Origin of the sequence: Prochlorococcus marinus str. MIT 1214 (genome assembly GCF_027359355.1) — a bacterium.
In the GTDB taxonomy this organism is placed as follows: domain Bacteria; phylum Cyanobacteriota; class Cyanobacteriia; order PCC-6307; family Cyanobiaceae; genus Prochlorococcus_B; species Prochlorococcus_B marinus_F.
Map to the genome: position 1 here is coordinate 57,672 of NZ_CP114777.1, position 57,671 is coordinate 115,342.

The 57,671-nt window shown below is 33.7% G+C and carries 60 protein-coding genes and 1 tRNA gene (2 of these 61 cut by a window edge); 39 read left to right on the forward strand and 22 right to left on the reverse strand.

Annotation, left to right across the window (positions count from 1 at the left end; translation table 11 throughout):
- The 4 genes in view from O5639_RS00265 to sds are tightly spaced (at most 22 nt apart) and all read left to right on the forward strand, a layout consistent with a single transcriptional unit that may run on beyond the window.
- On the forward strand, positions 1-148 hold the end of the coding sequence (locus O5639_RS00265; protein ID WP_269624531.1) for a carbon-nitrogen hydrolase family protein. 677 nt of this gene lie to the left of the window's left edge; only the last 148 of its 825 coding nucleotides appear in the window; its start codon lies off the left edge, out of view; the stop codon is at positions 146-148.
- Positions 148-1,233 (forward strand): N-acetylmuramoyl-L-alanine amidase, encoded by a 1,086-nt coding sequence (locus O5639_RS00270; RefSeq protein ID WP_269624532.1) that lies wholly within the window; start codon positions 148-150, stop codon positions 1,231-1,233. Before O5639_RS00265 ends, O5639_RS00270 begins: the two co-directional genes overlap by 1 nt.
- Positions 1,234-1,235: 2 nt before the next feature.
- Positions 1,236-2,033 carry a glutamate racemase gene (gene murI / locus O5639_RS00275; RefSeq protein WP_269624533.1) on the forward strand — a complete coding sequence of 266 codons (798 nt, stop codon included), beginning with the start codon at positions 1,236-1,238 and terminating at the stop codon, positions 2,031-2,033.
- A gap of 22 nt (positions 2,034-2,055) precedes the next feature.
- Complete coding sequence (sds, locus tag O5639_RS00280) at positions 2,056-3,027, forward strand: solanesyl diphosphate synthase (RefSeq protein ID WP_269624534.1); 972 nt, start codon at positions 2,056-2,058, stop codon at positions 3,025-3,027.
- 1 nt (position 3,028) lies between these two features.
- Here sds and O5639_RS00285 read toward each other — a convergent pair whose 3' ends face one another.
- A complete protein-coding gene (locus O5639_RS00285; protein WP_269624535.1) occupies positions 3,029-3,709 on the reverse strand; it encodes an HAD family hydrolase in 681 nt (226 codons plus the stop codon).
- Positions 3,710-3,801: 92 nt separating this feature from the next.
- Here O5639_RS00285 and acs point away from each other — a divergent pair, with 92 nt between their 5' ends.
- Positions 3,802-5,778: an acetate--CoA ligase gene (gene acs, locus O5639_RS00290; RefSeq protein ID WP_269624536.1), complete on the forward strand. Its 1,977-nt coding sequence runs from the start codon at positions 3,802-3,804 to the stop codon at positions 5,776-5,778.
- A 2-nt stretch (positions 5,779-5,780) separates the two neighbouring features.
- Here the strand turns inward: acs and O5639_RS00295 are convergent, their stop codons facing one another.
- Positions 5,781-6,506, reverse strand: coding sequence for a DUF1350 family protein (locus tag O5639_RS00295; protein ID WP_269624537.1), 726 nt, complete (start codon positions 6,504-6,506; stop codon positions 5,781-5,783).
- A 141-nt stretch (positions 6,507-6,647) separates the two neighbouring features.
- Between O5639_RS00295 and O5639_RS00300 the strand changes: the two genes are divergently transcribed.
- The 10 genes from O5639_RS00300 to O5639_RS00345 all read left to right on the forward strand — a co-directional run bounded on the left by O5639_RS00300 (position 6,648) and on the right by O5639_RS00345 (position 15,439).
- Positions 6,648-7,493: a 3'-5' exonuclease gene (locus O5639_RS00300; protein ID WP_420063660.1), complete on the forward strand. Its 846-nt coding sequence runs from the start codon at positions 6,648-6,650 to the stop codon at positions 7,491-7,493.
- Between the two features lie 95 nt (positions 7,494-7,588).
- Positions 7,589-7,876, forward strand: a complete 288-nt coding sequence (locus O5639_RS00305) for a hypothetical protein (protein WP_269624538.1) — start codon at positions 7,589-7,591, stop codon at positions 7,874-7,876.
- Positions 7,877-8,004: 128 nt separating this feature from the next.
- Entirely contained in the window at positions 8,005-9,276 is a 1,272-nt protein-coding gene (gene hisS / locus O5639_RS00310; RefSeq protein ID WP_269624539.1) for a histidine--tRNA ligase, read from the forward strand.
- Between the two features lie 21 nt (positions 9,277-9,297).
- A complete protein-coding gene (locus O5639_RS00315) occupies positions 9,298-10,701 on the forward strand; it encodes a nucleotide sugar dehydrogenase (protein ID WP_269624540.1) in 1,404 nt (467 codons plus the stop codon).
- A 65-nt stretch (positions 10,702-10,766) separates the two neighbouring features.
- The gene (locus tag O5639_RS00320) at positions 10,767-11,003 is read left to right on the forward strand and encodes a hypothetical protein (protein ID WP_269624541.1); all 237 of its coding nucleotides are present in this window, start codon (positions 10,767-10,769) and stop codon (positions 11,001-11,003) included.
- A 70-nt stretch (positions 11,004-11,073) separates the two neighbouring features.
- Positions 11,074-11,412 (forward strand): TIGR02450 family Trp-rich protein, encoded by a 339-nt coding sequence (locus O5639_RS00325; RefSeq protein ID WP_269624542.1) that lies wholly within the window; start codon positions 11,074-11,076, stop codon positions 11,410-11,412.
- Positions 11,413-11,549: 137 nt separating this feature from the next.
- Positions 11,550-11,792: a hypothetical protein gene (locus tag O5639_RS00330; protein WP_269624543.1), complete on the forward strand. Its 243-nt coding sequence runs from the start codon at positions 11,550-11,552 to the stop codon at positions 11,790-11,792.
- A gap of 587 nt (positions 11,793-12,379) precedes the next feature.
- Positions 12,380-13,432 carry a chlorophyll a/b binding light-harvesting protein gene (locus tag O5639_RS00335; protein ID WP_269624544.1) on the forward strand — a complete coding sequence of 351 codons (1,053 nt, stop codon included), beginning with the start codon at positions 12,380-12,382 and terminating at the stop codon, positions 13,430-13,432.
- Positions 13,433-13,724: 292 nt separating this feature from the next.
- On the forward strand, positions 13,725-15,110 hold the full coding sequence (locus O5639_RS00340) for a sodium/glutamate symporter (protein ID WP_269624545.1): 1,386 nt from the start codon (positions 13,725-13,727) through the stop codon (positions 15,108-15,110).
- 71 nt (positions 15,111-15,181) lie between these two features.
- Positions 15,182-15,439 (forward strand): hypothetical protein, encoded by a 258-nt coding sequence (locus tag O5639_RS00345; protein ID WP_269624546.1) that lies wholly within the window; start codon positions 15,182-15,184, stop codon positions 15,437-15,439.
- Between the two features lie 9 nt (positions 15,440-15,448).
- On the opposite strand, the gene O5639_RS00350 is transcribed toward O5639_RS00345, so the two are convergent.
- Entirely contained in the window at positions 15,449-16,117 is a 669-nt protein-coding gene (locus O5639_RS00350; RefSeq protein ID WP_269624547.1) for a glutathione S-transferase, read from the reverse strand.
- 185 nt (positions 16,118-16,302) lie between these two features.
- Here O5639_RS00350 and O5639_RS00355 point away from each other — a divergent pair, with 185 nt between their 5' ends.
- Both O5639_RS00355 and O5639_RS00360 read left to right on the forward strand, forming a co-directional pair.
- Complete coding sequence (locus O5639_RS00355) at positions 16,303-16,863, forward strand: GIY-YIG nuclease family protein (protein WP_332299735.1); 561 nt, start codon at positions 16,303-16,305, stop codon at positions 16,861-16,863.
- Between the two features lie 101 nt (positions 16,864-16,964).
- Complete coding sequence (locus O5639_RS00360) at positions 16,965-17,219, forward strand: hypothetical protein (protein WP_269624549.1); 255 nt, start codon at positions 16,965-16,967, stop codon at positions 17,217-17,219.
- Between the two features lie 9 nt (positions 17,220-17,228).
- Here the strand turns inward: O5639_RS00360 and O5639_RS00365 are convergent, their stop codons facing one another.
- Complete coding sequence (locus O5639_RS00365) at positions 17,229-17,942, reverse strand: SDR family NAD(P)-dependent oxidoreductase (RefSeq protein WP_269624550.1); 714 nt, start codon at positions 17,940-17,942, stop codon at positions 17,229-17,231.
- Complete coding sequence (gene crtL / locus O5639_RS00370; protein ID WP_269624551.1) at positions 17,939-19,225, reverse strand: lycopene beta cyclase; 1,287 nt, start codon at positions 19,223-19,225, stop codon at positions 17,939-17,941. The genes O5639_RS00365 and crtL overlap by 4 nt, the downstream gene beginning before the upstream one ends.
- Before the next feature lie 296 nt (positions 19,226-19,521).
- Between crtL and O5639_RS00375 the strand changes: the two genes are divergently transcribed.
- The gene (locus tag O5639_RS00375) at positions 19,522-20,544 is read left to right on the forward strand and encodes an SDR family NAD(P)-dependent oxidoreductase (protein ID WP_269624552.1); all 1,023 of its coding nucleotides are present in this window, start codon (positions 19,522-19,524) and stop codon (positions 20,542-20,544) included.
- A gap of 7 nt (positions 20,545-20,551) precedes the next feature.
- Here the strand turns inward: O5639_RS00375 and O5639_RS00380 are convergent, their stop codons facing one another.
- Both O5639_RS00380 and O5639_RS00385 read right to left on the reverse strand, forming a co-directional pair.
- Complete coding sequence (locus tag O5639_RS00380) at positions 20,552-21,568, reverse strand: mechanosensitive ion channel family protein (protein WP_269624554.1); 1,017 nt, start codon at positions 21,566-21,568, stop codon at positions 20,552-20,554.
- A 65-nt stretch (positions 21,569-21,633) separates the two neighbouring features.
- Entirely contained in the window at positions 21,634-22,242 is a 609-nt protein-coding gene (locus O5639_RS00385; protein ID WP_269624555.1) for an isochorismatase family protein, read from the reverse strand.
- Positions 22,243-22,387: 145 nt separating this feature from the next.
- Between O5639_RS00385 and O5639_RS00390 the strand changes: the two genes are divergently transcribed.
- Positions 22,388-22,843 carry a Fur family transcriptional regulator gene (locus tag O5639_RS00390; RefSeq protein ID WP_420063680.1) on the forward strand — a complete coding sequence of 152 codons (456 nt, stop codon included), beginning with the start codon at positions 22,388-22,390 and terminating at the stop codon, positions 22,841-22,843.
- Between the two features lie 9 nt (positions 22,844-22,852).
- Here O5639_RS00390 and arsS read toward each other — a convergent pair whose 3' ends face one another.
- Both arsS and stpA read right to left on the reverse strand, forming a co-directional pair.
- Entirely contained in the window at positions 22,853-23,797 is a 945-nt protein-coding gene (gene arsS / locus O5639_RS00395) for an arsenosugar biosynthesis radical SAM (seleno)protein ArsS (protein ID WP_269624557.1), read from the reverse strand.
- A gap of 89 nt (positions 23,798-23,886) precedes the next feature.
- The gene (gene stpA / locus O5639_RS00400) at positions 23,887-25,086 is read right to left on the reverse strand and encodes a glucosylglycerol 3-phosphatase (protein ID WP_269624558.1); all 1,200 of its coding nucleotides are present in this window, start codon (positions 25,084-25,086) and stop codon (positions 23,887-23,889) included.
- A gap of 162 nt (positions 25,087-25,248) precedes the next feature.
- Here stpA and O5639_RS00405 point away from each other — a divergent pair, with 162 nt between their 5' ends.
- The 5 genes from O5639_RS00405 to O5639_RS00425 all read left to right on the forward strand — a co-directional run bounded on the left by O5639_RS00405 (position 25,249) and on the right by O5639_RS00425 (position 31,006).
- Entirely contained in the window at positions 25,249-26,790 is a 1,542-nt protein-coding gene (locus O5639_RS00405; protein ID WP_269624559.1) for a hypothetical protein, read from the forward strand.
- Positions 26,791-26,989: 199 nt separating this feature from the next.
- Positions 26,990-27,961 (forward strand): aminoglycoside phosphotransferase family protein, encoded by a 972-nt coding sequence (locus O5639_RS00410; protein WP_332299736.1) that lies wholly within the window; start codon positions 26,990-26,992, stop codon positions 27,959-27,961.
- A 54-nt stretch (positions 27,962-28,015) separates the two neighbouring features.
- On the forward strand, positions 28,016-28,711 hold the full coding sequence (locus O5639_RS00415) for a hypothetical protein (protein ID WP_269624561.1): 696 nt from the start codon (positions 28,016-28,018) through the stop codon (positions 28,709-28,711).
- Positions 28,712-28,764: 53 nt separating this feature from the next.
- Positions 28,765-30,090, forward strand: coding sequence for an O-acetylhomoserine aminocarboxypropyltransferase/cysteine synthase family protein (locus O5639_RS00420; RefSeq protein ID WP_269624562.1), 1,326 nt, complete (start codon positions 28,765-28,767; stop codon positions 30,088-30,090).
- 22 nt (positions 30,091-30,112) lie between these two features.
- Positions 30,113-31,006, forward strand: coding sequence for a homoserine O-succinyltransferase (locus tag O5639_RS00425; protein ID WP_269624563.1), 894 nt, complete (start codon positions 30,113-30,115; stop codon positions 31,004-31,006).
- 46 nt (positions 31,007-31,052) lie between these two features.
- Here O5639_RS00425 and O5639_RS00430 read toward each other — a convergent pair whose 3' ends face one another.
- Positions 31,053-32,258 carry an FAD-binding protein gene (locus tag O5639_RS00430; protein ID WP_269624564.1) on the reverse strand — a complete coding sequence of 402 codons (1,206 nt, stop codon included), beginning with the start codon at positions 32,256-32,258 and terminating at the stop codon, positions 31,053-31,055.
- 148 nt (positions 32,259-32,406) lie between these two features.
- On the opposite strand from O5639_RS00430, the gene O5639_RS00435 reads away from it, so the two are divergent.
- Together O5639_RS00435 and O5639_RS00440 are read left to right on the forward strand one after the other, a co-directional pair.
- The gene (locus O5639_RS00435; protein ID WP_269624565.1) at positions 32,407-33,414 is read left to right on the forward strand and encodes a sirohydrochlorin chelatase; all 1,008 of its coding nucleotides are present in this window, start codon (positions 32,407-32,409) and stop codon (positions 33,412-33,414) included.
- 392 nt (positions 33,415-33,806) lie between these two features.
- A complete protein-coding gene (locus O5639_RS00440; protein ID WP_269624566.1) occupies positions 33,807-34,076 on the forward strand; it encodes a DUF2811 domain-containing protein in 270 nt (89 codons plus the stop codon).
- On the opposite strand, the gene O5639_RS00445 is transcribed toward O5639_RS00440, so the two are convergent.
- Positions 34,066-35,709 carry a GMC oxidoreductase gene (locus O5639_RS00445; RefSeq protein ID WP_269624567.1) on the reverse strand — a complete coding sequence of 548 codons (1,644 nt, stop codon included), beginning with the start codon at positions 35,707-35,709 and terminating at the stop codon, positions 34,066-34,068. The genes O5639_RS00440 and O5639_RS00445 overlap by 11 nt on opposite strands.
- Positions 35,710-36,069: 360 nt before the next feature.
- Here O5639_RS00445 and O5639_RS00450 point away from each other — a divergent pair, with 360 nt between their 5' ends.
- Together O5639_RS00450 and O5639_RS00455 are read left to right on the forward strand one after the other, a co-directional pair.
- Positions 36,070-36,540, forward strand: coding sequence for a pentapeptide repeat-containing protein (locus tag O5639_RS00450; RefSeq protein WP_269624568.1), 471 nt, complete (start codon positions 36,070-36,072; stop codon positions 36,538-36,540).
- Positions 36,541-36,554: 14 nt separating this feature from the next.
- A complete protein-coding gene (locus O5639_RS00455; protein ID WP_269624569.1) occupies positions 36,555-38,645 on the forward strand; it encodes a hypothetical protein in 2,091 nt (696 codons plus the stop codon).
- Between the two features lie 37 nt (positions 38,646-38,682).
- On the opposite strand, the gene O5639_RS00460 is transcribed toward O5639_RS00455, so the two are convergent.
- Positions 38,683-38,853, reverse strand: a complete 171-nt coding sequence (locus O5639_RS00460; RefSeq protein ID WP_011295219.1) for a hypothetical protein — start codon at positions 38,851-38,853, stop codon at positions 38,683-38,685.
- 335 nt (positions 38,854-39,188) lie between these two features.
- Positions 39,189-39,275, reverse strand: a tRNA-Ser gene (locus tag O5639_RS00465).
- A 200-nt stretch (positions 39,276-39,475) separates the two neighbouring features.
- Here O5639_RS00465 and O5639_RS00470 point away from each other — a divergent pair.
- Positions 39,476-39,670, forward strand: coding sequence for a hypothetical protein (locus O5639_RS00470; RefSeq protein ID WP_011293625.1), 195 nt, complete (start codon positions 39,476-39,478; stop codon positions 39,668-39,670).
- 50 nt (positions 39,671-39,720) lie between these two features.
- Here the strand turns inward: O5639_RS00470 and O5639_RS00475 are convergent, their stop codons facing one another.
- Positions 39,721-39,984: an RNA recognition motif-containing protein gene (locus O5639_RS00475; protein ID WP_269624570.1), complete on the reverse strand. Its 264-nt coding sequence runs from the start codon at positions 39,982-39,984 to the stop codon at positions 39,721-39,723.
- A 166-nt stretch (positions 39,985-40,150) separates the two neighbouring features.
- Positions 40,151-42,487, reverse strand: a complete 2,337-nt coding sequence (gene nrdJ, locus O5639_RS00480; RefSeq protein ID WP_269624571.1) for a ribonucleoside-triphosphate reductase, adenosylcobalamin-dependent — start codon at positions 42,485-42,487, stop codon at positions 40,151-40,153.
- A 112-nt stretch (positions 42,488-42,599) separates the two neighbouring features.
- Between nrdJ and O5639_RS00485 the strand changes: the two genes are divergently transcribed.
- The 3 genes from O5639_RS00485 to O5639_RS00495 are packed head-to-tail and all read left to right on the forward strand — an operon-like array spanning position 42,600 to position 45,732.
- The gene (locus O5639_RS00485) at positions 42,600-43,283 is read left to right on the forward strand and encodes a class I SAM-dependent methyltransferase (RefSeq protein ID WP_269624572.1); all 684 of its coding nucleotides are present in this window, start codon (positions 42,600-42,602) and stop codon (positions 43,281-43,283) included.
- Positions 43,284-43,319: 36 nt separating this feature from the next.
- Complete coding sequence (locus O5639_RS00490) at positions 43,320-44,987, forward strand: peptide chain release factor 3 (protein WP_269624573.1); 1,668 nt, start codon at positions 43,320-43,322, stop codon at positions 44,985-44,987.
- Between the two features lie 55 nt (positions 44,988-45,042).
- Complete coding sequence (locus O5639_RS00495) at positions 45,043-45,732, forward strand: CPP1-like family protein (protein ID WP_269624574.1); 690 nt, start codon at positions 45,043-45,045, stop codon at positions 45,730-45,732.
- Between the two features lie 4 nt (positions 45,733-45,736).
- Here O5639_RS00495 and hslO read toward each other — a convergent pair whose 3' ends face one another.
- Positions 45,737-46,636: an Hsp33 family molecular chaperone HslO gene (gene hslO, locus O5639_RS00500; protein WP_269624575.1), complete on the reverse strand. Its 900-nt coding sequence runs from the start codon at positions 46,634-46,636 to the stop codon at positions 45,737-45,739.
- Positions 46,637-46,652: 16 nt separating this feature from the next.
- Positions 46,653-47,279: an ABC transporter ATP-binding protein gene (locus tag O5639_RS00505; protein ID WP_269624576.1), complete on the reverse strand. Its 627-nt coding sequence runs from the start codon at positions 47,277-47,279 to the stop codon at positions 46,653-46,655.
- A 111-nt stretch (positions 47,280-47,390) separates the two neighbouring features.
- Between O5639_RS00505 and O5639_RS00510 the strand changes: the two genes are divergently transcribed.
- From O5639_RS00510 to O5639_RS00520, 3 genes are all read left to right on the forward strand, one after another.
- Complete coding sequence (locus tag O5639_RS00510; protein WP_269624577.1) at positions 47,391-47,840, forward strand: DUF3531 family protein; 450 nt, start codon at positions 47,391-47,393, stop codon at positions 47,838-47,840.
- 6 nt (positions 47,841-47,846) lie between these two features.
- The gene (locus tag O5639_RS00515) at positions 47,847-48,611 is read left to right on the forward strand and encodes a 16S rRNA (uracil(1498)-N(3))-methyltransferase (RefSeq protein ID WP_269624578.1); all 765 of its coding nucleotides are present in this window, start codon (positions 47,847-47,849) and stop codon (positions 48,609-48,611) included.
- Positions 48,612-48,674: 63 nt separating this feature from the next.
- A complete protein-coding gene (locus O5639_RS00520) occupies positions 48,675-49,418 on the forward strand; it encodes a TIGR00297 family protein (RefSeq protein WP_269625554.1) in 744 nt (247 codons plus the stop codon).
- Between the two features lie 5 nt (positions 49,419-49,423).
- Here the strand turns inward: O5639_RS00520 and O5639_RS00525 are convergent, their stop codons facing one another.
- From O5639_RS00525 to O5639_RS00545, 5 genes are read right to left on the reverse strand one after another with little or no spacing between them, the layout of a single operon-like run.
- On the reverse strand, positions 49,424-50,071 hold the full coding sequence (locus O5639_RS00525) for a GDSL-type esterase/lipase family protein (protein WP_269624579.1): 648 nt from the start codon (positions 50,069-50,071) through the stop codon (positions 49,424-49,426).
- Between the two features lie 24 nt (positions 50,072-50,095).
- Positions 50,096-51,646, reverse strand: a complete 1,551-nt coding sequence (locus O5639_RS00530; RefSeq protein ID WP_269624580.1) for a PhnE/PtxC family ABC transporter permease — start codon at positions 51,644-51,646, stop codon at positions 50,096-50,098.
- 6 nt (positions 51,647-51,652) lie between these two features.
- On the reverse strand, positions 51,653-52,387 hold the full coding sequence (locus tag O5639_RS00535) for an ATP-binding cassette domain-containing protein (RefSeq protein WP_269624581.1): 735 nt from the start codon (positions 52,385-52,387) through the stop codon (positions 51,653-51,655).
- Positions 52,384-53,295: a putative selenate ABC transporter substrate-binding protein gene (locus O5639_RS00540; protein WP_269624582.1), complete on the reverse strand. Its 912-nt coding sequence runs from the start codon at positions 53,293-53,295 to the stop codon at positions 52,384-52,386. Before O5639_RS00540 ends, O5639_RS00535 begins: the two co-directional genes overlap by 4 nt.
- Positions 53,296-53,313: 18 nt before the next feature.
- The gene (locus O5639_RS00545; protein ID WP_269624583.1) at positions 53,314-54,492 is read right to left on the reverse strand and encodes a pyridoxal phosphate-dependent aminotransferase; all 1,179 of its coding nucleotides are present in this window, start codon (positions 54,490-54,492) and stop codon (positions 53,314-53,316) included.
- A gap of 100 nt (positions 54,493-54,592) precedes the next feature.
- Between O5639_RS00545 and O5639_RS00550 the strand changes: the two genes are divergently transcribed.
- The 4 genes in view from O5639_RS00550 to O5639_RS00565 are tightly spaced (at most 52 nt apart) and all read left to right on the forward strand, a layout consistent with a single transcriptional unit that may run on beyond the window.
- Positions 54,593-54,997 (forward strand): VOC family protein, encoded by a 405-nt coding sequence (locus O5639_RS00550; RefSeq protein WP_269624584.1) that lies wholly within the window; start codon positions 54,593-54,595, stop codon positions 54,995-54,997.
- On the forward strand, positions 54,994-55,557 hold the full coding sequence (locus tag O5639_RS00555; protein ID WP_269624585.1) for a uracil-DNA glycosylase: 564 nt from the start codon (positions 54,994-54,996) through the stop codon (positions 55,555-55,557). The genes O5639_RS00550 and O5639_RS00555 overlap by 4 nt, the downstream gene beginning before the upstream one ends.
- A 52-nt stretch (positions 55,558-55,609) precedes the next feature.
- On the forward strand, positions 55,610-56,833 hold the full coding sequence (ispG, locus tag O5639_RS00560) for a (E)-4-hydroxy-3-methylbut-2-enyl-diphosphate synthase (RefSeq protein WP_269624586.1): 1,224 nt from the start codon (positions 55,610-55,612) through the stop codon (positions 56,831-56,833).
- A 52-nt stretch (positions 56,834-56,885) separates the two neighbouring features.
- Positions 56,886-57,671, forward strand: the 5' portion of a protein-coding gene (locus tag O5639_RS00565) for a S41 family peptidase (RefSeq protein WP_269624587.1). 519 nt of this gene lie beyond the right edge of the window; the window shows 786 of its 1,305 coding nt (coding positions 1-786); it begins with the start codon at positions 56,886-56,888; its stop codon lies off the right edge, out of view.

Below are 57,671 nucleotides of genomic sequence, written 5' to 3' on the forward strand. Positions count from 1 at the left end.
GATGGTTATTGATCCATGGGGGACAGTTCTAGCGGATGCAGGTGTTGTTCAAGGAGCAGCAATAGCTCCTGCTGATAAAGAAAGAGTTGAGAGGATCAGAGGACAAATGCCCAGCCTAAAACATAGAAAAACAGAGCTTTTTATTTGATGTTTAAAGATCAATCTTTAAAGTCAAAACTTGCATTCTTTGCTGGATTTCTTTTTTGTTCCAATCTTTTTATTTCTTTACCGCTCAGATCTGCTAGCGCTCTTGCCGCTTGGGCCTTAACTAGTAATGGTAGCCTTAAATTACGAACTTCCACTGGAACTAAGTTAGATGCTTTTTTTCAATCCTCAAGCACTGACAAAGGTGAAAGGGTATGGATTGATTTTCCTGGAGAATTAAGCCGACCTAGAACTATTAAAGGCAATGGATCAGTTAAGGAAATAAGACTAGGCAAACCTGCTAAGGGTAAGACAAGGCTTGTGATTGAATTTCTTCCATCAGTTGAATTAGAACCCTCAAAATTAAAATTAGTTGGAATTTCACCAAACACTTGGGAGTTGAAATTTGTTGGTTTAGAAAGTAATTCTTATCGTTCTATTGAAGAAGGTAATATTTTAAGAAATTCAATAAAAAAAACTTTTGAAAAAATAAAGTTTGAAGATTTAGATGTTTCTTCTTTGCCTGATGTCCCCTATGGAAAGTACAAAGTTGTTATCGACCCAGGCCATGGTGGTTCAGATCCTGGTGCTGTTGGCATAAATGGATTAAGAGAGACTGACATTGTTTTAGAAGTGTCAAAGAGTGTTTCAGAATTTCTAACAAATAAAGGCGTAAAAACTATTTTAACTAGGAATTATGAGAGAACATTAGACTTACAACCCAGAGTTACCAAAGCTAATAATTCAAAAGCGGATGCTTTTGTTAGTATTCATGCAAACGCAACAAGAGGAAAGCGCAAAGATGTTAATGGTTTAGAGACATATTATTACTCTGGTTATAAAGGGTATTCTTTAGCAAAAAATATTCAAAAACAAATTTTAATTTTTTCTCCGCAAAGCCCTGATAGGGGTGTTCGTAGATCTCGCTTTTATGTAATAAGAAAAACATCTATGCCTGCCGCTTTAGTAGAGATTGGATTTGTTACTGGTATGTATGATGCAGCTTTATTACGACAAAAATTTTACCGGGATAAAATGTCTTTTGCTATCGCTAAGGGAATACTCAAATATCTAAAAGTTTCAAATTAGATATGCGACTTGGATTGTTTGATAGTGGGGTTGGAGGCTTTACAGTTTTAAAAAAGGTTATTGAATTATGTCCCAATAATTCATTTGTATATTTGGCTGATACAGCAAGAATTCCCTATGGAGTAAAGACAGCCAATGAGATCATAAATATTGCTGAAGAAATTTCATCATGGTTTAGTTATCAAAATATTGACGCTTTATTGGTCGCATGTAACACAACAAATGCCATTGCCTTGGATGTACTAAAAAAAAATTTAGATGTCCCTGTATTTGACTTGATTGGATCTGCGGCCTCAACCATTAAGGAATCAAGGGTAGGTGTTCTTGCAACTCCTTCTACAGTAAAAACAAAAGCTTATACAAATGCTATTTTAGAATTTAATCCAAAAACTTTTGTAATTGAGCAACCATGTCCTGAATTTGTTCCAATGATTGAAATGGATAGGATTGATTCAGATGAGATTACTTATGTTGCGACTAGATATTTACAACCTCTTTTGAAACAAAAAATTCAATCTTTAATTCTTGGCTGTAGTCACTATCCTCTCATAACTCCTTTGCTGACAGATATTTTACCCTCTAGTATTAAATTGATTGACCCCGCAGAAGCTCTTTCTTTGAGATTAAAGTTGTTTATGGATTCAAAAGTGAGCAACCATACAAAGAAAAAAAAATTAGTTGATTTAAAGTTTTACGTAACTTCTAATCTTAAAAATTTTCCCTATAAAGCTAAGCATTGGTTAAATGTGTTTCCTGAAGTTAATCTCGTTTCACTGCAGAAGAAGGGCTGGGTCTCTTAATATCAAAAAGTAGAGCGGTTTTATGACCACAGCCACGGAAATTCTTCAACCTGTAGAACTTGATCTAGAAGCGTTGCTTTTAGATCTTCGCAGCCTCATAGGTGCTGGACACCCTATTTTGCAAGCTGCTGCAGAACATCTTTTTAGTGCAGGCGGCAAACGGTTAAGACCTGGAATTGTTTTGTTGATTTCAAGAGCTTTGACCTCTGAAGGGGATCTTCCTTTGAAGCATCGAAAATTGGCCCAGATTACTGAGATGATTCATACCGCTTCTCTTGTGCATGATGATGTCGTTGATGAAGCTGATACCCGAAGAGGTGTTGAAACTGTCCATAGTAGATTTGATCCCAGGATAGCTGTCCTGGCAGGAGATTTCCTATTTGCTCAAGCAAGTTGGCATTTGGCAAATCTTGAGAATTTAGATGTTGTTAAATTGTTAAGTAGGGTAATTATGGATTTAGCTGAAGGTGAAATAAAACAGGGGCTTAATAGATTTGATTCAAGTCAATCCTTTGAGAGTTACTTAGAAAAAAGTTATTGTAAAACTGCCTCTCTAATAGCTAACAGCTCCAAGGCTATTGGTGTTTTATCTGATGTAGGTCAAGAGAGCTTAAATTCGCTTTATTTTTTTGGAAGACAGTTAGGATTAGCTTTTCAAGTAGTTGATGATATCCTTGACTTTACTGGAAATGATGAGCAATTAGGAAAACCAGCAGCTAGTGATTTGCAAAGTGGTTATCTTACTGCGCCAGTTTTCTATGCTTTGGAAGAGAATCCAACTCTTAGCGAACTTATTAATGGTAAATTTTCCAAAAAAGATGATCTTGATAAGGCTCTATCTCTTGTAAGAGATTCAAGTGCGATTAATAAATCAAGAGAATTAGCTGAAAAATTTGCTTCTGAATCAAAAGATTCAATTTCATGGTTGCCAGATTCTCCATCAAAAAAAGCATTACTTGACTTGCCAGAATTTGTCATTAGCAGACTTTATTAATTCAATACTCATTTAATATTTGTTCAATTTCTTTTAGATAGGTGATTTGTTTTAAATTGATGTGTTGATCAAAAACTTCTTTTTTTGGAAGTTCATCACTTTTATCTTTTAAAAAGAAAACAAAACATCCAGCCTCTAAGGCTGAAGATACTCCAGAGATTGAATCTTCAACAGCCCAGCATTCTTGAGGAGCTAAATTCAATTTTTCTGCGGCTAACAGATATGGATCTGGAGCTGGTTTCCCTTTGGCTAGTAATTTGTCATCACCAAGAACCATTATAGAAAATAGATTCATCCATTTATGAGGAGCAGTTTTTATTTGGAAAGATTCAGAGCTGCTACTGGTTACTAACGCCATTGGGATATTGTTTTCATGACACCTTTTGACCAAACTTTCACTACCTTGCATTGCTTGTGCATTAAGGATAAGTTTTCTTGATATGGGCTTATGCAGGTTTAGTAATTCTTTTGCCTTAACTGCTTTTGGAATCAATTTAACAAGCTCATTGGCACAATCAATTCTTCTTTTTCCTCTTAATAGTTTTAGTTGGGTATAAGTTAGATTTAGATTAAAAAGTGCGGCTGTCTCTTTCCATGCTTGTCCATGTAAGGGTTCTGAATCAATTAGAACTCCATCAAGATCAAATAAAAATGCTTTAGGAAAATTCCATTTTTTCTTCATTATGAATTTGTTTTAAATAAGAGTTTCACTATTCATGCCTTTTGGTCAGAAATAGCTTGAATGCAATAAATGAAAAGTTGTTTTTATCTTTTATGAATTCAGTCAATTCTAACTCTATTGAGTCCGTTCTTCAGGAGCAGAGAGTTTTCCCTCCTTCTGATGACTTTTCTAGTAAAAGTAGGATCTCATCTTTTTCTAAGTATTTGGAAATGTCGGAGATGGCTAAATCAGATCCCAATAAGTTTTGGGGTGATGCCGCTAGAGAAGAATTACATTGGTTTAAATCTTTTGATAAAGTACTTGATTGGTCCAATCCACCATTTGCTAAATGGTTCGATGGCGGAAAAACTAATATTTCTTTTAACTGTCTAGATCGACACTTAAATAGTTCAAGAGCTGACAAAGTCGCCTTGATTTGGGAAGGGGAGCCAGGTGAACAGAAAAAATATACCTATAAACAACTACACAAAGAAGTTTGCAAAGCAGCTAATGCACTCAAGTCTATTGGTATAGCAAAAGGAGATCTTGTCGCTTTGTATATGCCGATGGTGCCTGAGGCTGCAATCGCAATGCTTGCTTGTGCAAGGATTGGGGCACCACATTCAGTCGTATTTGGAGGCTTTTCCTCTGAGGCTCTAAGGGACCGATTAATTAATGGAGAAGCGAAAGTAGTAATTACAGCTGATGGCGGTTTTAGAAAAGACAAAATAATTCCTCTTAAGGATGCTGTTGATCAAGCATTGGAAGGTGGTGCTTGTCCCAAGGTTGAATCAGTTTTAGTTGTTCAAAGAACGAAAAAACTTGTTTCTATGGATGATGGTAGAGATTATTGGTGGCATGAAATTGTAGATAGTCAATCAGAAGAATGTTTGCCAGAACAAATGGATAGTGAGGATTGCTTATTCGTTTTATATACTTCTGGCTCTACAGGTAAACCAAAGGGAGTAGTTCATTCAACTGCTGGGTATAACCTTTGGTCTCATTTAACTTTTAAATGGATTTTTGATATTCGTGAAAATGATGTTTATTGGTGCACCGCTGATGTGGGTTGGATAACTGGACATAGTTATATCGTCTATGGCCCACTATCTAATGGTGCAACTACTGTTATGTATGAGGGAGTTCCAAGACCATCAAATCCAGGCGCTTTTTGGGATGTAATTCAGAGGCATAAAATTTCGATTTTTTATACTGCTCCAACTGCCATAAGGGCCTTTATGAAAGCAGGAGAAAAGATTCCTAATCAATACAATTTATCTAGTTTGAGACTTTTAGGAACAGTGGGTGAGCCAATTAATCCAGAGGCTTGGATCTGGTATCGAGATGTTATTGGGAAAGGGAGATGCCCAATAGTTGATACATGGTGGCAAACAGAAACTGGAGGAGTAATGATTAGTCCTCTCCCAGGAGCTACTCCAACAAAACCTGGATCAGCAACGTTCCCTTTGCCTGGGATTGTTGCCGACGTGGTCAATTCAGATGGAGACTCTGTATCTAATAATGAGGGTGGATATTTGGTAGTTAAAAGACCATGGCCTGGAATGATGAGAAATGTTTATGGAGATGAAAAAAGATTTAGAGAGAGTTATTGGGAGTATTTAAGACCCTCAGACGATAGCTATATATATTTTGCTGGAGATGGGGCTCGAAGAGATGAGGAAGGTTATTTTTGGGTTATGGGACGAGTTGATGATGTTATAAATGTCTCTGGTCATAGGCTTGGAACAATGGAAATAGAATCAGCTTTAGTTAGTCATGAGCTCATCTCAGAAGCTGCAGTTGTGGGTAGACCTGATGACTTAAAAGGGGAATCAATAGTAGCCTTTGTAACTTTGAAAACAGGTGCAGAGGCAAATGAGAATATTGATGTACAATTAAAGAAACACGTCGTGAATGAAATAGGACCAATTGCCAAACCTGATGAAATTAAATTTACTGATTCACTTCCTAAAACAAGAAGCGGAAAGATAATGCGCAGAATTTTGAGAGCACTGGCTTCGGGAGATGAAATAAGCGGAGATACAAGTACTCTTGAAGATAGATCGGTTTTAGATAAATTAAGATGTTAATGTTAGATTTTCCAATGAGAAACTAGATCGACTATTAAATTAATTTTCTCGTATTTTAAATAACTTTGAAAATCAGACTTTAGCAATTTTTCTCTTATTCCTAAACTTACTGGGGTTAGATGATTTCCGTCTAACAGCATAATTTTAGATTTATCAGAAGGTCTTTCTTTTAATGATTTAAGTAATAAATCATTTTGATCTAGATTATCGGTTTTGAATTTTATTAATAGATTATTTATTTGCTCATAGTGGTCTTTAACAAGAATTAATGTTTCGGAAGGGCTTGGACTAAATTCAGTTTGAAAGTTGAGCTTTTGAGACATTTTTCTAAGCAAAGGTATAGATTTATCTGCTTTGAAGTTGTTAAAGCTTATAGCTACTAACCCATCGCAATCCCTTCCACCATCCGGCGCTAGTAAATGTAATTTACATCCAAGGCTATGACCTAGTCTTATTGATTTTGGTTTTAAGCCAACTCTTTTTTGAAGGATTTTTCGAGATTGACGGAATTGTTTCCACGCATAATTTGCTTGAAGTTGATGATCAAAGTTAGGGATATAGGCCCACGAATGTACTGCAAAATTTCTTTTTAAAAAACCAGAAATAAGTCTTTTGTATGTGACTTCTGGCTTGATTGAAATATAGCTACCACCAATTAGTTCTATAAGTCCAATTGGTCTGGATGGCCATTGACAAGAAACATCACTTATACGTCTAAAAGTGCTCATTGATAAACAATCACTCTATAAAGAGAAATCTAAAATGATTTTAAATTAAATATAATTATCTTTTATTTCTAATGTTCTACTAAGTTTTTATTCAACTCTGATTTTTTGATGATAATAAAAGTATGACTAATTAATTTTGAAGTGAAAGAAAAGCAGAATCATCAGAAAGAGAGCCATCAGCTTGGCTTTCTATCTGAAACAACTAAAGAAATTGCCCATGAAAAAGCTAAAGATCTAGGAGAAACAACCTCTTTCAAATCAAAAGAAGAACGGGTTGAAATATTAGGTAAAGAACATTTTCCTAAAAATATCTTGATTTTAGACACTGAAACTACTGGTCTTGACAGTGAAAATGATGATTGTCTTGAAGTAGGTTCGATCCTTTTTAATGTCAAAAGTAGAGCGGTGTTAGCGCAGCAATCTTTTCTTTTACCAGTTGAAATTAATAAAGCTGAAAAAATAAATAATATTCCTGCTGAAATAACTAGATTGCCTCAACCTCTATCTGAAGCAATTAAATATTTTGAATCTTTGGTTCAGGTATCAGATGTGATTGTTGCTCACAATGCAGAATTTGATATGAAATGGTTTGGTCTTAATAAATTGCCTCAGATTGAAAAACAATGGATTTGTTCTATGGACGATATAAATTGGCCGGGTGATAAACAATTGAAGACGCGCCCATCTGTCAGAGATCTTGCATTGGCATACGGTGTACCAGTTTGGAATTTGCATAGAGCTTTGACAGATTGCATATATTTGTCAGAGGTTTTTAAAAGATGTAATGAACTCGAAAAACTATTGATTAGAGCGTTAGAACCAAAAGTTCTGTTTCGCGCTGAGATCTCTTATGAGGATAGGTATTTAGCGAAGAATGCTGGCTTTAGGTGGAACGATGCAATTAAAGGCGCTTGGTCTAGAAAAATGAGTCGTAGGGATATGCAAAAATTAGAATTCCCTGTATATGAGGTCGAATTTAATTCTTGAAATGTATTTTTCATAAAGTACTCATTTCAAATCTTTGCTATGTGTTTAATGTATTGATTAATGAGCTTTTCTAGAGTTTTCTCCATGATTGATTTATGAGAAAATATTTACCCAAGAAAAATATAGTTGCTCAGGTTACCCTTGTTAAAAGTAAAACTGATGGTAGCGATTTAAAAAAGCGTTTAAGACAATGGCAGCATTCAAGAAGTTGGGCTCGTCTAATTTGTGAAGCGGAAAAATTGTGGAGTCTTGAATCAAGAGAACTAAAGAGACTTGGAGCTATGGAATTAATTCAACTCCAAAATGAAATGCCTTTTAATGTGAGAAGAAGAGTTAATTTTTGGCTGGTTAAATATTCAGGTGCTACTCGACTAGAGGATTAAGCTTAATGAACTTTCTAGATTGAGCCTCACCAATTTAGTTTCTCAAAACTGATCTATTGAATAATATTTTAGAGTTTACTTAAACAATTACTATTAAACAAACAACAAATAATTTTGCTGAAGCTACTTTGACAAATCTCAAGAATTTAAGAGGAATGGTAGATCTTTTACCTGCTCAGAGTCAGGCCTGGCAAAAGGTCGAGTCAATTGCTCTTGAACATTTTAGTCGCGCTGGGCTTCAAGAAATTAGAACACCGATTATTGAACAAACTGAATTATTTTCTAGGGGCATTGGCGAAAATACTGACGTTGTGGGCAAAGAAATGTACACCTTCGAGGATAGAGGTGGTCGCTCTTGCACTTTGAGACCTGAAGGGACAGCTTCTGTCGCTAGGTCAATTATTCAGCATGGCTTGTTGAATAATGGGCCTCAAAGGCTCTGGTATGGGGGACCAATGTTTAGATACGAGCGACCTCAAGCAGGAAGACAAAGGCAGTTTCATCAAATTGGAGTTGAATTTGTTGGATTGGCTTCGGTTATAAGTGACGCTGAGGTCATTTCAATAGCTTGGGACTTTTTAAAGGATGTTGGTTTGAATGATTTGACTTTAGAAATTAATAGTCTTGGAAGTAATCAAGACAGAAATGTTTTCAAAAAAGAGTTGAAAGATTGGCTTATTCAGAAATTTGATTTGTTAGATGAAGATTCTCAGAAAAGAATCAACCTAAATCCCTTGAGAGTATTAGATAGCAAAAATGAATCTACAAAAGAACTTTTGTTTGAAGCTCCCTCTTTAAACGACTTTTTATCTGATAATAGTAAAACTAGATTTAATTATTTACAGGAGTTACTCGATAATCTTAAGATTCCATATAAAATTAATAACAACTTGGTAAGAGGACTTGATTATTATTCTCATACGGCTTTCGAAATAACAAGTGAACATTTGGGCTCTCAAGCAACTGTTTGTGGTGGGGGACGTTACGATGGTCTAATAAAAGAATTGGGGGGGGGGCAAACCCCTGCAATTGGCTGGGCTATTGGGATGGAAAGGTTGATAATTCTTGCTGGAGATAAAATTTTACAATCAAAATTTCCAGATGTTTATGTAATTCACAGAGGTGAGAATGCTGAAAAGCTTGCTTTGGAAATTACTTGTCAGCTAAGATCATCTAACTTAACTATTGAATTGGACTACTCAGGCTCATCTTTTTCTAAACAATTCAAGCGAGCAGATAAAAGTAGCGCAAAATGGGCCTTAGTTATAGGTGAGGATGAGGCATCCAAAGGTCAATTATTGATAAAGAAATTAAGGGATAAACATAAGGATGATGACAGTAAGGAATATATTTTCTCCAAGGAGGATTTAGATCAGTTAATTAAAAAATTGATTGATTAATAAAATCATGAATTGTTTTAGATGAGCTCTATTAAAATCCAAAAAATATGTTGCATTGGCGCTGGTTATGTAGGCGGACCAACTATGTCTGTTATTGCAGATAAATGTCCGGATTTAGAAGTCAAGGTAGTTGATATCAATAAAGAAAGAATTGATGCATGGAATGCTTCAGATCTAAATAAATTGCCAATATTTGAACCTGGTTTAGATCGGATAATTTCTAGAACCAGAGGGAGAAACCTTTTCTTTAGTACTGAAATGGAAAAGTCCATTTCAGAAGCTGATATGGTTTTTATATCAGTTAACACACCAACAAAAACAAAAGGTCTTGGGGCCGGACAAGCTAGTGATCTTAGTTGGGTAGAGGCTAGTGCAAGGCAAGTAGCTAAATATGCAAAAGGACACACGATAGTAATAGAAAAAAGTACTCTTCCGGTTCGGACTGCACAAGCAATAAAAGAGATACTTAAGACAACAAATAGAGAGAATCAAAAAAATGAAATTTCAAAAACTTTTTCTGTTTTATCTAATCCTGAATTCTTGGCTGAAGGTACCGCAATTAATGACTTGGAAAAACCTGATAGGGTTTTAATTGGGGGAGAGGATTCTGATGCTGTAGATGCATTGGTTAATATTTATTTGAAGTGGGTGCCTAGTGAACAGATAATTTGTACGAATTTATGGAGTAGCGAGCTTTCAAAATTAGCTGCTAATGCATTCCTGGCTCAACGGATTAGTTCAATAAATTCTATTTCAGCCTTTTGTGAATCTACTGGAGCTGATGTTCAGGAAGTTGCTAAAGCAATAGGAACAGATAAAAGAATCGGCAATCAATTTCTATCTGCAGGACCTGGGTTTGGAGGGAGCTGCTTTAAAAAGGATATATTGAATTTAGTTTATTTAAGTGGACATTTTGGTTTGCCAGAGGTTGCAAATTACTGGAATCAAGTTGTGGTACTTAATACCTGGCAGCAAGATAGAATTTATAAAATTGTTCTAGAGAAGCTTTTCGGTACAGTTAATGGGAAAAATATAGCAATACTTGGTTTTTCTTTTAAGGCAAACACCAACGATACACGAGAATCCCCTGCAATAAGAATTTCCAGTGACTTACTTGAAGAAGGAGCTATTTTAACAATTTATGACCCTAAAGTTTCCTCTGAGCGAATAGAGGAAGATTTAGAAAAATTTTCATTCGATAACCAAGGGATTTGGAAAATGGCTAATTCCATCCCAGAGGCATTGAAAAACGTTGATGCCGTTTTGATCCTTACTGCATGGGATGAATTCTTTGGACTTGATTGGAATTATTTAGCTTCTTTGATGAGATCACCAGCTTGGGTTTTTGATACAAGGTCGGTTATTAGTCGAAAAGAAATCGAAAATACAGGAATAAATCTCTGGAAACTCGGTGAGGGGAGCTGAAATAATGTCGTCAAATAAATAATATGACTATTATTAACATTGATGTAAACTAAGTTTCTATTTATTTGATTTTACAAAACATAATGCTATTTAAATTTCTTTTCAAAAAGAAGAAGAAAAAAAAACTTCAGGATAAATCCGAAAATAAATTTGCTATGAATAATTGGATGAATTTAACAAAGGAAGAAAGAGTTAAAATAGACTTTAATGAAAAGAAAAAAATAATGAGAAAGAAGAAAGAATTATTAAAATCAATCAGAGATGAATATATTAAAATGAAAAAAGAAAATAATGAGTATTAAATGGGTAGAATCTAAATAAAATGTTAATAAAGGCATTTGTTGGAAGAGCTATTTTGATTTGTAATAATTTATGATTTGGCCTCCAAATAAAGCATGGACTAGTAAGATAGGCATTGAAGGTCAATTCCATTTTATTGCAATAAATTATGGTGGCGAGTTACTAAAAAAATGGGTTATTTTGATGTCAGTAATTGATTCTAGTATAGTTGTAAAAGTTTCTTGGTCTAAATTATCTGATTTATCTATCTGGGAATCTGGATGGGGTGAAATAAATTATGTAGAACCTTCTAAAGTAGTTAAGAATAAAGGCATTTTAAAAACAACTGGCTGTTTGCAACCTTCTGCTGATTCTGGCTTAACAATACCCATAAATAAAAATATTATTAGACCTTGGTTCGATGAAGATTAAGAAATATTTTATCTAAGATTTTAATGCAATTAAAACAATTTAATATTACTTTCGTTTTAAGTTGTTATCTTGCGATGGCATAATGACTTTCTCTTCAAAGCTTTTTACGTTAAAAAAGGATACTGATTTATTTAAGAATGATAGAAAAATCACTGTGGTTATCAGAAAAAGAAGCTAGTGAGTTTTTAAGAGTTGATGAACAATATTTAGAGTTATTGAGAGAGAAGGGGGATTTAAAGCCAGGATTTCACTGGAGAAGTTCAAATGACCCTAAGCAATTACCATGGAAGCCAAAAGTTTTCTATTCTATAATGGTATGTCAAGAAGTTATTGAATATTTACAGAGTAATGATGCTTCTTATGATCAAATAGCGGCGTAAACATAGATCAAAAATATTTTAAATATCATTCTATTTTTAGATTATTTTTTAGGCCACTAGATTTTCATCTTTACAATCTTTGATAGACGTCTCAAGAATTGGATAAAGAGAAATCATTTTTCCGTATTCAGGTGATGTTCTATAAACATTCGCTTTTTTTCTATAATGGTCTTCTGTCTCCATCTCTAGATTATTAAGTCGATTGAAGTTCATGAGTCGATATCCAAAAGGATTTAATTATTTAATAGTTATAAATAAAGAGATCAAATTAATCTTTTATATTAATTACATATTTGCATGTATTTATATGGATTTTCAGACTTGATTGGTCTCGAATACCTGATATGAATTTTTTTTATGTATCAATTACTTCTTTACTTAGAAATTCTTAGTTAGGCGATTTTCTTGATTTTTTTTGTTATCTCTCCTTGGCTGTCTTTTTTTTTTGGTTTAAAACCAGCCTTTTTTGATATTTTTTATTTGCATTTCATTTAAATAATAAAAAAAATTTACAGATTCTTTCTCTTGCATGAGTATTCGATGAAATTGCAGTATTCTCTGTTCGGTTTTGAAAAATAGCACTTCTAATGCAGACCTATGGAAATTCAGCAGTCACCTACGGGTGGTGGGCTGGTAACTCAGGGGTCACCAACCGTTCAGGCAAATTTATTGCTGCTCATGCCGCTCATACCGGTTTGATTGCTTTCTGGGCTGGTGCCTTCACGTTATTTGAATTGGCTCGTTTTGACCCTTCCGTACCAATGGGTCATCAGCCTTTAATTGCTCTTCCTCATTTAGCAGCTTTAGGTTTAGGCTTTGATGAGTCTGGAGCTTTTGTTGGTGGCACTGCAGTCGTTTCAATTGCTGTGGTTCATCTAGTTTTGTCCATGGTTTATGGCGCTGGTGGATTAATGCATTCATTGCTTTTTTCTAGCGATATGCAGGAATCTTCAGTACCTCAGGCTAGGAAATTTAAACTTGAATGGGACAACCCTGACAACCAGACTTTCATACTTGGACATCATTTGATTTTCTTTGGTGTGGCTTGTATTTGGTTTGTTGAATGGGCCAGAATTCATGGAATTTATGATCCTGCTGTTGGTGCTATTCGTCAGGTTGAATATGACCTTAACTTGAGTCACATATGGGACCATCAGTTTGACTTCCTTACTATTGATAGCTTGGAAGATGTAATGGGAGGTCATGCATTTTTGGCTTTCTTGGAAATTACTGGTGGTGCTTTCCATATTGCTACAAAGCAAGTTGGAGAATACACAAAATTCAAAGGATCTGGCTTGCTTTCTGCAGAGGCTGTTCTTTCTTGGTCATTAGCAGGAATCGGTTGGATGGCAGTTGTTGCGGCATTCTGGAGTGCAACAAACACCACTGTTTATCCTGTTGAATGGTTTGGTGAACCATTAGCACTTAAATTTGGGATCTCTCCTTATTGGATAGATACTGTTGACCTTCCTAACGGAGCTCATACTTCACGTGCTTGGTTGGCTAACGTTCATTATTATTTTGGATTCTTCTTTATTCAAGGTCATTTATGGCATGCTCTTAGAGCAATGGGATTCGACTTTAAACGAGTAACTGGTGCCTTAAGTAATCTTGATACTGCTTCAGTATCATTAAAATAGTTAAATAAATTTAACTCAATGAAAGCCCCACTTGATTGGGGCTTTTTTATTGGAATTTATTTATAAATAGGTCAGTATTTAGAGTAAATGAGATTTCTTATTAGTTTATAAATTTAAAATCTTTTTTAATCGTTACCTAATTATAAATTCATTTCATCTTTATAACTAATTAGGGCTAAGTAAATGATTTGATTGAGATATGATAAGAATCGAATTTACTTTCAATGTTAAATATTCATATGGGATATTATTTTTTAGGAATTTTCATTTACTTACATAAGCTTGTTAATAGATGAGTCTGGAGTTTTTAGGTTTGGATGACCTATATAAAATTAATGCAATACCAACGTTAGCCCTTTCGTTGGGTTTGCTTGGAATTATAGGAATTCTTCTAACCCTTGGGAGAAGATTGGATACTGCGATGAAGTTGGAAAGATTTGGTATCCCCATAGCCCTTTTAGTTGGAGCATTAGGTTTTTTAATTGGTCCTTATGGACCTTTTTCATTATTACCAGAAAGGGTTCTAAATACTTGGATGCAATTACCAACTCCATTGCTTACTTTAGTCTTTGCGACCTTAATGCTAGGAAGACCTATTCCCAGAATTAGTGTTTTATGGAAACCAGTCGCTTCGCAGGCATTGTTAGGACTTTTACTAGGTTTCGGTCAATATGTTGTTGGCGGGATAATTGTTTTGTCATTTTTGCTTCCTTATTTAGGAGTAGATCCATTGATGGGATGCATCATTGAAGTTGGTTTTGAAGGAGGACATGGAGCAGCGGCGATAATGGGAGAAAGTTTTAGTAAGTTAGGCTTCCCTGAGGGATTAGACCTAGGGTTTGCAATGGCAACGGTAGGTTTACTAGCTTCTACTTTGTTAGGGAGCGGTTTAGTTGTTCTAGGAAGGTTTTTTGGATGGCTTGTTCCTGCTGAAAAAGAGTCCAAAGATGATTTAAATCCTACTGATTTGGAATATAAACCAATTAAACAAATTAAGTTACTTTTATATAATTTTGCTCTAGCAGGATTAGCAGTATTAGTTGGTATCTTTTTACTAAATTGCTTAAGATTATCTTCTACATACTTGGGCGATATAAGTAAGCAGGTGATATTAGCTTTCCCGGTATTTCCATTAGCTTTATTGGGTTCATTCTTTGTAAGATTTTCATTAGAAAAAACTGGAAATACAAAATTAGTCTCATCACTTTTTCAACGTGAGATTGGCATACTTTCAACAGATTTACTTATAATTACCGCAATGGCGGGATTGAATTTACCTTTATTGGTTAACTACTGGATACCAATAGCTATTTTAGCTTTTGGTGGATTGATTTGGAATCTTGCAGGGATGTTGATTTTTTCTAGATTATTTTTTAGAGAAGAGTGGTTTGAAAGAGCAATAGCAGAGTTTGGAAATTCAACGGGGGTTGCAGCTAGTGGATTATTGCTTTTGAGATTGGCTGATCCTAGGAACTCAACTGATACCTTACCTGTGTTTTCTATTAAGCAATTATTTCTACAGCCACTTCTTTCTGGAGGCCTAATTACTGTAATAGCTCCTTTATTTATTAGTAATTTTGGGCTTAAAGGTTGGACAGAATTTTGTGGCTTAATCTCATTATCTTTATGCGCAGTTGCAATATCTTTACAGTCAAAATATCCAAATCCCTCAGCGTGACAATTAATATACTTAACTAAATTTATAATTTATGGAAATGTTAGTTTTAATAAACCATTTTCCCACTTTACATGAACCGACAAATTTACAAAGATATCCCTCCTCAAGAATTAAAGGAAAAATGGTTTAAAAGTCATCTTCTCGGAAAAGAGGTTGAATTAAGAGAACTCTATGAGTTACCTCAGGACCAGTTGGATTTAGTCATGGCAGAGACTGCAGAGTTTAGGAGTGATGTAGGAAATAGAGATAGAAATTTAGGTAAATATTGTACAGCTGGCTATTTTTTAGAGTTATCAAGAATCATTGATAAAAGAAGGGCTTCAGAATGATTTTCTACTTTAGTTTCCAAAAATCAGGGGCTCATTTACCTTGTTCCAAGGTTTATTTTTATTCATAACTATTGGATATTTCTTATGAGTAAAAAAGTAATTTAACCAACGTCGTAGAAATTTAATTTCATGGTTTTGATCAAAGTCATTAATGTCCGCTATTCTAAATTGCCTTACAAATGGCCAGATAGCCCAATCAGCTAGGGTTTCTTTTGCATCAACAAGAAATAGTGGTTTCCTTCTGTTTGAAGACTCTTTTAATCTATTATTCAAAGATAAAAGTATTTTCATGCATGCTGCTTGATGAGTTTCTAATTCTTCAGAATTAAATCTAGATGCATATTTAAACCGATCCAAATGATATTTAAATACTTTATCATTTGTTTCTATAAGACTTAATATTTTTTTTGACTTATCATTATTATCACCAAGTAATGCATGCATATTTGATCTTTCAATACACCAGATCATTATGTCTAAGCTCTCATCAATTACTTGATTTAAACTAGTCTTTAACACAGGTACAGTTGCTTTTTTAGAGATTTCAATTAATTCAACAGGCTTATTCTTTAGGTCGACCTCTCTTAACTCCACTACCTGATTTGTATTTAATAAAGCCCATCTAGCCCTAATTGCGTAAGGACATCGTCTAAAGCTATATAAAATATTGTGCTTCATAATTTTCCTGTTAAAATTATCCTGTGCCCTATACCCATAGATTATTAGTCAATCCTATAAATCATAAATAGAATATGCTTTGATAGTATATACTTTATGATTTTCTTTGGCAATTATATTTTAGTGTAAAAATATAATCCATTTTTTTATATTACAAACACTTTAGTTCTCAAGAAAATTAAATTATGTCAGGATTTGTTTATTTAATGAAAAATGGTGATTTATATAAACTCGGGTGTACCACCAATTTGAAAAGTGAGGCTAATAAAATGAAACCAGGCGAAATAATTTCTTCTTTCAAAATTAATGATCCAAAATCTTTTGAGGTAAGATTGCTAAGGCTTTATAAGAAAAAAAGAATACCGGATACGAACTATTTTCGATTATCTGAATCAGAAGTTAATAATTGTAAAAAACATTTAGAAGGTAAAAGTAATTTTCCAAAAAGCTTAAATGATGAGTTGAGAATAGGATTAAATGGATCTTTGTTTTTCGCAATTATAACTTTTTTGCTTTCATTCCTTATTATAAAGATGTTTATATTTAGTTGTTTACTTTCAATTTTATTTGCCTCTCTCCCTATGTGGTCACTTGCAATTCTTGGTAGTTTTGGAGGTTATGATGCTGATGATCTTTCGCTTTTTTCGACACTTTCTAACAGATTAAAAGGACTTTTGATAGCTATATCTATGATTTCATGCGCATATGTTCTCTATACTCTTGCCCGCTTTCCCATTGCCTTTTAATTTAAACTATTATTTTTATTTATATATATAATTTATAAATTCTTTCTTGATTTTTAAATTATAGCTGTAAAATAAATTATAGTTAATGACCTTAAGTGAGCATGAACATCTCTGATTATCTTCAATTCTTAGAACCAATACAAGAACAGCTTAATAAGGTTTACTCAATTGCTTCTTTAGCTCTTACAGTTTTGGTTTGTTTGTGGCTTTTTAATTTTATAGTTGGTCTCATACAAAGAACATATTCAGTAGGTAAAGCTATAGGAAGTTTTTATAGAAATTATTTTCATAAGTATCTCCGTAAAGCAATTCTAGGTGTATTGAATATATTTAGCAAAACTACTAATCCTATTTAAAATTTTTTTCTAAATGCTTGTTTCAAGTTGACAATTTAGTGAGATTTCAAAAGGAATAGAACTGTTTGGTAAATCTAGTAAATTTGAACAAATATTAGCAATGTCATTTGCCTGTATCATATCTTTTTTAGGAAAATGATTTATTTCTTTTGCCATATCTGTATTTACCCATCCTGGGCAAATAGCTGTAACTCTAATACCCTTTTCCCATCCTTCATTTCTCATCGTTTGGCATAAACTCATTAAAGCGAATTTACTCATTGAATAGCCAGCGAAGTTACCTTTTGATCGTTTTCCACTCATAGACACCAAAACAATAATCCGTGCTGAATTGCTTATAGATAAATATTTCCATGCTTCTTTTGTTAATATCCAAGGTCCCAAGACATTAACTTTCCATAGATCTTCAATATCTTTAATTTCATTATCATTAAATAACAAATTTGTTCTTTTGAATATCCCAGCACAATGAATAATTGTATCAATATTATTAAAAGTTTCGACGGTTTTCTCTACCCATGCCTTTGATGATTTTTGATCAGTTGCGTCATAGGAGTGTACCAAAAAACTATCAGGATTTTTTGAATTTGGATCTAAGGGTGTATTTATTAAATCTCTTGTTTCTCTTACTCCTAAGCTTAATGAATGCCCTTCTTCGGATAATTTTAATGCTACCGCTTTCCCTATTCCCCTACTTGCGCCACTTATAAGGATTTTTCTCATTTATTATTAACTATTAGTGCTTTAAATAATAAATTTAATTCTCTACCATGCATATTCATTAAGCCTTGTTTTATAGTCCAGGGTGATTTCCTAAACATCTTCCACATTGCGGATATTAGCTCGTTAAGGCTAAGTGTATTTGTAAGGAATCCATACCATTGTTTATTAGGTAAACTAAAAAATTCTATGAAAAAGCCTCTTAGTAACTTTTCTTCGAATCGCATCAATTTTTCTAATCCAAATTTATAAATAGCTTGTTTTCTTCTAAGTTCTGATGGCCATAATGTTTGCCAACCTTTCTTTGCTAACGAAGCTGAGGATGCTGTTGGGTCTTTCATTGCTAATGAAAGTGCTTTGGCAACTTTAGGAGCCCTTCTTAAAAGGCTACCAACCATGTATCCCGATGCGGGATGTACCATCCCAGCAGAACCGCCAAATCCAAGGACCGGCTGAGTTAGGTCAGGGATAGGCATGTTCATTGGCAGATATGAACCATGCTCTTCATGCTCAAGACTTTTTATTTCTAAACCCCGAGTCTCTAATCTTTTTTCAAGTCTTCTTTTTAACTCATCAAGAGAGACTGGAGGAAATAGCCCCAAGGATGTTTCTTCTAAGAAAAACTTTCCATTTCCCATATCCATAGCGTATAAAAATGTTGGAGCTTCTTTTCTTTCCTCTGGATTCAAGTGGTCGCAACGATAATCCATTAAAACAAATTGACCTTTCTCGACAGGGGGTGCACTGAACTCACCTACTATCCCGTAACAAGTTTGAACAGCTACTGGCCCTTGGTTAGGAGACTTGATAAATACAGGTTTGTAGCCAGTTGCGTCAATTACCACCCGAGCATTAAGTTCCTTTCCATTAGACGTTTTAACTGTGCTGGTTAATTGATTTGTTTCAAAGTTGATTGCTGATCCTTTATGCCATTCTATTTCAGCTTTATTGCATTGCTCTAACCAATAAGCTTGTAATTTGTTTTTATCAAAAAGCCCATAATCTCTATTATGTTTAGTAATTTCATTCTTTTTAGAATTTGGATCTTTGTCCCCCTCTCCAAAATAACTAATGGTGTTTACCCATCTATGTTCAAGTAAATGACTCAGCCCAAGCTCGTCAACCTCTTCACCCCAAATCCCATAAGTGAAGGGCCAAGGTTCCTCTGGAGATTGCTCTGATAAGATTTCAACATTTAAGTTCTCAATCGCCAATGCTGCCGCTATTGATAAAGCGCCTGGGCCTGAGCCTAGTACTAGAGCATCTTTTAATGCACTAGTGCTCATAGATCCCCTTGAAGAACATAGCTATTTTCTTTTACTTGGTTTCGAAAAATAGGATTTAATTCTTTAGAATAAAGCTTAGTTATTTGATTGCCTCCCTGGATTACCACTTTAAACACTCATGCCTATAATCAACAATAGCTCCTGATGGCATTAACAATGAATTGTATTAATGTTTTTTATCAACTTAATGAATTTATTTAGTTTTAATGTATGTATGAACAGTTTTTGATTAAAAATTGAAATAATAAACAAGTGAATTTAATTCCAAAATCATTTAATATTAAAATTAAAAATTTATGAATGAAAAATCAAATATTTCAAAAAAAGATAAACCTTTAACTATCCTTATAACAGGTGGTTCGTCAGGTATTGGTTATCAAGCGGTTTTAAAATTAATTTCCCTTGGTCATAATATAATTTTACCTTGTAAAAATATATCTAGAGCAAATCAAGTATTGACTAATATATTTAATCAATCTTCATTTGAATTATCTAAGAAAGGTAAAATTTATACTCCTATAATGGATCTCTCTGATTTGAATAGCATTGATTTCCTATGTTCTGAACTTAAAATTAAACGTGTGAAAATCGATGTTTTAATTTTAAATGCCGGTCTTCAATATACAGGATCAAAAATGCCTAGAATGTCTACCCAGGGGATTGAATTAACTTTTGCAGTCAATCATTTATCACATTTCTATCTGACACAAAGAATTTTACCTTTAATAGATAAGAACAATGATCCGAAAATAATTATTACATCTTCAGAAGTTCATAATCCTAACAGTGGTGGAGGTAAAGTAGGCGCTCAGGCAAGCTTGGGAAACTTAAAAGGCTTAGAATCTGGCGCGGGTTTTGAAATGGTTGATGGAAATAAATTTAATGCTGATAAAGCATATAAAGATAGTAAATTATGTAATATTTTTTTTGCAAGAAAGTTAAGTAATAAATTGATTAGCAAGAAATTATCAATTCCAGTTATTGCATGGGCTCCAGGCTTGGTTATCTCTAGAGATAACCAAGGATTTTTTAGGCACAGCAGGAAATACAATCAATTAGGACAAATATTATTTGCTTTTTTAGCTAGAGATGTTTTAAGAATAACCACATCAAATAAAAATGCAGGTTTGCTTTTAAGCAATCTAGCTTCTTTATGTAAATATAGAAAAACTGGTTTTAATTATTATAGTAATAAAATTATTTCATCAGGTAAATTTATTTTTGAAGAAACTGATATCAGTAAAGAGGCCCAAAGAGTAGATTTATCAGATAAGTTATGGGATCTATCTCAATCTCTAATAGATAAGATACTTAGATAAATATATCTTATTTATTTACATGAATTGTCTGGGTTGGATAAGCGAAGTTAATATTTTCATTTTGGAACTTCTTCATTATTTCTAGATTAATTTCTTGCTGAGCTGACATTGCCTGAAGATAATCACTTGTAGGAATATAATAAACAAGTTCAAAATCAAGACTGCTATTTGCGAATTCGATAAAATGACATCGGTCGAAGATCGCATTTTCAGTTTTATCAACGATATTTTTTATCATTATAGGTATGCTTTTTGTTTGTTCATATGTAGTTTCATAGACCACACCTAATTTATGAACCAGTCTTCTTTTCTTCATCTCAGCATAATTTGAGATTACTCCATTTGTGAGCCTGCTATTGCTCATTATTATTGCTTCTCCGTTAATACTTCTTAAGCGTGTTGACCTGACACCTACGCTCTCAACTTTTGCCCAGATCCCATCAATATGAATAAATTGTCCACTTTGAAATGGTTTATCTAGGAGGATCGTTATGTATTCGAAGAACTCTTGAACTGGTTCCTTTAAGGCTAGTCCAGCTCCTATACCCCCTGCACTTAAAAGTGCCCAAATGGCTGCCATTTGTACACCCATATTTTGAAGATAAAAAATAGCTCCTAGACTCCAAACAGATGCTCCAATCATTGGACTAAGTGAACGAATCATCTCACTGATAGATTTATCATTGATTTTGCTTGCCCATCTTTGTATTATTTTGAAAAATACTCTATTTATAAATCTGACAATATAAATAAGACATAGAAACTTACTAATACCTATTAATGTCTTATCTACTATTCCACCAATTTCTAAGACTTTGCATGCAACTATGAAACTAAAGATAAATCCTAAAGGTTTAATAGTCTCAATTAAAAGAGTAGCTATGTAGTCATCAGTTTTGCTTTGTGTTGCAGAGGTTATTTTCCTTAAAATCTTTTTTAGGATTTTTGGACTCACCAGGGAAATAATGCAACCTATACTAAAAGTAAGCAAGGAACTAATTATGTTTTTATAAAAATCATCCATGATGTCAGATTACTTTTCTTCAGACTGCCTGAAAAAAATGATTTGTCTAGATATTTTCTAATTATTTAATTTGAAAATGAATTTTTTAAAACTTTACTCACCTCCCTAAATTCTTTTCTATTAGAGGTCTTACATAATTCACATATTAGACTTTCAGTCGTTGAGGGAACTGCACCAGATAATACAAGCCTTAAAAAAGCGGTATCATTATCTATTTGATTTCTACTCCCAATTGCATCTCTGGGAATTAGTATGTTTAACCCTTTTTGTAAAAGATCAATCGATGTCTGAAGAATACATATATGACTCTCGATTCCACAAACTATTATATTTTTAAAATTATATTTATTTATATAATTTATAAAGCTATTATTCTTACTACAACTAAATTCCATTTTTTCAAATGAAGGATATTCATTATTATCTGTAATTGATTCTAGAGTCTTCCCAAGCTTTAATGGATTTTGTTCCGTAATAGCAATACGAACTTTAAGTAGATTGGATATATCGATTAGCTTTTTTATATTAAATATTAATAGTTGATTGTCTTTAATTTTGTTTATAAGCTTTTGTTGCATATCTACTATAAGCAGTAATGTTTCATCCTCGACTAATACTTTATTACTGATATTTACATTAAATGGGGAGGGAGTTTTTGTTGAAAATTGATCCATCTTAGAATTTCTTTTTGTTTATTTAAATATAAATCACCTAATAAATTTATACACCATTTTCATGGAAAATACCCTCATAAAGTTTTCCCCTTGTTGCAGGCTGTTCTCATTACGCTAAACTATTGAGAAAATAAGGTTGATATTGATTCCCTCGTCTTCCTATCGTACGCATCCTTCTCCTTTTGAATCTGGTCTTCGTTCAAATGGTAAAAGAATGACCCCTCAAAGGAAAAAGGTTCTCTCTTTGTTTGAAGAGATTGGCTCTGGAATCCATCTCAGTGCGGAGGAGGTTCATTCAAAATTGACAATTTCTGGGGAGAAGGTTTCTCTTGCGACTATTTACAGAACTTTAAGACTATTGGTCAAGATGACTTTCCTTAATGAACTTGATTTAAGTGAGGGAGGGAATAGGTTTGAATTGCTTAGTCATGATCATCCAGATCATCATCATTTGATTTGTATTCGTTGCGGCAGAACAGAAGAGTTTGAAAATAATAATGTTATCAAGGCGGGTAAAGCAGCAGCTAAAAACTTCGGATTTAAATTATTGGAGTCATCGTTAAACGTAAGAGCATTGTGCCCAATGTGTTTAAACAAATAAACCTTGTTTTTAAGTTAATTCACCACCACAACTTGAACCAGCTCCAGCAGTACAGCCAAAACAATGATTCCCTATTGAAATAGGTTTATTCTTTAAAGAGACAAATGGAATCAATAGATCATCCAAATGTTTAACCTTACCATTTCTCTTAATTCCAAGTTGTTGGTTAAAATCACAATCATATAGGTAACCTTTCCAATCAACACTCAGAGTTGTTCTACACATTACAGAGTTAAGATTCTCTGGATTATGATTTTCTTTAAGTAATTTATTATACTCTTCTAGTTTCCCCATAACTTTTAAATAGTTTTCATATCTATTGATTGGCATATTTGCTAAAACAAATAAATTCGAGAAACAAATACCATACCTTTTTTTTAGTTCTCGTCTATAAGTATCTTCTAATTCTTTTTGGGATGGTGGAAGCTGTGGACCGCTTGGATTATAAACTAGATTTAAAAGTAGACCTTTATCTTTTATTCCGTAACCAAAAGTGTTAAGTTTTTTAAGAGCTAATATACTTTTTTTAAAAACATTTTTTCCTCTTTGTTTGTCTACATTCTCCTCGAGATAACAAGGCAGTGATGCAGTTATTTGTACTTTATTTGATGCTAAGAAGCTTGCTAAATGTTCATAACCTGGCTCTGTTAGTATTGTCAAATTACATCTGTCCATTACTTCAACATTAAGACTACGAACTTCTTTTACTAATTGTATAAATTTAGGATGAAGTTCGGGGGCTCCTCCAGTAATATCTAGTAGCTTTATATTGTTAGCCTTTATTACTTTAGGTATAAGTTCTATAATATCATCGCTCATCATTTCTGTTCTGCTTGGACTAGAATCAACGTGACAATGACTGCAGGCCTGATTGCATTTATAACCTATATTTATTTGCAAGGTGTCAAGATTGTCTCTGTTGATTTTTGGGAATTTTGTTTTAGTTATCTCCATAGACATTTGAATATATCTAGCATACTAAGTCATTATAGATAGAATATTTTTTAAGTGCGAATATTTTATAATTTATTTTATTAATTAAGTTAAAAGTTACTAGCTAATTGTTTAAACCACTTTATATATTCTCTTGGACCATCATTGATAACCAGATTCAATTTTAAATCATCATTAGGATCACTAATACCTGTCATATCAGTTCCATTAATTCTTGGTCTTTTTACCTGATCGTTGCAGCTGTTAACAAATACAACTTGATTCTCTTTCTTGTATGATTCTCCCAACCTTTGGATCAATGTTAAGAAACCTCTATCACTTCCACCTCTTAACCAAGAATTATCTTTATTATCTTTAACCGAGGTTACTGTATCGCCAACCCCTATTAGCAGTGGCATTTGTGCACTTGGAATTTTATCTCTGCACAGCTCTATTAATTTCTTATGTGTCTTTGGAGCATTCCTGACATTGAAATTTTCACCGAAAGGATAAACACCAGTTTTGTTTGATATGTATTTATTTAATAGCAGTAAAAGGCCTGCTTCTTTTATTGCACCATTGATAATGAACTGAATATCTGTTGTCCCAAATTCATTTTGAGTTGAATATTTCATTATTTCTCTGCCATCTCTTATCCCTAGATTTGGCATCAAATGAAGATAAAAAGAGTTTTCTAAGCCAATATTTTTAGCTTTTTCTAATAAAATATTCATTATTTTTTCCATAATCAATTGCAAATCTTTCACTTTTTGAAAATCATTTTTAACGTAACTAAAAATTTCATTAAAGTTTAAAGTGGGAGTAAAGCGCGTGTCACAAACAGCTACATCAATTAATTTGTTTCTTAACTCATTTGGAAGATCTGGTAAGTATTTTTTTAATTCATTAGTTAACATTGATCGCATCATCTTTGGAACTTTTGCTAAAAAGCTAATCTCATTATCTTTGAGCCCTGGATGGGATAAATTACTAAATCTATCTTGAAATTCAACTCCACATGCCGCAAGCCCAGGTAAGTAAAAGCCATTTTCTTTTGCTGTTGTTTTTGAATTAAGTGCTTTCTCTACTAAACGATTAACGCCTCTTCTGCCTTCATGCTCCCCGCAGGTTAGGACGGCAAATTTCTCTCTTAATCTTGAAACGTCCTCCACATATTCTTTGTTGATCTCTCTTTTGAGTGGGTCTTGAACAAGTGGGATACAAACGCCGTCAAGATCCTGAACTATTAGGATATTTTGTTCATTTAGTATAGTGTTAATAACTTCTTCTTTCGTTTTAAACATTTTCATCAAAGAAGCCTTTAAATATTAGTTTACTATGGCTCAAATTAATATACAAATTCTTGATACTTCTTATTCTTAAATGAGTATATAGATATATATTCAATATAATAAAAACTATTTTAAAAGTTTCATATTATTGTATATAATGTAAATGAATGCAAATACACAGTGTTTGATAAGAATTTAAGTAATAGCTTCTTTGCTGAGCCTTATTCAAGTGAGCCTATAGCCATAAGAATTCGAGAGGTTTTGAATGGGAATGTAGGGTTTTATAGTGTCGGCTTGTATCCTGCTTCCCTTGCCTATAACTGTGCGTTGCAAAATGAAGGTTTAAACATTCTTTTAGCCCCCAGAGAAGGTAGAGAACTTTTTGGAGCTTTCTCTGATATTGAGCTGTCTGGAATGGATAACTGTATAAAAAATAAAATTGAATCTATGGCAATTTCAAATGATGATAAATCAGGAAGATATAATACTCTTAAGGATTTAATAATTAAATGTGAATTAGTTCTTTTGAGCTCAAATAGTAAACATATAATAAACGACGTAAATTTAGCATTTAAACTCAAAAAAGAACTTCGTAGAGATAACGTTTTAATTGCATGTTTAGTTGGTTCATTTTGTCATGATTTTAATTTGAATGAATCTTTTGTGTTGTGCGAAAAATTAAATAATCTAGCTTTCTTTTCAGGCTTTCATCGACACGGCGCTCTTCGAAATCCATTAGATAGTTTTACGGCTAATTTTTGTCATCCAGATGCTATGAATGCAATATTAGGTGCAAAATTATTAAATAAAATTTCACCAAATATTCAAGTTTCTGCAGGTATTCATAATATTGAAGGTCAATATATAAAAGCTGCTAAAAATATATCTTCAATCTTAGCGGGTTTTGGCCATGCTTTTCATAAGAATAATCCTGGATTGTTGCCAACGTTGTTAACTCTATTGTTAGATCAATGCCTAGATCAGGCAGCCTATGTTTCCATGCGTCGAACAGATAGGGAGAATTTATATATAAAACAACCTTTCCCTATTACTGAACTTGGATATAGCGTCCAACGAATAGAGGCGTCCTATCTTAAGGATGGAGATTTTGTTCAGGTAAGAGATCATACTTTTACTCAATTGACAGCTATGGTTGCCGATGTGAGAGGCAGTATGATGTTGCCTGTAAGTGGCAAACCAACTAGGAATTTTCAAGCTGGTGAAGTCCTAGCTGAGAGGATGATTGAGTATAAAAGATGTCCAAAAGGTGTAGATGAGTTTATAGAATGGTGCGAAATATCTGGTCTTAAACGAGGAGCTTTAGAAGGTATAAACTCTTTAAATTATTGGCCAGACATCTTAAGAAAATATTCAATACCGTTGAATAATTCCTCAATGATTAATCTTTTATATATGTGTATAATGGGTCCTTTCGAGATTAAAAATTATATTTATAATGTGATGACAAGTAGCCGTGAATTAGCTAATTATTGTCAAGAATCTGTTAAGTCATGCAAGAGCAAGAAAATCTCTGAAGCACTTAATAGTTTCCATCTAAAAACTTCTATTGATTTTTTAACAAAGGCACTAACTGATGAAGATCAATTATTTTTTGAATTAAATGAGATTGACTTTGATAATCCACTAGGACTAGAAGATCAGCCTATTTATAAGAAAGTTATTGATTACATGGAAACTTATTTGATAGAATCTAATGTATAAAATAAACTCTAGGGAATGTGAAAAAATAAATTTAATTACTTGCAAGTTTTTTGAAAAGAGTAAACTTTTAAATATAGATTTTATAGATTCTGGCCTTATAAATAAAACGTATATCATTGAACATTTAATTAATGGGACAAAGTCTAAATTTATTTTGCAGAGACTTAGTAATATATTTGAATCCTATGAAGGAATTAATATGAATCATAAATTAATAACTGAACATATTAAAAATAAAATAAAAAAAAAAGATCTTAAATTTGATAATAAAAGGTGGGAGGTTCCATTTTTAATTAAGTGTAATTCTAATAACCTCTATTTGCTCCCATATCATTCAGAATTTTGGCGAGCGATGAAATATATAGATCATACTCTTAGTTTTGATATTTTAGAAGATAATAAAATGGCTTATGAAACAGGACTTGGCCTTGCTAAGTTCCATAGGATTTGCTCCGATATTGACCTTACAAAATTAGAAAATACTATTAAAGATTTCCATAATACAAAGCACTATATAGCTCAATTTAATTTGATCATCAAGGATTATAACTTCATTAAATTAGACGATAAAGTAAATAAAAGAGTTCAAAATTTAATTGTTAACTTATCTAATCATATTTTATATGTTGAATATTTATTAGGATATTTAATGGGAAAATCAATACAATCTAATTTAATTCATGGCGATCCTAAGTTAAGTAATTTCCTTTTTGATATTCAAGATAAATATGTTGTCTCTTTAATTGATCTAGACACTGTTTCTTCGGGTTATTTACTTTCTGATCTGGCTGATTGTATTCGTTCCATTTGTAATATGGCAGGGGAGGATTCAGATAAGATAGAGAATGTATACTTTGATATTAATTGTTGTCAATATTTTCTCAAAGGCTATTTCTCAATACCTAATGAAAAAGCTAATTACTTCGAGTTCCTTCCCGAATTTATTTATTTGATAATAGTTGAATTAACTATTAGATTCCTAAATGATTTTTTGCAATCAAATAGATACTTCAAAATAAAATATCAAACTCACAATCTATATAGAGCAGAGGTTCAATATCGATTACTTACAAGTTTCATTACTCAAATTCCTACTTTGTCAAATTCACTTCATGAAATTGGGATTTCTACAAACTCAACTTTTGTCTCAGATGTACAAAAAATTGTTTAGGGTTTCACATAGCCCAACTTGTCACTAAAGTAAAATCGATATTTATTTTTTCTTGTGGCAAAGGAATTAACCCATAGGGCTGATGAGCTTAAACAATTAGGTTGGAATCAGGAAGATTTGTACAAATATATTGAATTATGGGATTACAGGCAAAGGTGGGGCTCTATAAATTTAGAGAGAGAAGATAGGTTGTTTCTAAGAAAAGCAGAATCTTTATTGCCTCAAATTTCTAAAAACAAAGTTTCAATTAAAAAACCTCTTAAAGAAAAGTCATATTATTGCTGGATTCAATTTTTTTTGAATGAAATGAATGATTTTGAGTTGAATGAAAATTTAGACGATGGTAAGAGAGGGGTTTGGCCTATTTTTCTCGAGGAGGAACTTCGAGTAATTGATTATTTTGAGCCAGTTCTAGGCTTGCCGGATACGATTAAGGCTAAATTAATTGGTCCAATTAGAGAGGACTTGGTTAAAACAGCTTTGGAAATATATAAAGAATCAGTTATTACAAAGCAATTTGATTTCCAAGGAGCTTTGGCTAATGCTAAATCAAGTGGTGAAAACTCTAGTTGGCGATCTCTTAGAGATAGTGATTATGAAAGTAACCAAGATTATCAAATAATTGATCAAGAGCACGTTCTGGAATTCCGTAAAAAAGTCAACGAAAAGCTTTTGTCATTTATAAAAGAAAATTTACCATCGCTAGCTGAGTCAGATAAATCTTTACCTCCTAATGATTGGATAAATTAAGTAGCCAATTCTCAACTTATGTGGCTAAAAAGTAAATAGAGATAATTAATTCTTTGACTTCCCAACGTTTTGAAACGCTTCAATTGCATGCAGGACAATTGCCAGATCCTGCTACCAATTCTAGGGCGGTACCTATATACCAGACAAGTTCATATGTTTTTAACGATGTAGATCATGGGGCAAATTTATTTGGCTTGAAAGAGTTTGGAAATATCTATACCCGCTTGATGAATCCTACAACGGATGTTTTCGAAAAAAGAGTTGCAGCACTTGAAGGAGGAGTAGCTGCTTTAGCTACAGCATCAGGACAATCTGCACAATTCATTGCGATTACAAACTTTCTTACTGCAGGTGATAGCTTCGTATCAACATCCTTTTTGTATGGTGGCAGTTATAACCAATTTAAAGTTCAATTTCCACGTTTAGGAATCAATGTGAAGTTTGCTGATGGTGATGATGCAGAAAGTTTTGAAGAACAAATTGATTCATCTACCAAAGCAATTTATGTAGAGTCTATGGGGAATCCCAGGTTTAATATCCCTGATTTTGAGGGGCTTTCGAAATTAGCTAAATCAAAAAATATACCTTTAATTGTTGATAATACTCTTGGAGCTGCTGGAGCTTTAATTCGTCCTATTGAACATGGGGCCGATATAGTTGTTCAAAGTGCAACGAAATGGATTGGAGGTCATGGCACTAGTCTTGGAGGGGTAATTGTTGATGCTGGGACTTTTGATTGGGGAAATGGAAAATATCCTTTAATGAGTCAACCTAGCGCGGCTTATCATGGTTTGGTTCATTGGGATGCTTTTGGATTTGGGAGTGATATTTGCGGAATGCTTGGAGTCCCTGCAGATCGAAATATTGCCTTCGCTTTGAGAGCCAGGCTAGAGGGGTTAAGAGATTGGGGCCCAGCAATTAGTCCATTTAATTCATTTTTATTACTTCAAGGATTGGAAACTTTAAGTTTAAGAATAGAAAGACATTGCTCTAATGCTCTCTCATTAGCTAAGTGGCTAGATGCTCATTCAAAAGTTGATAATGTTAGTTATCCAGGATTAACAACGGATAAATACCATTCAAGAGCCTCTTCTTATATGACCAATAGAGGAAAAGGCTCCATGTTGATTTTTTCTTTGAAAGGTGGCTTTGATGATGCTGTAACTTTCATAAACTCTTTGAAACTTTCTAGTCATCTAGCAAATGTAGGCGATGCAAAAACATTAGTAATTCATCCTGCTTCAACAACTCATCAACAATTATCTTCGGAAGAACAGTTATCCGCAGGCGTCACTCCTACTATGGTAAGAGTGTCTGTTGGTATAGAACATATTGATGATATTTTAGAGGATTTTGAGCAGGCCTTAAATTTAATTTGATTTTCCAAGGAGGTATATAGATATGGCTTTAATACTTCCTCGTAGTTATCATAAGATTTCATCAATTGAAAAAAATCATATCTCATGGATTGAACCTGAACTAGCAGAAAGACAGGACATTAGACCTCTTAGAATTGGGATATTAAATATTATGCCTTTGGGAAAATTATATGAATTTAATTTATTGCACCCGTTAGGACTTTCCCCTCTCCAAATAGAACCTATATGGATAAGATTAAAATCTCATTCATATAAAACTTGGGATATAGAGCATCTAAAAAATTTATATGTTTATTGGGAGGAGGCAATGTCTCCAACTCCTCTAGATGGCTTGATTATTACTGGAGCACCTGTGGAGCATCTCCCGTTTGAAGCAGTGAATTATTGGAAAGAATTAGTAAATCTAATTGGGGAGGCAAAATTAAAATGTGCAAGTACCTTAGGATTGTGTTGGGCTGGTTTTGCAATGGCATATATGGCTGGGGTTGAGAAAAATAATTTCAATAAAAAACTTTTTGGTGTATATCCAATGAGAAGTCTTGTCCCTGGGCATTCTTTAATGGGAACGCAAGATGATGAGTTCCTTTGCCCCCAAAGTAGGTATGCCGGATTACCTGATATTGAAATGGAAGAAGCAGAAAAGAAAGGTAAGCTAAGATTATTGGCTCATGGGGAAAAAGTAGGTTATACAATTTTTGAAACACCTGACCAAAGGCAATTAATGCATTTAGGACATCCTGAATATAATGTTGATCGATTGAAAGCTGAGATGGAAAGAGATAAGAAAAGAGGCGATGTACCCCCTCCAGAGAACTTTGATTTGACCAAATCAAATACTTCATGGCGATCACATCGAAACTTGTTATTTCAGCAATGGTTGTGGTTCTGTTATCAACGAGTAAGCCTAAGTGTTTAACTTTCTTAGATTTATCAAGTCTTATATTTACTGGAATAAAATCAGACTATCTTAAAGGTGGCATTATATTTTTTGGATCATGAATAGCTTTGAGCTCTTGTAATTTTGGAAGCCAATCTTTGAATGCTGATGATAATTCTTTTTGATGCCATTCTAAATGAGGGTGTATTTGCGCAAGATGCACACCTGGGCATATGAATTCTAGATTATACCAACACTCCCTCATCCAATCTAGAGCTCTTTTTCTACTTGATTGATCGTAGGCTTCCCAAGCCCCATTAATCCAGGGCTTCCATACCGCATCACGATGAATAAATGAAGTTTCAAGATTATTTAAATGCGTTAAACCTCCTAATTGTTGAGAAGCTATATAACAACTTTTGTTAGGTCTTTTATTCATTAAATCTTGAAGGATTTTTAATACTTGTCGATTATTTTCTTGCCAAGCAGGGCCTAGTAAACCCAGAACTTCGGAATGGGTTGAATTATTATTTTTATTTTTTCCTAAGCTTAAGTTTGGTAAAGAGTTCATATCCGAGAATTTATTAATGATTCGATTTCGCGAGAATGGTAATTTTTCCAATAAGTTAATCAAGACGCTCTCATCATTACTATTTTTAATTTCACCGATTGCATGTGCAAAAATATCTTCTCCGTATATCCATTGAAAGCTAAGTGAATTAGGCCAACTTTCGGCTTGATTAACACATTCAGATAGTTGAGAAAATGAAAGACTTGCTGTCCAACTTAATAGTGGTCTTAATGGCTGAGTCTTTAACTTTACTTTTGTGATTATTCCAAGAAATATTGCTGCCCCGCAAAGGGCTTTCCATTCAAAACTTGATTCTTCTTTTGTCTTTGGTCGTAATATGTGAAACTCTTTTCCATTACCCCAAAAACCTTTAATCTCCATAATTTGATCAATAGCTAATCCTCTGCCTCTACTAAGTGGACTTATTCCACCGGTTAAGAGATATCCCATGCCTGTCTTCCCTGAAAGACCAATTGGGAAACTTCTTTTATGCTTCTTTAAAAAAGAGGATAACTCACCCATATTTACCCCCGCCTCAATTTCTACCTGCTGTTTGTCTAAATCAAAAGATATATTTTGATAATTTTTTCTTAGGTCTAAAATCCAATGTTTATCTGCAGCTGCTCTACTTGTAGTCCCACCACTAGATACTAGAAAGGGACTATAAGTAGGCTGGGATGATTTCAATGATTGGAAAAATTCTGAGTTGACAGAATCCAATACCCCAAGGACATCGCTATCATTAGAATTTCGATTTTGCAGTGATATTGAATTTTTAATAATTTCCTCCTCTTACTATAATGAATCTCTTAAGTTGATATTTTATAAAACTATATTCAATTAAAGTAAATTATTAGCTAAAAGCGTTTTGATTTCTTCGACTTCAATTAATTATAAATTTCCATCAAATATTGGAATTGTTTTATGTGGCCATGGGAGTAGAGATCCTCAAGCAGTAGAGGAGTTTGTAAATGTAGTCAATAGGATAAAATCCAGAATACCTAATGTTCCAGTTGCATTCGGATTCCTAGAATTCAACCGACCAATAATCAATGAGGCCTTAGATCAACTTAAAAATATGGGAGTAGAGAGAGTAATTGCTCTACCAGCTATGTTATTTGCTGCGGGACATACTAAAAATGATATACCTGCTGTTTTGAATAAATATTCTGCTGATAATGGACTTCCAATTCAATATGGCAGAGAGCTTGGTCTGAATTCTTTGATGATTGGAGCAGCAGGAGCAAGACTCAAAGAAATAATTGATAGTAATCCAATATTTCCTATTTCTGAAACATTACTAGTAGTAGCAGGAAGGGGATCATCAGATCCAGATGCTAATTCAAATGTTTGTAAGATTACAAGGATGCTTGTTGAGGGATTTGGATTTGGATGGGGAGAAACCGTTTTTTCAGGAGTAACTTTCCCCCTTGTTGATCCTGGTTTGAGGCATGTTCTCAAATTAGGTTTTAAAAGAGTAATTTTATTGCCTTATTTTCTTTTTTCTGGAGTTTTGGTAAGTCGTGTTAGAGATCATTCTATTAGGGTTGCAAATGATAATCCTGATGTGCAGTTTTTAAACGCAAGTTACCTATCAGACCAAGATTTAGTTATTGATACTTTTATGGAAAGAATTCATGAGGTTTTTAATGGAGAGAATTTTATGAATTGCGCTTTATGTAAATATCGCTCTAATCTATTAGGTTTTGAAAGTGAGGTTGGATATGAACAGGTCAGTCACCATCAGCATGTTGAAGGTTGTCTAGACATTCCACTAGAAAGTAAATCGCATGAACATTCTCATGAACATATTCCTTATCCACATGCTGAGCATCCTTTAGGTCCTGTCACGCTTCGCTCTTCAAAGAAAAGCTAAATCTAAAAAAAATAAGTGTAAATCAAAGAATCAATTGTCTCTTTCTTGAATGCGACGCAAGGGACTCGTTATCTAAACATTTTTTTAACGTTTAGTTTCGGTCCTTTTCCCCAGGTGATTTCCACAGCTAATGAGTAGTTTTCCACTTTAAATAACTAAAACCCTAGTTTTCGTAAAGGGCTTGTGGGATTCAACAGATTTTTTAATAGTAATTTACACTTAGACATCTTAGGCGAATAAAGTTATTCGGATCGAGCCTCTTCCTAGATAAAGCTTGGTATGAGATGAGTCTAGTAGTGTCTCAGATTTTTAGTATAGCTTTTCTTTATCTTTGACGTTTTATTGAAAATTTAAGATCCTTATCTCATACATTTCGAATTTCAAAAAAGTAGATGGAGTTTAATCAAATTGAAACTCGTACTGATGAGATGAAAAGTGATGAGGTTAGATGTTTTGAGAATGACTTGGAACTTATCTCTATTAGCCTAGAAGCTGAAGTGCCTGAAGCTCTTTATGCAGGTATGAAGGATTTTATAAGTGGAAATAATAAGTGGGATCAATCCAAGCTTATTAGCTCTGCTATTGCAAATTTTCTTTTTCAAAACGGTTCTGATGATAGAGCAGTAACTGAGAAATACTTAAATGATATTTTCAACCTTTAAAGTCGATAATTGCCTTTTCGCAAGCCCTTTTTGTTATTGCCATCATTGTTAACGTTGGACTTTGCCAAGATGAAGTTGGCCAGCAAGCTCCATCAACGACTAATACATTGCTGCATTCCCATAGACGATTCCATTTATCTAAAACGCTCTTTTCCTTGGTATTTCCCATTGGTGCCCCTCCTACCTCATGTATGTAATAACCAGGGGGTGGAGCATCGCTTTTAGCAGCAACAGATTTATTTAGAATTTGTTTGGTAAATGGAATATTTAGGATTTCATGCACTGGAATAATTTTTCCGTTTCCAGAATCGATAATAAGTTCAATCATTCTGTTCATCTCTGTAACCATTCTTTTTTCATTTTCACGCCAAACAATTGATATGTGTGGGATAGAAATATCATATTGATCTGTTCTTTTTGTTAGAGAAACAGTGTTTTTATTATTCGGGAGTACTTCTCCGTGACCTATAAGGAAACCCGTTTTTGTATCTTTATAATTTTTTAAAACATCTGGTGGCTCAAATCTATCGATCCCTCCCCAGATTCCATATCCTCCGACAAAGTTATTTTTTTTTGATCGATTTCTCCCTATGGGAATAAAGAAACTACCAGCTCCTGTTAAAACATAATTATTATTATTTTTTGAATAATTAGTTAAATTTTTATCGATTGGGACAGTAAAAAATCTACATGTTGATATATGGTCCATTAAGTTCTTTCCCAATGAATGGGATGGATCAATTAGACCATTTGAATCATTACTTTCTTCGGAACTTAATAGAATTCTAATTGTTTGGATTGTTGATGAACATAATATGATTAATTTACTTTCTAATTCACTTCTTTTCCCATTATTTTGGTTTACTATGATAACACTTTTTGCAGACTTTCTATCCTTATTTAATACTAATTTCTCTACAATATGATCTGAAAGTATTTCTACTTTCCCTAATCTAGAGGCTTCTTTTAATGTGCTGCCCAGACTACTGGATCTTGGCCATTTTGTTTTATCTTTATTATCTCCAAAGCCTCTGGAATGTATAAAGGGAAGATTTAATTTTTCTTTTATCTTAACGGCGAATTCTTCCTCACTTTCTGTAAATGGACTTTTGCCAATAAATTCACCATTGGGTAGTTGATTAAGATCGTCTTTGTTGCCATATATTCTTAGAAAATTCTCTATTTCTGAATAATGTGACTCAAGATCTTTATAACTAATAGGCCATTGAAGGTTGTATTCTTTATCTTTTGAGGCTTCAAAATCTTCGTTGGCTAATCTTAAGGTTATTCCACCCCAAGTAAGGCTTCTTCCCCCAACTTGATTGCCCTGCGTCCACATGAATGGAGCTTTTGGTGGGTGTGTATAAGGATTTGTTTTTTTGTTTGCGTAAAGTATAGGATTTGATTTCCAGAAACCAGGGTGCTGAGGTTGGTTTTGATAATTTCCAGTTGTTACTCCTATTAGTCTTCGAATCATATTGCAGGGCTCTGTTCCCTGTGCCTGCTTGATTTCCAGTTCAGGACCTCTTTCAATTACTAATACTCTTATGCCTGCCTTGGCCATTGTTAGAGCAGCCATCCCTCCTGTTGCGCCGGAACCAACAATTATGACTTCATATGCCTTGTTAATCATTTCTAGAAAATTGTATCTTTTAAATTTGGTATAGTTAGAGAATTATTTAATATATATGTAAAATATATATTAAATCATAGGCTTATCTTTTAGCTAGTTAGAAAATTTGATTTACTTGTATCGTTTTTATTCAAGGTTTGGCATGGAATCTTTTTTCATAAGATAATTTTTAAATCATTTTATATAATTATTAAGATCAATATATTGATCTTAATAATTTGTTTACTTTGATTTGCTTTTTATGATTTAGGAGAAATTATAATAGTACTTTTTAGGTTTTAATACATATTAGATTCAATATTTAATTTAACTGGGAGCCCCTTTTGAATTAAAATATTTATTGGTAGCTATTAGAAAGTTATGTCTAAACGTCTTCTTTTTTTTGTAAGCTCGGCTCTATTTTTCTTTTATTCTCTTCCAGCTTATGCAGCCTTGGACTATGGAAAGCAAACCTTGATAGGCGCTGATTTCTCTAACATCGATTTGAAAGGTGCTACTTTCTATCTAAGTGATCTCCAAGATGCTGATTTTTCTGGTAGTGATCTTCAAGGAGCTAGTTTTTTTGATGCAAAGCTTGAAAACGCTAATCTAAGTAATACAAATATGAGAGATGTAACAATGGATGCTGCCATACTTAATGGTGCTAACCTTTCAAATAGTATATTAGAAGGTGCTTTTGCTTATAATGCTAAATTTGAAAACGTTATTATTGAAGGTGCCGATTTTACTGATGTATTAATCGCGAATGATGTTAAAAATAAGCTATGTATTATCGCAGATGGAATAAACAGTGTTACAAATAAGAAAACAAGTGAGTCATTAGATTGTTAGAAAAAAGTATGCTTATGAAGAAAAATATTAATAACCCTAAATATATTTTTTGGATTTCAGTTTTATTTATATGGATTATATCCACCTTGATTGATCGGATTTGGTGGAATTTTTATAGCAATACCCCTTCATGGGATCAGGCTGATTACCTGAATAGTGCACTTGACCATGCTCGTGCACTTTCTTTTTTGGAGGGAGATGGAGGTTCAGACTTTCGTTCTCTGTTAGATAAATCTCCAAAGATTCCTCCCTTGGCCTCAATAATCAATGGAGCCTTAATTGCCTTTGCTGGTGATGCCCCTCATGAAGCAGCCTGGTCCTTAAGTTTTTGGAATGGATTTTTCATCTTTAACATTGCTTCTTGGGGACTTTATTTGAAAGGAAAAAAGTTTGCACTTTTTTGTGTTCTTATTAGTGCGTTTTCTCCTTTCTTATTTCATTTAAGAACTGATTATGTGTTGGAATTGCCTTTGATTTCGGCTATTACATTTTATTTGTTTCATCTAGGAAGGTGGAGTGATAAATCAATTGGAGGTAAATGGATTCAATTGATAATCGCTATTTTTGCATGTGCTTCTTCTTTATTGATTAAGCAGAGCTCTTTATTAATTATAATACCTTCTTTGCTATTTATCTTTATTATTTCTTTTAAAAGAGATAATAATTTTAGATTACAATTCTTATGCTTATTCCTCATCAGTCTTTCCGCGATTTTACCTTGGTTTTATCACAATTGGATAATGATATTAAGTGGAACGTACAGAGCTGTTTTTGAATCGGCGGTTATAGAAGGCGATCCATCTATTTTAGATTTAAAAAGTATTTTTTGGTACTTTCCTTATTTAGATAATCAGTTTGGGAGTATCATTTTCTTTTCTGGATTTTCAGGAATACTATTTTTCTTTTTATCCTATTTAAGATCTTTTGGAACCTCGGCAAATTTATCGAGTATTTTTAATAAAAATAATTATAAATGGAGATGGGTTTATATTAATTTAATAACATGCTGGACTTTTACAACTTTCATTCCTAATAAAGATGAAAGATATATTGCATGTACGATCCCGTTAATTATTTTACTGTTAGCCCTTGGATTTTCTAAATGGACTGATTGGCTTAATACTTATTTAAAATTAAAATATTATGGATTATTCTTGATTCCTCCTATAAGCTTTTTATTTTCCAATTCTATTGAAAAATTTAACACTTTAAAAAATATTTCAAGCAGATATTATCCTGTTAAAGACATTATATCTATCGTTAAATCAGATCAGACTTTCGATCAAAAAGAAACAGTTATTGTTGTTCCCAGCACTCCTGATATGAATCAGCATAATGTAAATTATTTTGGGAGAATGCAAGGTGGAAATATTTTGGGTAGACAACTTGGGCAATCTCTTATTCACATAGAGCCTGTTCTTAAAAATTCTAATTGGATTATTTTGGCTGAGGGCGATCAAGGCTCAGTTTCAAGTAATGCAATTGCTCTAGATAAAGCGATCAGAGATAGTTCTCTTTTCATAAAAGTTCGAGAATTTCCTAGAGAAAAAAATGGGAGCTATTCTTTATGGAAAAGAGGTTCAAGTTCACTTAAGCAAAATGAATTTCATAATAGATTTATTGAACTAGCAAATGGAATGGAACAAGGTCCATTAGGCATTAAATTGATTTTTGATGAAATTGAAATAGAACATATGCTTGATGGACATCTTAAATATCAAACTATAGTTAGAGATAAGGCGCTATCTAAAATTAGTTCAGACCCCGAAGATGTTGAATCTTTATGGTCCCTATCACTTTTGAATATATTATCGAATAGACCTTTAGAAGCAGATATTTATCTAAGAAATTTAGAAACTTTGTTGCCCAATAATCCCTGGCCAAGCGCTTACAGAACTATAGTTAACTTGGCCTCATGGAATCCTTGGAAGGCCTCTTTAATAGCAGATAGAGCTCATAATATAAACCCAAATTACTTTCTAAAAAGCTTGGGTGATACTAGTGCAATTTTTCGAGGAGCTTTGTGGCGCTTGAAGTCTGCTTCAAAAAGTGTTCCGAATGCAATAAAAATAATTGATGAAGCTTTAAAACCATTAGAAGAGTAAAAGTTTAAGACAAAATTTCAATCTCGAGCCGCAAGATTTAAAGTTGGTCTCTTTCAAATGTTTTTGTTATTTCTTTTAGAAATTCCACTATTTGGATATTTGTATACCCAAGTTCAGTTCTAAGCCCTTTACATGAAGAGGTGATCTCTTTCCAGATATCAGCTCTGACAATTGCTTCTCTGTCTTTTAAGTAACGCTCTTCTTTCATTTTGATTGAATTATGTAAGGTATGGGTTCATGAGCTTTTTAAGAAAATCAACCTAGTAAATCTTAAAGATTCACTAGGTTGATTAGATTTATATCAGATCTTTATCTTAAAAATCTTAAAAAACCTATTGTTTTGATACCTTAACGAAAAAATAAAAGAATCATGAGATTTATGGCTTTCTTGTAGGTATGAAATATTTGATTTCCTTATCTTAATAGGCTCAAAAATAAATCATTTTAAAGATACTTTGATTGATTTATCTATTGTTTGAGCTTATTTATTATATGGCAGAGGCAAGAGTATAATTAAATACCTCCAAACTCCCCTATAAAGAACGGAGAGTGGGGGATTCGAACCCCCGATGGAGTTGCCCCCATGCTAGTTTTCAAGACTAGAGCCATAAACCACTCGACCAACTCTCCACTTAAAATTTTACCTTATTAGCTTCTGAAATCTAAAAAATATTGATCAAACAACAATTTCATCCCTAGTTGCTATTAAACCAGTTTTAAAGAGAATCCTTTTAGGCCTTTAAAAATTTCAGAACCTATAGATTCTCTGCATGTATAAATGTCAATGAGATTATTTGTGCAATAATTTCAGACATTGGTAAATCACATTCATGGCAAGCAACAAGAGCCCACAATCTCGTTTCCTTGGAGACCTTCCTATGGAGGGGGGTATTAGTCAAAAAGAGAAATATCGTTATGTAGCTCATTTGATGTTTTTTATTGGATGTGCGTTATTTTCCTTTGGGATTTGGGCGCTCTCTGGCTTTACTGCTTCAAGCGGAGCGTCAGGACCGTTTCCTTTCTAAAGTGAAAGGAATACATAATTGATTTTGAATTAGTAGAGCTAAATAAGAAATTATTGAATCGTCAATTTATTTATAGTATTTTCTCTATCTTCAATGAGTATTAGGAGCCACTTTGTTCCTAATGCTCTTGAAATACTTCTGTTTTTTAGTAATTCACAAATTCTTTTATAAAGTTTTTCTGATTCAATATTGGAATTGAACCATTTTTCGAATTTCAGAATTTCATCTGGGTTTTTACAAGCTCTTAGTTGATCGATAAGTGCATCATTAGTACTTGTGCCACTTATCTTTAATGGTTTATTTGTTGTAGTCATTTAAATTTTAAGTACACAAGACCTATTTAATAGTTAGCCAAATTTTCTAAATTGGACAATTATCTTTAAAACTTCTTTGAAAAAGAAAACTTATTTACTAAGTCATTGTCATTAAGTTCTTTAGATTTTTCTGAAAAAACATTTACTTAAGTTTGAACGAATGCTCTTAAGATGGTTTGGCAAGAGGGAGTAAGCATTTATCAGAATCGCAACCTGCTGGTCCTGCTTCAGTAAGCTCCCCTTGATCATATCGACTAAGAGCATCAAAGAAATCACATTTTCCCCTTCTTTTTATGACTTCTGATTGCAATTTTGTGTAGCATTCTTCGTCAATAGGTTCAAAAGGAAGTCTGGGGAAAGTCGCATTTGCATCAAACCTTGCTAACAAGGCAGCTGAAATATAACCTTTATTTTCATTAATTGAGCTATGCAAAGCTTTAGCTAAACCTTCTATTTCATTTTCTCTGAATTCAATTGTTGCAGAGGTGTTGTGGTCTGTGTAGCTTGTTTGAACTTGCATATAAAAATCAAATTGTGCAAGAGCAGAGAAGTTATTGATATCTATTTCATCTGCACCAGGTATGGTTGCCCAACTTACCTCAGTAGGAATTTCAACTAGCCACTCAGTACATTTTGGATCAAATGGATTGTCTAGTAGTTTTCCATTTTCATCTTTATCTGACTGAGAAGGAACGATTGTGTATCCATAATCCATGCAAGCTAATGCGACTGGATCGTTCTTCCTAAAAGTAATTCTTCTAATAAAACGCTGAGCTTTTGGGGGATGCCAACCTGGCGAAGCTCCTGTTAAAAGACTTTTTGTACCAGCAGGTTGAACTGTTGTACAACGACTTGGACGTCGAATATTATGTCTATCACAATAATCAAATACTGTTTCGTTGACAATCTTCCTCCATCGACTCAAAAAAGCAGCTTCTTTGAGTTTAAAATCCTTTCCTTGTTCTGTTTCTGGTCGTCCGGCTTCCCACCATTTTAACCATGGAGTTCCAAAGGCATGAACGAAAAAGTCAAAAAGTCCTGTGAAACTCACCCCAACAATAGGATCCCATTCGCGACTTTTTCTGTATCGCTCTACTTCGAATCGATGATTAAGGAGGCAAGCGACTGACAAGGCTGCTGCTTTGAAAGCATCTTCTTGTTGATTTAGGTCTAATGGATCAATTTGATTAAGATGGATTTCTGCAAGATTACAGTGAAAATCTGAACCTAGAATCTCTCCGCAAGGATTAAGACCATATCTACTTAGTCTGTGAGAAAGTTCTTTCTCATTAAATGGACCGTAATTTGATTGAATCCATTCGGAGGCTTCTTCTTTCCCTTGGTCGCAATAGATATCTATAAATTCATTCCTGAGTTCTACTGTTGTAAGGATGTCAGCATTTGATCGAGCAATTGCTTCTGGTGCAAATTGGATAGCCCCCTCACCTGAATGAAATTGTTTAGTCACGGCATCAACAAGAACTTTTAAATCAGGTTTGGTGTGGTAAACACGAGTATGGTTGGCCATTCTTAATGCATCTTTCTCTGGGTCAATACTCCAATTACCCGCTGAGTCTTGTTTCCATAAATTTTCTTTAGCACCAGCAGCTTTTAAATCTAGAGCAGAAAATTGCCTCATACCTGCACTTCTTCTGATATTACCAGCAACGATTGTGACAGCTGCTTCGTCGATGAGTAGACAACATTCAATTGAAGTTAGTTTCCTTCCTGATGCTTTGTTTAAAAGATTTGCTACGCGTGGATATAAATCTTTGAGCTTTACAGGGTTTGCCATACCTCCGAAACCTTTGAGTGACTCACCCGCTGGCCTTACATCTCTTAGATCAATAGAGACATTAATAACATTAGAATTAAAACTATTGTCACTGCTTAATTCAAGGATTTTTTGATAGCTATCAACCCATCCACGTCTACTATCGCCAACTTTTATCAGTACATTATTGTCTTGTATAGAGAATGTAGTTTTTTCATTCCTTTCCCCAGAGGGAGTTAATCCAATATCTGAAACATCTTTAATATTAATTGTATTTTTAACCTCTGGCAGTTGATCAATTAAGTGAGGTTCAATTATTGCACCTGTTCCACAACCCATCATGGCTAAATCCATCATGAGTCCAAAGGCTTGCCAATCAACAAGATTTGTTGAGGTGCAATTGTAAGCTCCAGAAAAATTTTTTTCTTTCCCAATCCATTCTGTTCCACCTATCCAAAGCCATCGACCTGAGGGAAGAGCTTTTTTCTCCTGCTGCATTCTTTGCATTAAATTTATTTCTGCTTCCTTTAACCCCCCAAGATTCTTTAGACCATCAAGGTTTCTTTTATTTACTTGCTCCCAGCTTTCACGACCTGCTGGAAGTTTCCTACTATAAGTTCTGTAAAAGACAGGATTAGCTGCAGGTGCAGTTATTGGAAAATCAGTTGTAACATTTTTTTCCCCCGATGCTGAATTATTGGTTTCGGGCTGGCTTGTTGCGATTGTCAAAATCTTTGTATCTCTTTGGTAAGTACTACGGTAACGCCATGTATAGCGTTAGCAAGTTTTTTTAACACCATCTACAGGGCTCCAAAGAAAAAACAAATTTTTTCTTTTAGTAATGAAGAGAACACCGGAACCAGAACTCATGCAGATCCCTTCGCAGGTAAGGGCTTATGCAGATGCGGATTTCTCTAGGAGTGATTCTATGGTTGTTAAATCGCTTGAAAAATATTTAATAAAAGTAGGAAAAACTCTTAATGAAAATGATGTGATTTTTGATATGGCATGTGGGCCAGGAAATATTGCAGAGAGAATTGCCAAGAATTGGCCCTTTGTAAATGTTATGGGAATTGATGGCTCAAAGGAAATGTTGAATGAAGCAGAAAACAGACTTTCCCTCAATCCTACGAAGAACCTTTCTTATGAATTGATTGACATCAATTCGATAGCCTCAGGTGCAATACATTTTCCTTTTAAAGCTGATGTCTTAGTCAGTAATAGTGCCTTGCACCATTTTCACAACCCTTATTGTTTTTGGGATGCATTAAAAAAACTTGGTAAAACAAAGTGCATTCATATTCATCGTGATTTAATAAGGCCTGCCTCTGTTGAAAAAGCATTTGAGCTAAAAGAAAAACATCTTTCAAATTCTCCAGAAATTCTAAAAAAGGATTTTTATGCATCTCTCAAGGCATCATTTACAGTTGAGGAAGTATCACAACAGTTAGTCGATGTAGGGTTATCTCAATTAGAGGTTTTTCAAGTTGATGAGCTTTATTTTGAGATTATTGGGCATATTTAATCTTTTCTCTGAACAATTGAACAACCAAAAACAATAATGAAATCAACTCCCCAAGACAAAACTAATTTAGATCCAAGATTAGAAGAAGAACTAACTATATCTTTAAGTAGTGAGGTTGCTAAAAGAAGAAATTTTGCGATTATTTCCCACCCTGATGCTGGGAAAACCACTTTGACAGAAAAACTTTTACTTTATGGCGGAGCTATTCAACAAGCTGGAGCAGTAAAAGCTAGAGGAGAGCAAAGAAAAGTCACTTCTGACTGGATGGAGCTTGAAAAACAAAGAGGCATCTCAATCACATCAACTGTTTTACAATTTGCTTATAAAGATAAGACTATTAATTTATTAGATACTCCTGGGCACCAAGATTTTTCGGAAGATACGTATCGGACACTTGCCGCTGCTGATAATGCTGTGATGCTTGAGGATGCAGCGAAAGGACTTGAACCTCAAACAAGAAAGCTTTTTGAGGTTTGCAAAATGCGTCAAATACCAATTTTTACGTTCATCAATAAGATGGATAGGCCAGGTCAAGAGCCGCTGGAATTATTAGATGAGATTGAGTCTGAATTAGGATTGTCAACCTTTGCAGTCAATTGGCCAATAGGAAGTGGTGAATTTTTTAGAGGTGTTGTTGAGCGTGCAACCAAAGAAGTTGTTTTATTTTCTAGGGCGGAACGAGGAAAGCAATCTAGTGAAATAAGGTTGAAAATTAATGATCCGCAACTTAAAAATTTAGTAGAAGAAGAACTATTGACAAAAGCACTAGAAGAGATTGAGATACTTGATGAGGCTGGTTGTGACTTAAATCAAGAATTAATCTTATCTGGTGAATTAACGCCTGTGTTTTTTGGATCTGCAATGACAAACTTCGGGGTTAGGCCATTTTTAGATAATTTTCTTGAGTTATCTCAGGGACCCGTTGCTCGAAATAGCTTTGATGGACCAATCGTTCCTACAAGAGAATCATTTAGTGGATTTGTATTTAAATTACAAGCAAATATGGATCCAAAACATAGAGATAGAGTTGCCTTCGTCAGAGTATGTAGTGGGAGGTTTAAAAAAGATATGACAGTTCAACATGCTAGGACGGGTAAACAAATCAGGCTTTCAAGGCCCCAAAAGATTTTTGGTCAAGATAGGGCCGTTGTTGATGATGCTTACCCTGGCGATGTTATTGGTTTGAATAATCCAGGGATGTTTTCTATTGGAGATACATTATTTATTGGATCTAGAGTTGAATTTGAGGGGATTCCATGTTTTAGCCCTGAGATATTTAGCTGGCTAAGGAATCCAAATCCTTCAGCTTTTAAAAACTTTAGAAAAGGTGTCAATGAATTAAGAGAGGAGGGAGCAGTTCAAATTCTTTACGATAAAGATCAAAGCAAAAGAGATCCAATTTTGGCAGCAGTTGGTCAGCTTCAGCTTGAGGTGGTACAACATCGACTTGCTAGTGAATATGGAGTGGAAACTAGGCTTGAACCAATGGGTTTTCAAGTCGCTAGATGGGTAAAAGGGGGATGGCCAGTTTTAGAGGAGGTTGGGAGGATTTTTAATTGCAAAACTGTTCAGGATGCTTGGCTTAGACCAGTACTGCTTTTTAAAAATGAGTGGAATCTAAATCAGTTAAAGGAAGATCATCCTGAAATGGAATTAAACTCAGTTGCACCGGTTGTCAGTGGTGTTGATCCTGTTTCCCTTTGAAGTAGATTAATATCTAATTAATAAAGAGAGTTCATAAATCTTTTTTTGAAAATCTATGGATCCTGGTACCAATTCACAATCAAATTCAAACTCACAAGATCCCTATTTGATACTTGGAATAAATGAGGGTGCAAGTTTTGATGCTATTCAAGAAGCAAGGGACAAAAAGTTAATTGAGGCTGGAGAAGAGCAAATCACTAAAGCAAAAATAGAAGCTGCTTATGATTCATTGCTAATGGTAAGTCTTAAGTCAAGACAACTTGGTAATGCAAGTAACGAGGCAATAACTGCATCAAAGAAAGAAAATGAAGCCAAGAAAGTTGGTGAGAAAGGACCTGGTTCTCTTCTTACTAGATTGAAAAATTTAAATCTTCCTAAATATGAGGCATCAAAATCTAATTTTTTACCAAGCTTAGAGTTGCCCTCTGGACAAGAATTAAATATAAGAATTTCTCTTGGAATATTGGCTTTTTTACTTGTTTTAATTGTGCCTTCTGAAAGTGTTGAATTAATACTTTCATTATCAACAATAGGCCTATTCATTAGTCAATCTCGGAGAGGTAGGCCTTTCTTTTCGTCTATCCTCTGGTGCATTCTTCTTCTGAGTATAGGACTTCTATCTGGGGCATTACTTTTGGGTGGTGCTCAATCATTTATTGATAACGCTGGATCATTGTCTTCAGACAAATTTGAAGCGATACCCGCAGTATTTTTACTTTGGTTAGGAGTGATTTTCCTTGATTAATCCTTTAATCGATTAAAGATACCAATTCATCCTCGTTAACAAGATAAACATTTTTGCAGAATTGACATGTAAGTTCTGCTTTCCCATCCTCCTTTATCATTTCCTGAAGCTCTTTTTTTCCCAATATCTTCAATGCTGATAGGCTTCTTTCTCTTGAGCATCTACATTTAAAACGAACTTCTTGGGATGTGCTAATAATATCTGAATGTGATTGATCAAGATCAGGAAAAATTTCTTCAATTAGAGAAATAAGGTTTGTCCCTTTTTTGTTTAATAATTCACTAAAAGAGTTAATTTCTTTACATCGATCTTCAAGTAGGGCTATCAATGAATAGTCTCGTTCTGCTTTGGGTAGTATTTGTGCTAAAAGTCCTCCGCTACAAACTATTCCATCTTGATTAATTCTTTCTCCAACAAACACAGCTGATGGAGTTTGTTCAGAATGTAATAAATAGGAAGCTATATCTTCACCTATACCTCCATTAATTAATTCAACTGTGCTGTTGTGCGGTTCACCTTTTCCATCGTCTCTAATAACGTGAAGATAGCCAATACCTGTAGCTTTTTTAAAATCAAATGTATAGTGATTGCTTTTATTTTTAATTAGGTCTAATTCAAGACTTGGATCGCCAACGTAACCTCTCACACTTCCATCTCTACCCGCATCAATGGTTAATCCTTTTAGTGGTCCATTTGAGCTTACCCTCAAAGTCACCCTTCCATGATTTACTTTCATTGAGCTTGCAAGCAATAGACTTGCACTCATGGCCCTACCTACAATTGCAGAAGTTAAATATGAAAGAGAATGTCTTTTTTTTGCTTCTTTTGTTGATTCAGTTGTTGACACGGCGACTAGCCTGATCCCTCCTCTCGCAGCAGTAGCTCTCACTAGTAAATCTGTCATTGATTAGTTGAATTGTTTACTCAGGGATAAGTTGACCATTGTGCAACTCATAATTGTCAGTATTCAAATTTTTAAAAAGTTCAGGTTCATGTGTAACTATTAGAATAGTCTGCTTGTCTTTTAGCTTTGCGAGTAATTCTATAATTCCGTTTCTTACTGACCAATCTAAACCTGCTGTTGGCTCGTCTAATAAAAGTACTTTTGGACTCCTTAAGAGTTGAACAGCAATAGCTAGTCGTCGTTGTTGTCCTCCACTAAGAGATTCTGGTGGCTTTTTTAAATCTAAGTTGATCAACCCAACTTTTGTGAGGGCTGAAATTTGTTCTTCAGTGGTTAATCTCTTATGTCCAAGACGTAATTCTTGAGCCACCGATAATCCAAGAAAATATCTTTCTGGAAATTGAAAAACCAATCCACATAAACACCTGCGCTGACGTGCATTTAGAGTTTTGTTGAACCATGTTATTTCTCCTTTTTGATATCCCGAAAGACCGCTAATGATTTCTACCAATGTAGTTTTTCCACTTCCACTGGGTCCTTTAACTATGGTGATTTTTCCAGTATTTGATTTTAAACACAAATCTTGAAGGATTGGCTTCTCTGCTGTTGAGGGATGGTAATAAATATTTTTTAAACTAAGCATTTTTATTGAGGCTTTGATCAATTAAATAAAGATTTTTCAATTTTATTTAATCAATTTACATTAGATTATGTTTGATATCTTTTGGTTTTTCTTTTTTAAGATCTATTTTTTATGGAAGTTAGATTTCGTGAAGTTGATCCTTTCAATTGTTGGATATGGCTTAGATATTCAGATGTCCCAAGTAAGGGAGAAAAAGAATACGTTGATGGTATTTTTGATTCTTGGTATGTGCTAGGCAGACTTGGGGGATTTAATTCTGAAAATTTGCAAGCGCATGAAATGGGTTCTGATGTCAGTTGGATGAGCTATGAAAATGACGATACCTCTTCTAGTCTTCCATCATTAATGCATAATCTTGGAGAATTTGAATTTAATGAGTGTTGGGCTAGATGTTGGGTAGATTTAGGTACTTCTGACCTCATAGCAATTGATGTTTTGATAAATGTACTAAAACAAATGGATGTTGATGTTGTGAAAATAGAGGAACTAATTATCGGAGGAGTAAATCAAGATTGGCCAGTAGAAGAACATCCTGATTCAATATTTTCTTCAATAGATTAATTTTCTATGGCTAAGAAAATAAGATTATTTATAGATCCAAATCGATTAAGTGATGAAATCGATTCAAATGGAGAGTTGACTTTGACCTCTAATGAATCACATTATTTATCTAGGGTTATGAGGATGAGATCTGAAGATCTTTTAGAGGTTATTGATGGAAAAGGTCACCTTTGGAACGCAAAAATTGTTGAAAAAAAAACTATAAAACTTACCAATGGTTTTGATAAATCTCTTCAAGTCGTTTCAAGAGAGAGACCATTAATAGGCATTGCTGTAGTTATTCCTAAAAAGGGGTTTGAAAACTTTTTGCAAATGAGTTGTGAGATAGGAGTTGATATTATTCAACCATTGATTTCAAAACGATCAGTAGTTAAAGAATGCAATAACGAAAAAATTATTAGATATCAAAAAATTATTCATGAAGCCGTCGAGCAATCTGAAAGACTCTGGAGTCCTGAACTTATGCATGTATTGACATTTCCCAATTGGATAAATGATTTGCCTTCCGAAGCTCAAATAGGATTTGCCACAACTCGCATTAAAGAATTACAGGATTGTGTGAATTGGCTAAAAGAAACACCACATACAGTTAATCAACTTTGGGTGGTTATTGGTCCAGAGGGAGGCTGGGATAAAGATGAAGAGGTATTGGCTCTCGACTCTGGCTTGTCTGGGGTGTCTATGGGAGAAACTATTTTGAGGACATCAACAGCTGCCGTAAGTGCCTGTCAGCTAATGACTTCATGGAGAAGACTTAAATCATCCCTTTAAGATTGAATATTTTTGATCATAAAACCGTCTATTGTTTAGAAACAGGCATGCTGATTAGGAATGATGGCTAACTTCTCTTTTATTAGCGGTATTTGGATTAACGCTTTTTTGATAAATTTTTTATTGATATTTTTGGGACATAGACTTCCGTTTTTAACTAAGAAAGGTTGGATTCATGCTGGAATACTTGGAACATTTTTATTAGGATCTATTGGTTGGAATGGTTGGATATCAGTTTGTGTATATCTATTGTTGGGAACTTTAGTTACAAAAATTGGATATAAAAATAAGGCTTCTCGAGGGATTGCTGAATCCAGAGGTGGTAAACGTGGCCCTGAAAATGTGTGGGGGTCTGCCGCAACAGGTTGCTCACTCGCCTTATTAAGTTGTCTTTGGCCAAACTTCTTAAGTTTATTCATGGTGGGTTTTGCTTCTAGTTTCAGCGCAAAACTTTCCGATACTTTTTCAAGTGAAATTGGCAAAAGATTTGGTAAAAGAACTTTTCTAATTACGACTTTAAAACCAGTATCACCAGGAACAGAGGGGGCAGTAAGCATCGAAGGTTCGATGGCTGGTTTGTTAGGAAGTTTTATCATGACTGTGTTTATGCTTAATCTCTCGATCATTTCTGGACTATCTGTTGCTTTTATAGTCTTCTTCTCTGGTTATGTAGCAACTTTTTTGGAAAGTTATATTGGAGCAGTGGTTCAAAATAAGATTGATTGGATGACTAATGAATTAGTTAATTCTATCCAGACATCTATAGCCGCTATTATTTCTATCTTTTTATATTTGAAGTTTGTTTGAAATATTTATTTTAAATCAGCCCACTTCTTTAGTGCTGGCCATTCGCTAATTTGCTCATAAATCCATTTATGACCCTTAGTATTTAGATGTATTCCATCTGATGAGAGTAATTCTTTAAATGATAATAGGTTGATCATTTTCTCATGGATAGATAAAAATGGGACATTTAATTCTAAGCAAGTTTCTTCAATTTTATTTTCATATATAGAACAAGCTTGATTTGAATACCAAAGACATTCTGCGAAAGGCATTGAGTCTTCATTAACAGGGGTTAATCCAAGAACCATTATATGTACTTCATTCTTGATTTCGTTTACTAATTGTTTTAAGCCAAATTTAAAAGCATCTTCGGAAAGTTGGGGCCTGCCATCTTTTCTTCCAATTCTAGCTGTATCATTTAACCCAATTGATAGCAAAATACCTTCAGGAACTTTTCTCCTTAACTCTCCCCTTGTTGCCCACTCATTCTTATATCTTATAGCAACTTTCTCTAATCCATCTCCTCTTACTCCAAGAGAATAAATGATAGGGGCACCATCTAAATTTAACCAGTTTTTTCTTAATCTCTCAGACCATCCCCCTCCCTCTAGATCTCCCCATCCGTAAACTCCACTATCTCCTATTATGATTAATTTTTTCTGATATTTATTCATAAGTCGATATGTTGAATAAACTAATTAACTAATGAAATTGTTGGTTGAATTCTTTAACCAATAATTTTGAGAAGTGTTAAATAAAAATTCTCCTGACATTGTTAATAAAGAGAAAGTAGCAGTTATTATCATGACTTGTACCCAATCGAATGAGCTTAGTGATTCCTGTAATTGCCACCCTAATCCTACTCCTCCGACTGCACCTATAATTGCTGTTTCTTTTAGGATTACGTCACTTCTATATGCTCCATAAGCTAAGTAACTATTACTTTGAGGGGCTAATATTCCATAAAGTGTTGCTGATTTTTTGCTTGAACCATTGCTTTTAATTGCTCGATAAATACTTTTTTCTTGATTTAGTATGTTATCTGTAAGTAATCTTCCCATGACACCCATATGCGTGATTCCTAGTGATAATGCGGCTACAGATATATTAGGATTAGTAAAAAGAAGAATAAGTATAGTGGTCAATGGAGGAGGTATTAATCTCAAGAAGATCCAAATAAGATTTTGAACTTTGAGAGAGAATTTACCTGGGAATAATACTAGTAAAAGTGGAGGTGTCCCTATTGCAATCCCAGACGCGAAAAAAGTCATTAAAATTGTTGTAATGATTAGTTTAAACAGAGGTAAGGTATTAAATCCATTTCTTATCTCTAAGAATGAAGGTAAATTTAAATAAGAAAAGCTTAATGGAGTAAATATCTCAAAATTGAGATTATAAAGCCAACTAATACCTAACGATATAGATAGTGAAAATATTGAGATTGAGATTAAGAAAGAATTTTTCAAACTAATATTTTCAGATAAATAACTTCTTGAAAATCTTATAAATTTCTCTAATAAAATCATTACTAACCAAAGCATCCACAAACAAGTCCACATTTCATTGAATTCAAAGGATTTTAAAGTTAAATATAGTTCCGTTCCTATACCTCCTAATCCAAATATTCCAAGTAATGTTACACCTCTAATTGCACATTCAAATCTGTAACTTCCATATGTAGATACGATAGGTATTAATCTAGGTAGTAGAATAGTTATAAATGAGCTCATAATATTAGATCCAGTTTGCTTAATTGCTATTAAAGGTTGTATGTCAAAACTATCTAGTTGTTCTGAAATTACTCTTGCTGTTAAGGCTGAATAGGGTATTACGATAGATATAATTGCCACCCAAATATTCAAACCAAAAATTTGTATAAATAGCAAGCCCCAAACTACTTCATGTATTGATCTTGGAATTGCTAATGAGTATTTTATGAATTTACCTAAATAAGAAAATTTAGGAATACTTTTCCAAAATAAATCTGTAGATAGTACACCTAAAAGAATTCCAATAAGCATACTTATGACCCAGCTAGTTAAAGCAGTAGCAATTGTTATTTGAAGTCCTTCCCATGCGCTTTTAATTATTTCTTGATTGAACGATGGTTTTATGGCTGATCTTATGAATAGCAATATGACATTTAGACCCCCAATATGAAATCCTTTGATGATTTCTATTAGAATGGGAATGTAGGCTATTGATGGGATTAATGTTAATAAAGTTGATACTGGTTTTATTAATTTCATTATGAATTAAAATAGCCAATCAAACTCTGATTGATTAATATTATTAATTTCTCTATCTATTACAATTTCTCCATCTTTTAACCCAATAACTCTATTGAAATTATTTATTAAATTTATTTGGTGAAGACTTATAAGTATGGTCTCAGGGATTTTAATTCTAAGATAATTTTTTTGATTAATAAATAAATTTAAGATATTTTTTGATAATAGAGGATCTAAATTTGAGAAAGGTTCGTCTCCAAGAAGAATCTCTGGTTCTTGTCTTAAAAGACGAGCAATTTCTATTCTTTTTTTTTGCCCACCAGAAAGTTTATTTATATAGGAATAAATAGTTTTTTTTGGCAGAGAGACTGCGGCTAGGCATTCTTGGCATAAACCTTTATCTAAGACTCCTAGGAGATTTTTTAAAGCCCATATGAAATTGTGTTTACCCAATGCACCGCAGTTTATATTCTGAGCGACATTTAATTCTTCTATTAAAGATAAATCCTGCCATATAGTTCCTATTTTTGACGATTCAATATTTGAGATATTCTTAATGTGAGAACCTTTCCACATTACATCCCCTTCGTTTGGGATTAGTGATCCATTCGCGATCGAAATTAATGTACTTTTACCAGAACCACTCTTGCCAATAAGCGCAATCTTCTCACCTTTATTTATTGTTAAATTAATATCTTTTACTCTAATACTTTCTTTACTGCTATGGCTTATATTCTTTAATTCTAGTAACTTAGTCACTTAATCTTTCCAATTTTTCTACCTATCTTTTCTATTCTATTATAATTTTCGTTTTTTGATATTATAAATTTCTTTGCGCTAAATAATTCGAGAATTTGTTTTTGTCTTTTTGACTTTTCATTGAAACGTAAAAATACATTTGTAAGCTCTTTCGTAAAACCTTTATTGAACTTTTTATCTAGGTTTCCTTGAGCAAGCCAATGATAATTATGATAAGAAGGAGTCTTCCACGTCACAAAGACTTTTGAGGGATCCACGCGTCCTCTCTCAAGATTTCTCTTCCATACTTCTTCGCTAAGAGCACCTGCCTCATATGAACCACTTTGCACAAGTATTAATGTTGCATCGTGACTACCACTAAAGCCTGGGCTTCCACCTTTGAAATCTTTAAGTTGAACACCTGCTTTGTTTAAAAAATATTGTGGCATCAATCTTCCTGATGTTGAACTTTCAGAGCCAAAAGTAAAACGCTTGCTTTTCAGTGTTTTTAAGTCATTTATGTTATTTATTTTTTGGATTGAACTTTTCTTGTTTGCAATAAAAACACTATGGAATTTTTCATCAATATCTCTTTGTGCTATTACCTTGGATCCTTTGCGTTGAAGTCTTGCTTGTACACCCGTTAAAGCACCGAACCATACTAAATCTAAATTCCCGGTCCTAAAAGCTGTGACAGCTGCAGCATAATTAGTAACTGGTATATAACGGACTTGAACATTGAGCTGCTCGCTTAATTCAGAGGATAATACTTTATATAAACGATTCAGGTGCTCTGGGTTTTGATCTGGTATCGCCCCAATGAGAAGTGTTTCCTCTGCTTTTAATGAATCAATATTAGATAAATTCAATATTGATAAAAGAGCAATCGTTATTTTCGTGATTTTGATTGTTCTTGGCGCTTGATGCATTTTTTTTTATTTAAAAATCTAAAAATCATTTAAAAGTCTTTCTAATCTATCAACTCCATCGTTAATCATTTCATTTGAAGATGCATATGAGATTCTTATGCATTTGTCATCTCCGAAAGCAATCCCTGGAACTATTGCTAGGCCAACCCTTTCTAGTGCCAATTTACAGAAACTTATTGAATCGATATCCTCTAGATTAATTTCTGGGAAAACATAGAAAGCTCCAGTAGGAGGGACAAAAGAAATATTTTTTATTTTTTTTAGTCTTTCTATTATCAATAACCTCCTTTTGTTATAAATTTCTGCCATTTCATGAACGCAATCTTTTGAGCCCTGTAATGCGGCAATAGCTCCTTTTTGAGCAAAACTACAGACATTGCTTGTGCTTTGACTTTGTAAAGCAATGGCTTTCTTTATTACTTCTTTATTTCCTGTTAGGTATCCAATCCTCCAGCCAGTCATTGCCCATGCCTTTGCAAAACCGTTGACTGTGAAAATTCTATTTTTTAAATCTGGTGCTATTTTTGCGAAACTGTGATGAACTTGATTTGGAGAAATAAGAAATTCATAAATTTCATCACTCATTAAAAAAATTCTTGGATGTCTTCTTAAAAACTCAGAAATAGTATTCATTTCTTGCTCGGTTAAAACGCAGCCTGTTGGATTACTTGGAGAGTTAATAATTAATAACCTTGTTTTTTCAGTTACGTTTTCTTCAAGAGAATTGATATCTATTTTGAAATTATCTTTAGTTGAAGATTTAATTTTAATTGGCTTGGCACCAGCTAAAAGGGTTATCTCTGGATAACTAAGCCAATATGGTGCAGGTATGAGGACTTCATCTCCAGGATTTAAAACTACCTGAAATAAATTGTATATTGCTTGTTTCCCTCCATTTGTTACCAAAACATTGTCTGTTTTTGTGGGAACTTTATTAATATTTGATTGCTTTTGGGCAATGGCTTCTCTTAATTCTGGATCTCCAGCAGCAGGTCCATAACGAGTTTTTCCATCTTTTAATGCTTTTAGAGTTGCATTGATAATAAATTCTGGGGTATCGAAATCAGGTTCTCCAGCGCTTAAACTACAAATGTTTTTTCCTTCAGCTTTTAAAGCCTTAGCTTTTGCGCTGATCTCAAGAGTTAGAGAAGGTTTTATTGAGAGAGCTCTTTTAGATATCTGTGATTTTTCAGTCATCTTCGAAGCATAACTTCAAAATGTTTTTCTTAGATTCACTTTTAAAGTGAATTGATCTAATTACAAACTTACTACTTAATCAGATACTTGCATGCCTTTGATGAACATAAACTTTGTAATTGCTTCTGAAAACCCTAAAGAATTGTCTGATTTTTATGCCAAGGTCAACTCTGACAAGGCAAATAAAGGTTTTAATGCAACTCATTATTTTATTTCAATAAATAATCGATCCAAAATACATTTTTATCGACCTAATGAGAATCATGAATGGCAAAGGAAAGGAAATTCAACCTCATTATGTTTTCAAGGTGAACCTTCTGAAGATCCATCTAAAATGATTGAAAGGTGGATTTCTGAGATATTAAAAATAGGAGGTAGTGTTATGGGCATACCAAAATTGGCAAACTTTGGAGCTGAGCAATGGATTCTTGATCCAGAAGGTAATAAATTCTTGATTTTAGTGCCGTACCTTTCAAAAGGATCAGATTTGGATGTTCTGATGTGAATAAAAATAGCGCCCCTGATAAAGACTTTTCTGAAGTTTGTAATTTAAGCAATTCTATAAACAAAATTGTTGTATCTCGGGGCAACCCCTTAGCTAAGTTGATGATTATTGGAGAGGCCCCAGGAGCAAAGGAGGAAGAGCTGGGAGAACCTTTTGTAGGAAGGTCTGGAAAATTACTTGATAAATTGCTTCAAAATGTAGGAATTGATATCAACCAGGATGTTTATTTTTGCAACGTGGTCAAATGTAGACCACCCCAAAATAGACGCCCAACAAAGGCTGAAATTCAAGAAAATCTTCCCTGGTTGTATCAACAAATAAAACTTGTAAATCCCAGGGTAATAGTTCTAGTTGGAGCAACAGCACTAGAAGCGATTTTGAAAATCAAGTCTCGTATTAGTATCCTCAGGGGGAAATGGATTGATTGGGAGGACAGACTTGTTATGCCTGTTTTCCATCCATCTTATTTACTTAGGAATCCATCAAAAGAGGAAGGTAAACCGATGAGTCTGACTAAATCAGATTTTTTAAAAATCAAGGAAAAAATTGATTTTTTATAATAGCCCTTAAATATGTCATTCTTATTTATTAAAGAGGCTCAATTGTTAACCCATGATTGCGACCCTGGAAAAGAATATGGAAGGAAATAATCTCTCTCAGCGATATAGCACCAGAATTATTCGTAGAGATACTAGACCAGTAATGGTAGGTGATATAGGTATCGGTGGAGATAATCCAGTGCGTGTTCAATCAATGATTAATGAAGATACGATGGATATTGAGGGTTCAACGGCCGCAATAAGAAGATTGCATGAAATAGGATGTGAGATTGTTAGATTAACTGTTCCAACTCTTGCAAGTGCAAAAGCTGTTGGAGAAATAAAAAAACTTCTAGCTAGTACTTATCAACCAGTTCCATTAGTAGCGGATGTTCACCACAATGGAATGAAAATTGCTTTAGAGGTGGCTAAGCATGTAGATAAAGTGCGTATAAATCCAGGATTATTTGTTTTTGAAAAACCAGATCCTAATAGAACTGAATTTACTCAAGATGAAATTGATGTAATTAAAGATAAGATCGTACAAAAATTCGAACCAATTGTTAATACGCTAAAAGAACAAAATAAGGCCCTCAGAATAGGAGTTAACCATGGCTCTTTGTCTGAAAGAATGTTATTTGCTTATGGAGATACTCCCTTTGGAATGGTTGAATCAGCTATGGAATTTATTCGAATATGTCATTCATTAGATTTTCATAATATTGTAATTTCGATGAAGGCTTCTCGAGCACCAGTGATGCTCGCTGCTTATAGAATGATGGCAGACACAATGGACAAAGAGGGATTTAATTATCCTCTGCATTTGGGTGTAACTGAAGCCGGAGACGGGGATTATGGAAGAATTAAAAGTACGGTAGGTATAGGTACATTATTATCCGAGGGTATTGGAGATACCATAAGAGTTTCTTTAACAGAGGCGCCTGAAAAAGAAATACCAGTTGCATATTCAATTTTACAAGCAGTTGGTTTGAGAAAAACTATGGTTGAATATATTAGTTGTCCTAGTTGTGGTAGAACATTATTTAATTTAGAGGAAGTCGTAGCAAAAGTTAGAGATGCTACTCAACATTTAACGGGTTTGGATATTGCTGTAATGGGGTGCATAGTTAATGGGCCTGGAGAGATGGCAGATGCTGACTATGGTTATGTAGGTAAAGGTGTTGGGACCATTGCTCTATATAGAAATAGAGATGAAATCAAGAGGGTACCTGAGGATGAAGGTGTTCAGGCCTTAGTTGATTTAATTAAAGAAGATGGCAAGTGGGTAGACCCTTAAAAACAGAATATAGATTTTAATTGTTTATTATTAGAAAAATTATTTGATAATTATGTTGAAGAGATTTTTAAAAATATGTTTATTAATAGCTGTTTCCCCTTTACCATCTTTTCCCTTCCAGGCCAATTCTTCTACTTTGATTACTAACAACCCAAAGGAGATTATTGATCAGGTATGGCAAATTATTTATCGCGACTTTTTGGACTATTCAGGGAAATATAAGGCAGAAGATTGGATTAAATTAAGAAAGGAAATACTATCAAACAAATATTTTGATAATGACGATGCATATATTGCCATAAAAGACATGTTGACTGGATTAGATGATCCTTATACAAGATTTTTAGATCCTAAAGAATTCAATGAAATGAGAATAGATACAACTGGTGAATTGATGGGAGTCGGTATTCAAATTTCTCTAGATGAAGCTACTAATCAAATTGTTGTTGTGGCACCAATAGAAGGAACACCAGCTTTTCTCGCAGGAATAAAACCTAAAGATATAATTGTATCTATAGATGATAAGCCTATCGAAGGCCTGAGTATCGATAGTACGGTTAGACTTATTCGAGGTAAGAAAGGGACGAAGGTTGAACTAGGTATTATTAGAGAAGATGAGTTGTTAAATATCTCATTAATACGAGATAGAATTGAAATTAATGTAGTTGATAGTCGAATAAATAATACAGTTTTAGGAGCGAAAATTGGTTATCTAAGGTTGAAACAATTTAATGCAAAATCTCCAAAAGAAATGAGTTTATCGATTAATAAGTTAGAAAAACAACAACCTTTTGGTTATGTATTAGATCTTAGAAGTAATCCTGGCGGTTTGCTTGAG

What these genes read in the sequence shown, in the direction of transcription:
- O5639_RS00520 (WP_269625554.1), top strand. Translation starts at nt 48,675, where the DNA reads ATGGCTAACTTCTCTTTTATTAGCGGTATTTGGATTAACGCTTTTTTG.
- hslO (WP_269624575.1), bottom strand. Translation starts at nt 46,636, where the DNA reads ATGACAGATTTACTAGTGAGAGCTACTGCTGCGAGAGGAGGGATCAGG.
- O5639_RS00530 (WP_269624580.1), bottom strand. Translation starts at nt 51,646, where the DNA reads ATGAAATTAATAAAACCAGTATCAACTTTATTAACATTAATCCCATCA.
- arsS (WP_269624557.1), bottom strand. Translation starts at nt 23,797, where the DNA reads ATGGAGATAACTAAAACAAAATTCCCAAAAATCAACAGAGACAATCTT.
- O5639_RS00270 (WP_269624532.1), top strand. Translation starts at nt 148, where the DNA reads ATGTTTAAAGATCAATCTTTAAAGTCAAAACTTGCATTCTTTGCTGGA.
- O5639_RS00325 (WP_269624542.1), top strand. Translation starts at nt 11,074, where the DNA reads ATGATTTGGCCTCCAAATAAAGCATGGACTAGTAAGATAGGCATTGAA.
- crtL (WP_269624551.1), bottom strand. Translation starts at nt 19,225, where the DNA reads ATGAGCACTAGTGCATTAAAAGATGCTCTAGTACTAGGCTCAGGCCCA.
- O5639_RS00440 (WP_269624566.1), top strand. Translation starts at nt 33,807, where the DNA reads ATGGAGTTTAATCAAATTGAAACTCGTACTGATGAGATGAAAAGTGAT.
- O5639_RS00505 (WP_269624576.1), bottom strand. Translation starts at nt 47,279, where the DNA reads ATGCTTAGTTTAAAAAATATTTATTACCATCCCTCAACAGCAGAGAAG.
- O5639_RS00330 (WP_269624543.1), top strand. Translation starts at nt 11,550, where the DNA reads ATGATAGAAAAATCACTGTGGTTATCAGAAAAAGAAGCTAGTGAGTTT.
- O5639_RS00285 (WP_269624535.1), bottom strand. Translation starts at nt 3,709, where the DNA reads ATGAAGAAAAAATGGAATTTTCCTAAAGCATTTTTATTTGATCTTGAT.
- sds (WP_269624534.1), top strand. Translation starts at nt 2,056, where the DNA reads ATGACCACAGCCACGGAAATTCTTCAACCTGTAGAACTTGATCTAGAA.
- ispG (WP_269624586.1), top strand. Translation starts at nt 55,610, where the DNA reads ATGATTGCGACCCTGGAAAAGAATATGGAAGGAAATAATCTCTCTCAG.
- O5639_RS00345 (WP_269624546.1), top strand. Translation starts at nt 15,182, where the DNA reads ATGAACCGACAAATTTACAAAGATATCCCTCCTCAAGAATTAAAGGAA.
- O5639_RS00445 (WP_269624567.1), bottom strand. Translation starts at nt 35,709, where the DNA reads ATGATTAACAAGGCATATGAAGTCATAATTGTTGGTTCCGGCGCAACA.
- O5639_RS00295 (WP_269624537.1), bottom strand. Translation starts at nt 6,506, where the DNA reads ATGAGCACTTTTAGACGTATAAGTGATGTTTCTTGTCAATGGCCATCC.
- O5639_RS00485 (WP_269624572.1), top strand. Translation starts at nt 42,600, where the DNA reads ATGAAGAGAACACCGGAACCAGAACTCATGCAGATCCCTTCGCAGGTA.
- O5639_RS00550 (WP_269624584.1), top strand. Translation starts at nt 54,593, where the DNA reads ATGAACATAAACTTTGTAATTGCTTCTGAAAACCCTAAAGAATTGTCT.
- O5639_RS00305 (WP_269624538.1), top strand. Translation starts at nt 7,589, where the DNA reads ATGAGAAAATATTTACCCAAGAAAAATATAGTTGCTCAGGTTACCCTT.
- O5639_RS00540 (WP_269624582.1), bottom strand. Translation starts at nt 53,295, where the DNA reads ATGCATCAAGCGCCAAGAACAATCAAAATCACGAAAATAACGATTGCT.
- O5639_RS00360 (WP_269624549.1), top strand. Translation starts at nt 16,965, where the DNA reads ATGAACATCTCTGATTATCTTCAATTCTTAGAACCAATACAAGAACAG.
- O5639_RS00475 (WP_269624570.1), bottom strand. Translation starts at nt 39,984, where the DNA reads ATGACTACAACAAATAAACCATTAAAGATAAGTGGCACAAGTACTAAT.
- O5639_RS00340 (WP_269624545.1), top strand. Translation starts at nt 13,725, where the DNA reads ATGAGTCTGGAGTTTTTAGGTTTGGATGACCTATATAAAATTAATGCA.
- O5639_RS00525 (WP_269624579.1), bottom strand. Translation starts at nt 50,071, where the DNA reads ATGAATAAATATCAGAAAAAATTAATCATAATAGGAGATAGTGGAGTT.
- O5639_RS00545 (WP_269624583.1), bottom strand. Translation starts at nt 54,492, where the DNA reads ATGACTGAAAAATCACAGATATCTAAAAGAGCTCTCTCAATAAAACCT.
- O5639_RS00495 (WP_269624574.1), top strand. Translation starts at nt 45,043, where the DNA reads ATGGATCCTGGTACCAATTCACAATCAAATTCAAACTCACAAGATCCC.
- O5639_RS00365 (WP_269624550.1), bottom strand. Translation starts at nt 17,942, where the DNA reads ATGAGAAAAATCCTTATAAGTGGCGCAAGTAGGGGAATAGGGAAAGCG.
- O5639_RS00385 (WP_269624555.1), bottom strand. Translation starts at nt 22,242, where the DNA reads ATGGATCAATTTTCAACAAAAACTCCCTCCCCATTTAATGTAAATATC.
- O5639_RS00460 (WP_011295219.1), bottom strand. Translation starts at nt 38,853, where the DNA reads ATGAAAGAAGAGCGTTACTTAAAAGACAGAGAAGCAATTGTCAGAGCT.
- O5639_RS00380 (WP_269624554.1), bottom strand. Translation starts at nt 21,568, where the DNA reads ATGGATGATTTTTATAAAAACATAATTAGTTCCTTGCTTACTTTTAGT.
- O5639_RS00515 (WP_269624578.1), top strand. Translation starts at nt 47,847, where the DNA reads ATGGCTAAGAAAATAAGATTATTTATAGATCCAAATCGATTAAGTGAT.
- O5639_RS00470 (WP_011293625.1), top strand. Translation starts at nt 39,476, where the DNA reads ATGGCAAGCAACAAGAGCCCACAATCTCGTTTCCTTGGAGACCTTCCT.
- O5639_RS00315 (WP_269624540.1), top strand. Translation starts at nt 9,298, where the DNA reads ATGAGCTCTATTAAAATCCAAAAAATATGTTGCATTGGCGCTGGTTAT.
- murI (WP_269624533.1), top strand. Translation starts at nt 1,236, where the DNA reads ATGCGACTTGGATTGTTTGATAGTGGGGTTGGAGGCTTTACAGTTTTA.
- O5639_RS00335 (WP_269624544.1), top strand. Translation starts at nt 12,380, where the DNA reads ATGCAGACCTATGGAAATTCAGCAGTCACCTACGGGTGGTGGGCTGGT.
- O5639_RS00455 (WP_269624569.1), top strand. Translation starts at nt 36,555, where the DNA reads ATGAAGAAAAATATTAATAACCCTAAATATATTTTTTGGATTTCAGTT.
- O5639_RS00490 (WP_269624573.1), top strand. Translation starts at nt 43,320, where the DNA reads ATGAAATCAACTCCCCAAGACAAAACTAATTTAGATCCAAGATTAGAA.
- O5639_RS00510 (WP_269624577.1), top strand. Translation starts at nt 47,391, where the DNA reads ATGGAAGTTAGATTTCGTGAAGTTGATCCTTTCAATTGTTGGATATGG.
- acs (WP_269624536.1), top strand. Translation starts at nt 3,802, where the DNA reads ATGAATTCAGTCAATTCTAACTCTATTGAGTCCGTTCTTCAGGAGCAG.
- O5639_RS00375 (WP_269624552.1), top strand. Translation starts at nt 19,522, where the DNA reads ATGAATGAAAAATCAAATATTTCAAAAAAAGATAAACCTTTAACTATC.
- stpA (WP_269624558.1), bottom strand. Translation starts at nt 25,086, where the DNA reads ATGAAAATGTTTAAAACGAAAGAAGAAGTTATTAACACTATACTAAAT.
- O5639_RS00355 (WP_332299735.1), top strand. Translation starts at nt 16,303, where the DNA reads ATGTCAGGATTTGTTTATTTAATGAAAAATGGTGATTTATATAAACTC.
- O5639_RS00425 (WP_269624563.1), top strand. Translation starts at nt 30,113, where the DNA reads ATGGCTTTAATACTTCCTCGTAGTTATCATAAGATTTCATCAATTGAA.
- O5639_RS00450 (WP_269624568.1), top strand. Translation starts at nt 36,070, where the DNA reads ATGTCTAAACGTCTTCTTTTTTTTGTAAGCTCGGCTCTATTTTTCTTT.
- O5639_RS00410 (WP_332299736.1), top strand. Translation starts at nt 26,990, where the DNA reads ATGAATCATAAATTAATAACTGAACATATTAAAAATAAAATAAAAAAA.
- O5639_RS00350 (WP_269624547.1), bottom strand. Translation starts at nt 16,117, where the DNA reads ATGAAGCACAATATTTTATATAGCTTTAGACGATGTCCTTACGCAATT.